The organism is Phytohabitans aurantiacus (genome assembly GCF_027923225.1).
GTDB classification, from domain to species: Bacteria; Actinomycetota; Actinomycetes; order Mycobacteriales; family Micromonosporaceae; genus Phytohabitans; species Phytohabitans aurantiacus.
On record NZ_BSDI01000007.1, the window covers coordinates 282952 to 340622 of the forward strand.

The 57671-nt window shown below is 70.0% G+C and carries 51 protein-coding genes (2 of these 51 only partly in view); 27 read left to right on the top strand and 24 right to left on the bottom strand.

Annotated features, from left to right (window positions below; translation table 11 throughout):
* The 3 genes in view from QMG73_RS08965 to QMG73_RS08975 are tightly spaced (at most 12 nt apart) and all read left to right on the top strand, a layout consistent with a single transcriptional unit that may run on beyond the window.
* Window positions 1-128 carry the final stretch of an extracellular solute-binding protein gene (locus QMG73_RS08965; protein WP_281893708.1) on the top strand. The gene continues 1552 nt to the left of window position 1, outside the view, so only the last 128 of its 1680 coding nucleotides appear in the window; its start codon lies beyond the left edge, outside the window; it ends in the stop codon at window positions 126-128.
* 12 nt (window positions 129-140) lie between these two features.
* A complete protein-coding gene (locus QMG73_RS08970; protein WP_281893709.1) occupies window positions 141-1163 on the top strand; it encodes an ABC transporter permease in 1023 nt (340 codons plus the stop codon).
* Entirely contained in the window at window positions 1160-2050 is an 891-nt protein-coding gene (locus tag QMG73_RS08975) for a carbohydrate ABC transporter permease (protein ID WP_281893710.1), read from the top strand. Before QMG73_RS08970 ends, QMG73_RS08975 begins: the two co-directional genes overlap by 4 nt.
* Here the strand turns inward: QMG73_RS08975 and QMG73_RS08980 are convergent.
* The 9 genes from QMG73_RS08980 to QMG73_RS09020 all read right to left on the bottom strand — a co-directional run bounded on the left by QMG73_RS08980 (window position 2040) and on the right by QMG73_RS09020 (window position 12043).
* Complete coding sequence (locus tag QMG73_RS08980) at window positions 2040-3095, bottom strand: Gfo/Idh/MocA family protein (protein ID WP_281893711.1); 1056 nt, start codon at window positions 3093-3095, stop codon at window positions 2040-2042. The two genes, QMG73_RS08975 and QMG73_RS08980, sit on opposite strands and share 11 nt — an antisense overlap.
* Window positions 3092-4099, bottom strand: a complete 1008-nt coding sequence (locus QMG73_RS08985; RefSeq protein ID WP_281893712.1) for an ABC transporter permease — start codon at window positions 4097-4099, stop codon at window positions 3092-3094. The genes QMG73_RS08980 and QMG73_RS08985 overlap by 4 nt, the downstream gene beginning before the upstream one ends.
* On the bottom strand, window positions 4096-5055 hold the full coding sequence (locus QMG73_RS08990; protein WP_281893713.1) for an ABC transporter permease: 960 nt from the start codon (window positions 5053-5055) through the stop codon (window positions 4096-4098). The genes QMG73_RS08985 and QMG73_RS08990 overlap by 4 nt, the downstream gene beginning before the upstream one ends.
* On the bottom strand, window positions 5052-6605 hold the full coding sequence (locus tag QMG73_RS08995; protein WP_281893714.1) for a sugar ABC transporter ATP-binding protein: 1554 nt from the start codon (window positions 6603-6605) through the stop codon (window positions 5052-5054). Before QMG73_RS08995 ends, QMG73_RS08990 begins: the two co-directional genes overlap by 4 nt.
* A gap of 11 nt (window positions 6606-6616) precedes the next feature.
* Entirely contained in the window at window positions 6617-7696 is a 1080-nt protein-coding gene (locus QMG73_RS09000) for an ABC transporter substrate-binding protein (protein WP_281893715.1), read from the bottom strand.
* Between the two features lie 135 nt (window positions 7697-7831).
* Entirely contained in the window at window positions 7832-8698 is an 867-nt protein-coding gene (locus QMG73_RS09005; protein WP_281893716.1) for a DeoR/GlpR family DNA-binding transcription regulator, read from the bottom strand.
* Window positions 8699-8745: 47 nt separating this feature from the next.
* A complete protein-coding gene (locus QMG73_RS09010; protein WP_281893717.1) occupies window positions 8746-10224 on the bottom strand; it encodes a rhamnulokinase in 1479 nt (492 codons plus the stop codon).
* Window positions 10225-10288: 64 nt separating this feature from the next.
* Window positions 10289-11746 carry a pentapeptide repeat-containing protein gene (locus QMG73_RS09015; RefSeq protein ID WP_281893718.1) on the bottom strand — a complete coding sequence of 486 codons (1458 nt, stop codon included), beginning with the start codon at window positions 11744-11746 and terminating at the stop codon, window positions 10289-10291.
* Window positions 11747-11872: 126 nt separating this feature from the next.
* On the bottom strand, window positions 11873-12043 hold the full coding sequence (locus QMG73_RS09020) for a hypothetical protein (RefSeq protein WP_281893719.1): 171 nt from the start codon (window positions 12041-12043) through the stop codon (window positions 11873-11875).
* An 89-nt stretch (window positions 12044-12132) separates the two neighbouring features.
* On the opposite strand from QMG73_RS09020, the gene QMG73_RS09025 reads away from it, so the two are divergent.
* The 5 genes from QMG73_RS09025 (at window position 12133) to QMG73_RS09045 (ending at window position 17203) form a co-directional block, all read left to right on the top strand.
* Window positions 12133-12798 (top strand): discoidin domain-containing protein, encoded by a 666-nt coding sequence (locus QMG73_RS09025; RefSeq protein ID WP_281893720.1) that lies wholly within the window; start codon window positions 12133-12135, stop codon window positions 12796-12798.
* 38 nt (window positions 12799-12836) lie between these two features.
* Window positions 12837-13109 (top strand): hypothetical protein, encoded by a 273-nt coding sequence (locus QMG73_RS09030; protein ID WP_281893721.1) that lies wholly within the window; start codon window positions 12837-12839, stop codon window positions 13107-13109.
* 98 nt (window positions 13110-13207) lie between these two features.
* A complete protein-coding gene (locus QMG73_RS09035) occupies window positions 13208-13939 on the top strand; it encodes a cellulose binding domain-containing protein (protein WP_281893722.1) in 732 nt (243 codons plus the stop codon).
* Window positions 13940-13970: 31 nt separating this feature from the next.
* Entirely contained in the window at window positions 13971-16136 is a 2166-nt protein-coding gene (locus QMG73_RS09040) for an AAA family ATPase (RefSeq protein WP_281893723.1), read from the top strand.
* A gap of 35 nt (window positions 16137-16171) precedes the next feature.
* Window positions 16172-17203 carry a hypothetical protein gene (locus QMG73_RS09045; protein ID WP_281893724.1) on the top strand — a complete coding sequence of 344 codons (1032 nt, stop codon included), beginning with the start codon at window positions 16172-16174 and terminating at the stop codon, window positions 17201-17203.
* A 46-nt stretch (window positions 17204-17249) separates the two neighbouring features.
* Here the strand turns inward: QMG73_RS09045 and QMG73_RS09050 are convergent, their stop codons facing one another.
* Genes QMG73_RS09050 through QMG73_RS09060 form a run of 3 tightly spaced genes read right to left on the bottom strand, consistent with a single transcriptional unit; the run spans window position 17250 to window position 21320 of the window.
* The gene (locus QMG73_RS09050; protein WP_281893725.1) at window positions 17250-17924 is read right to left on the bottom strand and encodes a response regulator transcription factor; all 675 of its coding nucleotides are present in this window, start codon (window positions 17922-17924) and stop codon (window positions 17250-17252) included.
* Window positions 17925-17942: 18 nt separating this feature from the next.
* Window positions 17943-19124, bottom strand: coding sequence for a sensor histidine kinase (locus tag QMG73_RS09055; RefSeq protein WP_281893726.1), 1182 nt, complete (start codon window positions 19122-19124; stop codon window positions 17943-17945).
* Window positions 19125-19160: 36 nt separating this feature from the next.
* On the bottom strand, window positions 19161-21320 hold the full coding sequence (locus tag QMG73_RS09060; RefSeq protein ID WP_281893727.1) for an MMPL family transporter: 2160 nt from the start codon (window positions 21318-21320) through the stop codon (window positions 19161-19163).
* Between the two features lie 314 nt (window positions 21321-21634).
* On the opposite strand from QMG73_RS09060, the gene QMG73_RS09065 reads away from it, so the two are divergent.
* Genes QMG73_RS09065 through QMG73_RS09075 form a run of 3 tightly spaced genes read left to right on the top strand, consistent with a single transcriptional unit; the run spans window position 21635 to window position 25646 of the window.
* The gene (locus QMG73_RS09065; protein WP_281893728.1) at window positions 21635-23818 is read left to right on the top strand and encodes an MMPL family transporter; all 2184 of its coding nucleotides are present in this window, start codon (window positions 21635-21637) and stop codon (window positions 23816-23818) included.
* Between the two features lie 6 nt (window positions 23819-23824).
* Window positions 23825-24994: a sensor histidine kinase gene (locus QMG73_RS09070; protein ID WP_281893729.1), complete on the top strand. Its 1170-nt coding sequence runs from the start codon at window positions 23825-23827 to the stop codon at window positions 24992-24994.
* A gap of 1 nt (window position 24995) precedes the next feature.
* The gene (locus tag QMG73_RS09075; RefSeq protein WP_281893730.1) at window positions 24996-25646 is read left to right on the top strand and encodes a response regulator; all 651 of its coding nucleotides are present in this window, start codon (window positions 24996-24998) and stop codon (window positions 25644-25646) included.
* On the opposite strand, the gene QMG73_RS09080 is transcribed toward QMG73_RS09075, so the two are convergent.
* Window positions 25621-26595 carry a lysylphosphatidylglycerol synthase transmembrane domain-containing protein gene (locus tag QMG73_RS09080; RefSeq protein ID WP_281893731.1) on the bottom strand — a complete coding sequence of 325 codons (975 nt, stop codon included), beginning with the start codon at window positions 26593-26595 and terminating at the stop codon, window positions 25621-25623. The two genes, QMG73_RS09075 and QMG73_RS09080, sit on opposite strands and share 26 nt — an antisense overlap.
* 127 nt (window positions 26596-26722) lie before the next feature.
* Between QMG73_RS09080 and QMG73_RS09085 the strand changes: the two genes are divergently transcribed.
* Window positions 26723-27262 carry an AAA family ATPase gene (locus tag QMG73_RS09085; protein WP_281893732.1) on the top strand — a complete coding sequence of 180 codons (540 nt, stop codon included), beginning with the start codon at window positions 26723-26725 and terminating at the stop codon, window positions 27260-27262.
* On the opposite strand, the gene QMG73_RS09090 is transcribed toward QMG73_RS09085, so the two are convergent.
* From QMG73_RS09090 to QMG73_RS09100, 3 genes are all read right to left on the bottom strand, one after another.
* Window positions 27263-27937 (bottom strand): cytidylate kinase family protein, encoded by a 675-nt coding sequence (locus QMG73_RS09090; RefSeq protein WP_281893733.1) that lies wholly within the window; start codon window positions 27935-27937, stop codon window positions 27263-27265.
* A 105-nt stretch (window positions 27938-28042) separates the two neighbouring features.
* Window positions 28043-28753, bottom strand: coding sequence for a hypothetical protein (locus tag QMG73_RS09095; protein WP_281893734.1), 711 nt, complete (start codon window positions 28751-28753; stop codon window positions 28043-28045).
* Window positions 28754-28799: 46 nt separating this feature from the next.
* Window positions 28800-29438, bottom strand: coding sequence for a TetR/AcrR family transcriptional regulator (locus QMG73_RS09100; RefSeq protein WP_281893735.1), 639 nt, complete (start codon window positions 29436-29438; stop codon window positions 28800-28802).
* A 158-nt stretch (window positions 29439-29596) separates the two neighbouring features.
* On the opposite strand from QMG73_RS09100, the gene QMG73_RS09105 reads away from it, so the two are divergent.
* Window positions 29597-30529, top strand: coding sequence for an NAD-dependent epimerase/dehydratase family protein (locus QMG73_RS09105; RefSeq protein ID WP_281893736.1), 933 nt, complete (start codon window positions 29597-29599; stop codon window positions 30527-30529).
* Window positions 30530-30700: 171 nt separating this feature from the next.
* On the opposite strand, the gene QMG73_RS09110 is transcribed toward QMG73_RS09105, so the two are convergent.
* A complete protein-coding gene (locus tag QMG73_RS09110; RefSeq protein ID WP_281893737.1) occupies window positions 30701-31081 on the bottom strand; it encodes a nuclear transport factor 2 family protein in 381 nt (126 codons plus the stop codon).
* 60 nt (window positions 31082-31141) lie between these two features.
* Here QMG73_RS09110 and QMG73_RS09115 point away from each other — a divergent pair, with 60 nt between their 5' ends.
* The gene (locus QMG73_RS09115; RefSeq protein WP_281893738.1) at window positions 31142-32077 is read left to right on the top strand and encodes an RNA polymerase subunit sigma-70; all 936 of its coding nucleotides are present in this window, start codon (window positions 31142-31144) and stop codon (window positions 32075-32077) included.
* Window positions 32078-32102: 25 nt separating this feature from the next.
* Here the strand turns inward: QMG73_RS09115 and QMG73_RS09120 are convergent, their stop codons facing one another.
* Together QMG73_RS09120 and QMG73_RS09125 are read right to left on the bottom strand one after the other, a co-directional pair.
* Complete coding sequence (locus QMG73_RS09120) at window positions 32103-32657, bottom strand: hypothetical protein (RefSeq protein ID WP_281893739.1); 555 nt, start codon at window positions 32655-32657, stop codon at window positions 32103-32105.
* 22 nt (window positions 32658-32679) lie between these two features.
* Window positions 32680-33201 carry a tetratricopeptide repeat protein gene (locus QMG73_RS09125; RefSeq protein WP_281893740.1) on the bottom strand — a complete coding sequence of 174 codons (522 nt, stop codon included), beginning with the start codon at window positions 33199-33201 and terminating at the stop codon, window positions 32680-32682.
* A 112-nt stretch (window positions 33202-33313) separates the two neighbouring features.
* Here QMG73_RS09125 and QMG73_RS09130 point away from each other — a divergent pair, with 112 nt between their 5' ends.
* Complete coding sequence (locus QMG73_RS09130; protein WP_281894369.1) at window positions 33314-33670, top strand: AAC(3) family N-acetyltransferase; 357 nt, start codon at window positions 33314-33316, stop codon at window positions 33668-33670.
* A 46-nt stretch (window positions 33671-33716) separates the two neighbouring features.
* Here the strand turns inward: QMG73_RS09130 and QMG73_RS09135 are convergent, their stop codons facing one another.
* Window positions 33717-34604 carry an LLM class flavin-dependent oxidoreductase gene (locus QMG73_RS09135; RefSeq protein ID WP_281893741.1) on the bottom strand — a complete coding sequence of 296 codons (888 nt, stop codon included), beginning with the start codon at window positions 34602-34604 and terminating at the stop codon, window positions 33717-33719.
* 42 nt (window positions 34605-34646) lie between these two features.
* On the opposite strand from QMG73_RS09135, the gene QMG73_RS09140 reads away from it, so the two are divergent.
* Window positions 34647-35543: a phosphotransferase gene (locus QMG73_RS09140; RefSeq protein WP_281893742.1), complete on the top strand. Its 897-nt coding sequence runs from the start codon at window positions 34647-34649 to the stop codon at window positions 35541-35543.
* An 82-nt stretch (window positions 35544-35625) separates the two neighbouring features.
* Here QMG73_RS09140 and QMG73_RS09145 read toward each other — a convergent pair whose 3' ends face one another.
* Window positions 35626-37143: a hypothetical protein gene (locus QMG73_RS09145; protein ID WP_281893743.1), complete on the bottom strand. Its 1518-nt coding sequence runs from the start codon at window positions 37141-37143 to the stop codon at window positions 35626-35628.
* A 146-nt stretch (window positions 37144-37289) separates the two neighbouring features.
* Between QMG73_RS09145 and QMG73_RS09150 the strand changes: the two genes are divergently transcribed.
* The 3 genes from QMG73_RS09150 (at window position 37290) to QMG73_RS09160 (ending at window position 43855) form a co-directional block, all read left to right on the top strand.
* Entirely contained in the window at window positions 37290-40082 is a 2793-nt protein-coding gene (locus QMG73_RS09150; RefSeq protein ID WP_281893744.1) for a LuxR C-terminal-related transcriptional regulator, read from the top strand.
* A 74-nt stretch (window positions 40083-40156) separates the two neighbouring features.
* Window positions 40157-40528, top strand: a complete 372-nt coding sequence (locus QMG73_RS09155; RefSeq protein ID WP_281893745.1) for a DUF6578 domain-containing protein — start codon at window positions 40157-40159, stop codon at window positions 40526-40528.
* Window positions 40529-40687: 159 nt separating this feature from the next.
* Window positions 40688-43855: a S8 family serine peptidase gene (locus tag QMG73_RS09160; protein WP_407676774.1), complete on the top strand. Its 3168-nt coding sequence runs from the start codon at window positions 40688-40690 to the stop codon at window positions 43853-43855.
* Window positions 43856-43909: 54 nt separating this feature from the next.
* Here QMG73_RS09160 and QMG73_RS09165 read toward each other — a convergent pair whose 3' ends face one another.
* Window positions 43910-46549, bottom strand: coding sequence for an L-tyrosine/L-tryptophan isonitrile synthase family protein (locus QMG73_RS09165; protein WP_281893748.1), 2640 nt, complete (start codon window positions 46547-46549; stop codon window positions 43910-43912).
* Between the two features lie 103 nt (window positions 46550-46652).
* Here QMG73_RS09165 and QMG73_RS09170 point away from each other — a divergent pair, with 103 nt between their 5' ends.
* From QMG73_RS09170 to QMG73_RS09200, 7 genes are all read left to right on the top strand, one after another.
* Window positions 46653-47480, top strand: a complete 828-nt coding sequence (locus tag QMG73_RS09170; RefSeq protein ID WP_281893749.1) for an alpha/beta fold hydrolase — start codon at window positions 46653-46655, stop codon at window positions 47478-47480.
* A complete protein-coding gene (locus tag QMG73_RS09175; RefSeq protein WP_281893750.1) occupies window positions 47477-49177 on the top strand; it encodes a fatty acyl-AMP ligase in 1701 nt (566 codons plus the stop codon). The genes QMG73_RS09170 and QMG73_RS09175 overlap by 4 nt, the downstream gene beginning before the upstream one ends.
* Entirely contained in the window at window positions 49177-50922 is a 1746-nt protein-coding gene (locus QMG73_RS09180) for an acyl-CoA dehydrogenase (RefSeq protein WP_281893752.1), read from the top strand. The genes QMG73_RS09175 and QMG73_RS09180 overlap by 1 nt, the downstream gene beginning before the upstream one ends.
* On the top strand, window positions 50915-52603 hold the full coding sequence (locus QMG73_RS09185; protein ID WP_281893753.1) for an acyl-CoA dehydrogenase: 1689 nt from the start codon (window positions 50915-50917) through the stop codon (window positions 52601-52603). Before QMG73_RS09180 ends, QMG73_RS09185 begins: the two co-directional genes overlap by 8 nt.
* A gap of 27 nt (window positions 52604-52630) precedes the next feature.
* Entirely contained in the window at window positions 52631-52897 is a 267-nt protein-coding gene (locus QMG73_RS09190) for an acyl carrier protein (RefSeq protein WP_281893754.1), read from the top strand.
* Between the two features lie 48 nt (window positions 52898-52945).
* A complete protein-coding gene (locus QMG73_RS09195) occupies window positions 52946-53719 on the top strand; it encodes a hypothetical protein (protein ID WP_281893755.1) in 774 nt (257 codons plus the stop codon).
* Between the two features lie 127 nt (window positions 53720-53846).
* Complete coding sequence (locus QMG73_RS09200; RefSeq protein WP_281893757.1) at window positions 53847-55385, top strand: FAD-binding oxidoreductase; 1539 nt, start codon at window positions 53847-53849, stop codon at window positions 55383-55385.
* Window positions 55386-55426: 41 nt separating this feature from the next.
* On the opposite strand, the gene QMG73_RS09205 is transcribed toward QMG73_RS09200, so the two are convergent.
* Both QMG73_RS09205 and QMG73_RS09210 read right to left on the bottom strand, forming a co-directional pair.
* Complete coding sequence (locus QMG73_RS09205) at window positions 55427-56098, bottom strand: hypothetical protein (protein ID WP_281893758.1); 672 nt, start codon at window positions 56096-56098, stop codon at window positions 55427-55429.
* Window positions 56099-56109: 11 nt separating this feature from the next.
* The gene (locus QMG73_RS09210) at window positions 56110-56328 is read right to left on the bottom strand and encodes a hypothetical protein (RefSeq protein ID WP_281893759.1); all 219 of its coding nucleotides are present in this window, start codon (window positions 56326-56328) and stop codon (window positions 56110-56112) included.
* Between the two features lie 200 nt (window positions 56329-56528).
* Between QMG73_RS09210 and QMG73_RS09215 the strand changes: the two genes are divergently transcribed.
* On the top strand, window positions 56529-57671 hold the 5' portion of the coding sequence (locus QMG73_RS09215; protein WP_281893760.1) for a hypothetical protein. 738 nt of this gene lie beyond the right edge of the window; the window shows 1143 of its 1881 coding nt (coding positions 1-1143); it begins with the start codon at window positions 56529-56531; the stop codon falls past the right edge of the window.

The window sequence follows — 57671 nt, forward strand, 5'->3', positions numbered from 1 at the left end:
CCGACATCGTGCGCGGCCGGCGCCCGCTGTCGGACCTCGACACGCTCGCCAGCGACTTCCGCTCCAAGAACGGCGGCGACGAGGCGCGTGACCTGCTGGCCAAGGCGCTGTCCAACGGCGGCAAGTGAGCGCACTCGCACATGAGCGCATCTGAAACGACCGTCGTGGCCGGGTCCGGCGAGCAGCCGGCCCGGCCCGCGGCCCCCTCGGGCAAGAAGCCCCGGCGCCGAAGCCGCGCGCCACTGCGGGCGCGGCTGCGCCGGGACTGGCCGCTGTTGCTGATGACCGTACCGGCCGGGCTGCTCCTGCTGGCCTTCCACTACCTGCCCACGCTGGGCAACGTGGTGGCGTTCCTGGACTACAACCCGTACGCCGGCGACACCCCGCTGCAGGCGCTGTTCTCCAGCGTCTGGATCGGCTTCGGCAACTTCGACCTGATCTTCAGTGACCCCGCGTTCTGGCAGGCCCTGGAGAACACGCTCACGATCACGGTGTTCCAGCTGGTGTTCTTCTTCCCGCTGCCGATCGCCATGGCGATCCTTGTCAACAGCGTGCTGTCGACGAAGGCGCGCTCGTTCATCCAGACCGTGGTGTACCTGCCGCACTTCTTCAGCTGGGTACTGGTGGTGACGTTCTTCGTGCAGATGCTCGGCGGCGCCGGGCTGCTGTCGCAGGAGCTGCGCCAGGCCGGCGTCGACCCGCCCAACATCATGACCGACCCGGACACCTTCATCGTCCTGGTCACGGCGGAGGCGGTGTGGAAGGACGCCGGCTGGGGCATGATCATCTTCCTGGCGGCGCTGGCCACCATCGACCCGAACCTGTACGAGCAGTCCGCTGTGGACGGTGCGGGCCGTTGGCGGCGCCTGTGGCACATCACGCTGCCCGGCCTGCGTCCAGTCATCGTGCTGCTGCTGATCCTGCGGCTCGGCGACGCGCTGTCGGTGGGCTTCGAGCAGTTCATCCTGCAACGCGACGCGGTCGGCCGCGGCGCCGCCGAGGTGCTCGACACGTTCGTCTACTACCAGTCCATCGCCACCGGAAACTACGGCTTCGGCGCCGCCGCCGGCCTGTTCAAGGCGGTGGTCGGCCTGGTGCTCATCCTGGTCGCCAACAAGGTCGCCAACATGATTGGCGAGCGGGGGTTGATTTCGCGCTCATGACTTCCCGACGTGCCCCCTGGGAGGAGAAGCCCACCGTGGTGGGCTCGTTCCTCAAGTTCCTCGCGCTCAGCGTCATGGTGCTGGTCGTGCTCATTCCGATGTGGTCGGTCCTCGTGACCAGCCTCGCTTCCCGGGAGACCCTCGCCGAGGCGGGCGGGAGCATGGTGTTCCTGCCAAAGGAGATCGACTTCACGGCGTACCAGACGATCCTGTCCGGCGGCATCGTCACCCGGGCGCTGTGGATCAGCACGCTGGTCACCGTCGCCGGCACCGCGATCAGCCTCACCTTCACCGTGCTGGCCGCGTACGGCCTGTCGCGGCCGGGATCGGTCGGGCACCGGCCGATCCTGTTCTACTTCCTGCTGACCTTCCTCATCTATCCCGGCCTGGTGCCCACCTACCTGGTGGTCACCGGCGTCGGGCTGAAGGACAGCCTGTGGTCGCTGATCCTGCCCACCGCCATCAGCGTGTTCAACCTGGTCGTGATGCGCGGGTTCTTCCAGAACATCCCGCAGGACCTGCTCGACAGCGCGCGCATCGACGGCGCCGGCGAGTTCCGCATCCTGCTGCGCATCGTGATGCCGCTGTCGAAGGCGGTCATCGCCGTGGTCGGCCTGTTCTACGCGGTCGGGTACTGGAACGCCTGGTTCAACGCGCTGCTGTTCATCGACAACAGCGACAAGTTCCCGCTCCAGATCGTGCTGCGCAGCATGATCCTGCTGGGGCAGTCACCGCAGTTCTCCGGCGCGACGACCGGATCGCTGCCACCCACCGAGTCCATCAAGATGGCGGTCGTGGTGCTCACGATCCTGCCCATCCTGGTGATCTACCCGTTCGTGCAGCGGCACTTCATCAAGGGGGTCATCCTCGGCGCGATCAAGGGCTGAGATCCGCGACGCTCACCCGGGTACCGGTCTCGAACGACCGGATGATCGCGCCGGCGACGACGAGAGCTCGCTGGCCGGCGCGGGCGTGCACCGGCGGTTCCCGCCCGTGCCGCAGCGCGTCGAGCAGGTGGTCGACGTGCCGGTCGAAGGTGTAGTGGAAGTCGCGGTCGTGGTCGTTGAAGTAGCCGGCCTGCCAGACCCGTGCGGTCTCGTCGCCGGCCGCCTGGTACGTGAAGCGGCGCACGGTGTCCTCGATGACCAGCCGGCCGGCGGTGCCGTTCACCTCGACCAGGTGCGTGGCGGGATAGGAGTACGACGAGTCGTAGCTGCCGACCAGGCTGCCGACGGCGCCGCTGGCGAAGCGCAGCGCGACGACGAGCGTCGACCAGCCGCGCCCGGTGACGTCGGTCATCTGGGCCATCACGGAGTCGACGGGTCCGCACAGGTGCTCCAGCATGTCGAGCCCGTGGCACTGGGTCTCGATCAGGTTGGCGTGCGGGTGTGCGCTGGTGCCCGCCTCGCCGCCGAACCGCCACGTCGCGAACACCAGCGTGCCGAGGTCGCCGCACGCCACCGCCTCGCGCGCCATCCGGACCGGCCGGGCGTACCGGTGGTTGAAGTTGATGGCGAAGAACAGGTCGCGCGCCTGCGCCTCCGCCAGCAGCACGGCGCCCTCGTCGGGCGTGAACACGAGGGGCTTCTCCACCAGCAGCGGGAACCCGGCCCGGATGACCCGCAGCGTGGGCTCGAAGTGACCCTCGTTGGGCAGACAGACCGAGACCAGATCGGGGCGTTCGCGGTCGAGCATCTCCTCGATGTCGACATAGGAGCGTGCGCCGTAGCTGGCCGCCCGCGCCGCCGTACGCCGCGGGTCACGGCCGACGATCGCGACCAGCTTCGTGTCCGGGCGGGCGGCGAACACGTTGGCGTGCTGCAGGCCCCACCACGCGCCGGTGCCGACCACCGCGACCCGCGTCGGCGGCCCGCTGCCGTCCGGCGAGGGCCGGGCGGGGACACCAGGAGCCCATCTGGCGGCGGTGTTCATCGCAGCCCTCGACGGGAGAGCCGGGACTGGACGAGGACGACGACGATGAGGAACGCGCCGCTGACGACCTGCTGGTAGTACGCGGTCAGGGTGCCGACCTGGTTGATCAGGTTCTGGATCACCTTGAGCAACAGGACGCCCGCGAGGGTGCCGCTCAGCGACCCGGCCCCGCCGGACAGCAGCGTGCCACCAATGACGACGGCCGCGATCGCCTCCAATTCGCGCCCCTCGCCGATCGTGGGCAGGCCCGACTGGGTCTGCGCGGCGACCAGTACGCCGGCCAGGCCGGTCAGGACCGCGCTCAGCACGTACACCAGGGTCTTGACCCTCGCCACCGGCAGCCCCATCAGCTCGGCGGCCTCCTCGCTGCCGCCGATCGCGAACACCGCCTGGCCGAAGCGGCTCCGGTTGAGCACGACGAGCGCGACGGCGAACACGGCCAGTGCGAACCACACCGGCGCGCCCACCCCGAGGAAGCGGGCCTGTCCCACCCGGGTCAGGGCCAACTCCGCCGGGATGATGTAGACCTGGTTGCCCTCCTTCGACACGGCGAAGGCCAGGCCCCGCGCGAACAGCAGGCCGGCGAGGGTCACGATGAACGGCGCGATCCGGGCACGCCCGACCAGCACACCGTTGGCGAGGCCGAACAGGGCGCACACACCGAGCGGCACGAGGATCGCGGCCGGCGTGCCCCACCGCGACGCGTACGCGGTCAGCACGCCGGAGAGGGCCAGCAGCGAGCCCACCGACAGGTCGATGCCGCCGCTGAGGATCACGAACGTCATCCCGATCGCGATGAGCAGAAGGTACGAGCTGTCCAGCGCGATGTTGCCGAGGTTGAGCGCGCTGGCGAAGCGGCCACCGAAGACGGCGGTGCCGGCTACCAGTACCAACGCCAGGACCACCGGGGCGCTACCGCGCCGGGCCCAGAGGGCGACCGGCGCGGACCCTCTCCCCCGGGCCGCGCCCGGCCGCTCGGTCGGCGGGTTCGCCACTGCCGTCATGCCGCGCTCCGTCCACGTTGGACATACACTGCCGCCACGATGATCGCCGCCTGCACCATGCGCGCGGTGGAGTCGGGCAGGTTGTGCTGGATGATGGTGGCGGTGATGAGCTGCATCAGCAGCGCGCCCATGAGCGTGCCGACGATGCGGACCCTCCCGCCGGACAGTGGCGTGCCGCCGACGACCACCGCGGTGATGGCGCTCAGCTCGATGAGCAGGCCGACGAACGACGGGTCGCTGGCGCCCTGGCGGGCCGTGCTGAGCACGCCGGCGACCGCCGCGAGCAGGCCGCTGACCGCGTACACCGTCACGAGGGTGCGCTTGACGGGCAAGCCTGCCAGCGTGGCCGCTGAGCGGTTGCCGCCGATCGCCAGCACCCGCCGGCCGAACGCGGTGCGCCGCATCGCGACGCCGGCCACCACCGCGACGCCGATGACGATCAGCACGCTCACCGGTACGCCGAGCACCGCGCTGTTGCCTAGGGCGCCGAGCGTCGGATCGAACAGCTCGACGAGCCGGCCGTCGGCCAGTACCAGCGCGAGCCCGCGCCCGGCCACCAGCAGGCCGAGCGTGGCGATGATCGGCTGCATGCCGGCGAACGCGACGAGCCAGCCGCTGGCGAGGCCCATGGCCAGCCCGGCGGCCAGCGCGACGACGATGGCCGGCCAGACGCCGTAGCCGATGTAGAGCGGGATGAGGGCGGCGGCGAGCGCCATCGTGGAGCCGACCGACAGGTCGATGCCTTCGGTCGCGATGACCAGCGCCATCCCCACGGCGACGATCGCGACCGGCACGACCTGCACCAGTTGCAGCCGTAGGTTGGTCACGGTCGCGAAGTGCGGGGTGAAGGCGAGGTTGAACACCAGCAGCGCGGCGATGGCGATGTAGACGCCGGCCGCCTGGATCCGCTGCGGGAGCTTGGTGGTGTCGCGCGGACGGACCGCCTGAAGTGTCACGGCCGTTCCTCCCCGCCGGCCGCGATCGCTTGCATGATCCGGTCTTCGCTTATCTCCGTGCCGCGCAGGGTGCCCACGACGGCGCCGTCGCGCAGCACGAGCACCCGGTCGGAACCCTCGACGACCTCCTCCAGCTCGGAGGAGATGAGCAGCACGCCAAGGCCCTGCGCCGCCAGTTCGTCGATGAGCGCCTGGATCTCGGCCTTCGCGCCGACGTCGATGCCGCGGGTGGGCTCGTCCAGGATGAGCACCTTGGGGTACAGGCACAGCATCCGCGCCAGCAGGACCTTCTGCTGGTTGCCGCCGGACAGCTCGCGAACCTTCTGGTCCGGGCTGGACGCCTTGATGCGCAGGCGCTTGACGAACGTGTCGACGAGCGCGTCCTGCCTGCGGTCGGACAGGAAGCCGGCTCTCGTCAGCCGGGGCAACGCGGCGAGCACGATGTTGTCGCGGACCGACAGCTCGCCGATGACGCCCTCGCTGCCGCGGTCCTCGGGCACCATCCCGATGCCTCGCCGGATCGCCGCGGCGGGCGACCACCGGCGGCGGGCCGGCTTGGCGCCGGCGCTCGCGCGGGCTTCCGCGCCGACGCGTACCGAACCGCTGTCGACCGGATCGGCGCCGAACACCGCCTTGGCGGTCTCGGTACGCCCGGAGCCGAGCAGCCCAGCCAGACCGACGACCTCGCCGGCGTGCACGTCGACGCTGACGCCGTCGAGCAGCGGCCGGCGGGTCAGCGCCTCGGCCCGCAGCACCAACTCCCCGGCGGCCGCCTGGTGCTGTTCGCTGAAGCTGGTGGCGCCGTGCTCGCGCACGTCGGCGACGTCCCGGCCGAGCATCGTGGCGACCAGCCGCAGCCGGGTGGTCTCCGCAACCGGTCCACTGTGGACCACTCGGCCGTCACGGAGCACGGTGACCCGCTGGCACACCCGGAACACCTCGTCCAGCTTGTGCGTCACGTACAGCACCGCGATCCGCTGGCGGCGCAGCAGCTCGATGACCTCGACCAGCCGGTCGACCTCGCGCGGTTCGAGCGAGGACGTCGGCTCATCCATGATGACCACGCGGGCGTCGGTGGAGAGCGCCCGCGCCACCGCGATCATCTGCTGGACACCGAGGCCGAGCTCGCCCAGCGGTCGCCGGACGTCGGCCGTGATGCCGTACCGGCGCAGCACCTCGCGCGCCTGCCGGTTCATCCGCCGGAAGCTGATCAAGCCGAGGCGGTTGGTCGGCTCCCGGCCCAGAAACAGGTTTCCGGCCACGCTGCGCATCGGCACCAGGTTGACCTCCTGGTAGATGGTGCTGATGCCGGCCGCCTGCGCCTCCCGCGGGCCGGCGAACAGCACCGGTTCGTCGAGATAGCACACCTGGCCCTCGTCGGGATGGTGTACGCCGGTGATCAGCTTGATCAGCGTCGACTTGCCGGCGCCGTTCTCACCGACCAGGGCGTGGGCCTCGCCCGGGTACAGGTCGAGCGAGACCCCGTCGAGTGCCCGGACGCCCGCGAACCGCTTGCTGACCGCCCGGACCCGCACAGCCGCTGTCGTCATGCAACGCCTCGCTAGTACGCGTTGGCGAGCTCGGCGCGGGCGTTCGCCTGCGTGTACTCCTTGTCGGAGATGATGGTCTTCTCCGGCACGCCCTTGCCGCTGTAGAAGTCCTCCAGGGCCTGGAACGCGAGTGGCCCGAAGCGCGGGTTGGACTCGATGACGCCCGAGATCCAGCCGTCGAGAATGCCCTGCACGGCGCCCTTGGTACCGTCGATCGTGATGATCTTTACGTCGCCGGCCTTCTTGTTGGCCGCCTTGAGCGCGGCCACGGCACCCAGGGCCATCTCGTCGTTCTCGGCGTAGATGGCACTGATGCCGGGGTTGGCGGTGATCAGCTGCTCGGTGACCTTCTGGCCCTTCTCCCGGGTGAAGTCGCCGGTCTGCTCGGCCACGATCTTCAGGCCGGAGTTCTTGGCCGTGAGCTGGTCCTTGAAGCCCTTCGTGCGGTCGACGGTCACGTTGACGCCCGAGGCGCCGAGCAGGATCGCGACGTCGCCCTTGCCACCGGTCACCGTCATCATGGCGTCGGCGGCACGCTTGCCCTGCTCGACGAAGTCCGAGCCGATCCAGCCGACGTAGTCGGTGCACGCCGTCTTCGTGGTCAGCAGCCGGTCGATGGTCATGATCGGTACCTTGGCGTCCTGGGCCGCCTTGAGAGCGGGGTCGAGGCCCTCGGAGTTCAACGGGGAGATGATCAGCGCCTTGGCACCCTGGGCGATCATCCCCTGGATGTCCGCGATCTCCTTGTTCAGGTCGGACTGCGCGTTGGTCGTGATCAGCTTGATGCCCCGTTTGGCGGCCTCGTCCCTGATGGACTGCGTCTCGGTGATCCGGAACGGGTTGGCTTCCTTCTCCGACTGCGCGAACCCGACGGTGACGCTCTTGAGGTCGAGCTTCGGCACGCCGCCGTTGTACTTGTCGTGCGTGCACGCTGCCGTGCCGGCGGTGCCCCGCACCTGCTGCTGGGCCGCGCCGTTCGAGGTGGTGGGGGTTTCGTTGGCGGTCTTGGTGCATCCGCTCGCCGCTATCGCGAGCGTGACGAGGGAGGTGGCGGCGATGGCGTTCCTGGCGAAGCCACGTGACCGGGACATCGGCGGACTCCGTTCATAAGTGCCATGAAGAGCGGCAGGTTGCTGAGATGTGAAAGGATCTGACTCGATGTGAGGCAGATTCTAGGCATCACATGTCAACTACTGTCAAGGCATGGAACGGGGTCGCAGCGCGGATCAGCGCTCGGAGACCGCCTGCACGTCGACGCCGGCAGCGGCGAGAAGGCGGCGAACCTCGGGATCAGCGCCCGCGTCGGTCACCAACACGTCGATACGGCTGGTTGGCACGGTCTGGCACATCGTGTCATGACCGAGCTTGGTGTGGTCAGCGAGAACCACGACCTGCCGACCAGCCGCCATCAGGGCCTGGTCGGTCGCGGCGGCGAACACGTTGGGGGTGGTGAGCCCGCGGTCGACGGTCACGCCGTCGCCGGACAGGAACACCTGGTCGCCGCGGAACCCCTGCAGGGTCTGCTCGGTGACCGGGCCGACCAGGGCTCCGATGGAGCGACGCAGGGTGCCGCCCACCATCACCACGTCGATCTGCGGCGCGCCCAGCAGCGCCTGCGTCACCAGCACCGAGTTCGTCACGACGGTGAGCGAGCTGATCGTCATGAGCCGGCGGGCCAGCGCGTAGGTGGTACGGCCCGGCCCCAGCAGGATGGCGCTGCCCGGCTTGACCAGCGTCGCGGCGTGCGCGGCGATGGCCTGGCGCTCGGCATCGACGGGATCGTCGGCGGGTCCGCTCGCGTACCGCGCGGCGACCGCGTCGTCCTCGGCGGGTGACGCGCCCGCCCAGATACTGCCCCGCACGCCGTCCGCCGGGCGGAAAGCCCCGCTGTCCGGCACCGGCCGGCTGTCGCCCGGCATCGGGCCCACGCCCCCACGGGTCGCCTCCAGCAGGCCCTCGGCCACCATCAGGCGCAGGTCGCGCCGCACCGTCGACTCCGAGATGCCCAGGGTGTCCGCGAGTTCCCGGAACGAGGCGTAGCCACGCTGGCGGACCTGCTCGAGCAGGCGACGGCGACGCTCGGCGATCAGCATCCCGGGCGGGCACCTACCTTCCGGTCTTCAAAATACGGCAGTTCACGTCAGTTTGTATCACACGATTCTACGAGCGCAAGGAACCGCCCGTACGCGGACTCCGCCTCGTCCCGGTCCGGGCACGGCTCGAACAGCCGTGGCGGCATCGAACGCCGCACCACCGCGCGAAGATCCGGAAGCGACCCGAGCTCGCCGGCCGCCCACGCCTGCACCAGGAGGTTGCCGACCGCGGTGGCCTCGACCGGGCCGGCGAGCACCGGCCGCCCCGTCACGTCCGCGGTGAGCTGGCACAGCACCGCGTTGGCCGCGCCGCCGCCCACGATGTGCACCACCTGAGCGGTCCGCCCGGAAAGCGCCTCGGCGCGCTCCAGCGTCCACCGGTACTTGCACGCCAGACTGTCCAGAATGGAGCGCACCATCGCGCCCGGGTCGGCCGGCACCGGCTGTGCCCCGGCACGGCACGCCTCGGCGATACGCGCCGGCATGTCGCCGTCCCACAGGAACGTCGGGTCGTCCGGGTCGAACAACGCGCGGAATCCGGGCGCCCGCGCGGCCGCGGCGGTCAGCTCGCCGTAGGACGCCGGCGCTGCCCGTTGCCAGGCCGCCCGGCACCGCTGCAGCAACCACAGGCCGATGCCGTTGCGCAGGAACCGCACCGTGCCCGCGACCCCGGCCTCGTTGGAGAAGCCCGCGGCGCGCGCCTCGTCGGTGAGTACCGGCTCGGGCAACTCCAGGCCAACCAGGGACCAGGTGCCACTGGAGACGTAGCCGAAGGGCGCGGCCGCCGGGATGGCGGCGACCGCCGACGCGGTGTCGTGCCCGGCGACCGCGATGACCGGTACCCCGGCGAGCGCCGCACCAGCCGCACCGGCCGCGCCGATCGGCCCGATCGGCGTGCCCGGCGGCGCCACGTCGCCCTTGAACAGCCTGGCCGGCACGCCCAACCGCTCGATGACGCCGAGCGACCAGGTGCGGGCGGTGACGTCCATGAGCTGGCTGGTGCTGGCGATCGTGTGGTCCGTGACGTGCTCGCCGGTGAGCCAGAACGCGAACAGGTCCGGCAACATCGCGAACCGGTCGGCCTCGTCGAGCAGCGGTGAGCCCTCCATCGCGACCAGCTGCGTCGCGGTATTGATGGGCAGCAGCGGCGTGCCCGTGGTGCGGTACAGCTCCGCGGCGCCCACCCGCGCCAGGACCCGGGCCGTGACCCCGTCGGTACGCCGGTCGCGATAGTGCCACGGGTCGCACACCAGCCCGTCATCGGCGCCGAGCAGGGCGAAGTCGTTGCCCCAGGCGTCGATGCCGGCGCTGGCCGCGCGCTCGGCGGTGCCGGACACGGCGGCGGCGAGGCCGGCGGACAACTCGGCGAACAGCGTCGACACGTCCCAGTGGAGCCCGTCCGGCAACGCCATCGGCCGGTTCGCGAAACGGTGCGCCTCGTCGACCGTCAACCGCTCGCCGTCGAAGGTGCCGCGCACGACGCGCCCACTCTCCGCTCCGAGATCGACGGCCAGGTAGACGGGCACGCGCTGAGCGTACGCCCGAGTCACGCGAGGACGTCAGTCGCCGCCGACCTGGCACGGTATGGCCCTAGCCGCTGACCGCCCCCACGACGTCGCCGTGGAAGGTCGCGCGGCCCCACGAACCGTCCAATGTGAACACCGCTCGGTCGAACCGGCTGCCCACGAACCGGGTCGTGCCGTGGAACTGGGCACCGGAGAACTCCACGTACTCAGCCTCGCAGCCGCTGAGGTCCAGATCGACGAGCGTGGCACCGCAAAGCCACAGGTTCATCTCGCGCCACTGCCCGGGGCCGGGCCGAAGTCGCTGAGCGAGCAGCTGCTGCGCCTCCTGCCGTAGCTCCAGCAGCGCGGCCTGCTCGGCGGTGCGACCCTCGGCGCGTAGGTCGAACGGTATGGGGATCCGCAGGAACGCGCACACGGTCATCACGACGCGCTGCCGCTGCTCGGGCTGGTCGTCACCGAGCTGGGCAAGGAGCCGCAGTCCGGTCGAGCGGACGGCCGGATCGCGGTCGGCGAGCTGCCGGGCGTAGGGCAGCACGGACGCGTCCGATACCAGATCGCCGCCGCCCTCGGTGCCTTCCGGAGCGCTGGCCATACCCGATCGCACCGTCCAGCCGAGCGGCCACGCGGACTCGCCGTCGTCGGTGCCGCCGGCCCAGTACGCACCGGTGAGGTCGACCGCCGGCTGGTCAAGATGGACCCGCCCGGCGAACCGGGCACCGGCGAACGTGGCCTCCGCCGCGAACCGGGCGTAGTAGAACCAGGCCGGGCCATCGAAACGGACCCCACGGAACGACACGTCACGGCCGAACCGCGCGCCGTCGCCGCCCTCCTCCCAGTCCTGGTAGTCCTCCATGAGTACCGCGACGGGCCAGTTCGGATCGTCCTCGTTCGGCTCGTCCCACGGCGCCGGATCGATCTCTTCGACCGTCTCCCACGCCTCGTCGTCTTCCCACCATGTGTCGGTGCCCCGGCCGAACCACGCCATCCCGCCGAACGCCGCTCCGGTGAAATCCGCCCGTCCGCGCATCCGGGCCCGGCCGAACTCGGCGTCGCCTTCGAACCGCGCGCCGGCAAAGCTGGCGTCACCGTAGAAGACCGCCCGCTGGAACGCGACATCGCCGTCGAAGGTGGCACCGTCGAAAACCGTGGTGCCGTGGAACCGGGTATCGGCGAACCTGGCGCCGTCGAGCCGGCAGCCGCTGAAATCGACATCGGCGAGCGTCGCACCCGACAGATCGACGCTGATGTCGGGCCACCGTGTCACGGCCTCGCTCGTGCCGCCCACGCGCAGCCGGTCCGCGAGCGACCGCAGGGCCGCACGCCGCTCCTCGGCGGCGGCAGCGTCGCTCGGCTCCGTCGGGGCGCGCAGCCAGTCGCAGATCGTGTCCGTGACCGGTTGCCGCAACTGCGGATCGGCCGCGGCCAGTGCGATCAGGGCGTCCACCGCCGCACGTCGCGTGCCGGGCGCCGCTGTCGCGAGCCGATCGGCGGCCGCTCGGTACGCTGTCGAGGTCTCGTTCACGGCGAGAGCGTAGTTGAGATGCGCCAGAGGCCGTCACACGACCAACCCCGACGAGGGCAGGTCGTGTGCCGCGAACGGTGAGGCCGCGGGAGCAACGGCATGGCGCACGACGGACGCCGCGGTAGCTCAAGATCCGAGTCGCGCGCGCATCTGCTCGGCGTCGGGGTGGCCCAGATCGTCGAAGATGCTCAGCGCCTCCCTCCGGACGCCGCGGGCGTGGACAGTGTCCAATGTGGCGTCGAAGGTGTCGCCGAGACGCAGCAGCGTCTCGGTCCGGTCGCCGACCCGCCGGTGCATGGCCACCGCCCGCCGGCAGTGCAGCAGCGCCGCAGCACGACGACTGGCTCTTCGACATCGCCGGGAAGAGTCCGGCGCTGCTGCCGTCCGTGGACACCCAGGTGTCGGCGCGCAGCGCGCACGCGTACAGCCGGCGGCGCGACGGTGTCGACGCGTCCGCCACCGCCGTGCGGACACCGACCGGCGTCGCCGGTTTCACCACGCTGCCCGACGGCACCGCCGTCTACGCCACCAGCGGACTGGCCGCCGGCGAGGGCCGGCTGAACGTGTACAACCTGTCGATGCCCGGTGTGCCCGGGCTCGACGGTAGCCGCACGTTCACCTGGTCCGGCGGCTCGACGGACCTCGCCGGGGGCGGCGACGGTGGCGTGGACGAGCTGCGGTTTCCGGCGGTGTCTGGCCGATACGTGCGGATGTACGGAGTGCGAGCCGCCAACCAGTACGGGTTCTCCATCTGGGAAATGTCCGTCCACAATGGCGCCAGCGCGAACCTCGCAACCGGCCGACCCGTCTCCGCGTCATCAGCCGACCCCAACTTCCCCGCCACCCAAACCGTCGACGGCGACCCGAACACCCGCTGGGCCGTCGCGGTAGACCAACGCACCCAACCCGGCTGGCTCACCGTCGACCTGGGATCCACTCAGCCAATCGACCGCGTGACAGTCAACTGGGAAGCCGCATACGCGACCCACTACCGCGTCGAAGTCTCCAACGACGGCCAGAACTGGCAGACAGCGGCACAGGTGCCCGCCTGACCTCACTTCCGGGACGGCGGCAGTGCCATCATGCTCGTATGGCCTACCAGAGCCCGGCTCACTTCTGTGCCGAGTACGCCAAAGACCACAGCCCCACCGAAGCCGACGAATCCGACGCCGTGTTCACGCTTGAGAAGGTGACCGTCGTCAGCGAGACCGCGGACACGGCGCGAGTCGAGGCGCTCTGGTTCGCATGCGGCCACGAGCCGGATTCCGGGTATTACGACGTTTTTGAGCGCTTCGCCTTCATCCTGGTCAAGCGGGACGACGGATGGCGCCTGCACGCCACGGAAAACCTCGGCTACGAATGACAACCGGCTGCCTGGTTTGACGGATCCTGATAAGCGCGAGAGTTGCCCGGACAGTGACAACCATCGATACTTTGGGTCGTCGAGAGAGGACGTACACCATGAGACGATGGCCGACGGCACTTTCGGTAATCGCGCTGGTCGCCGGAACCCTGTCGGTCGTGGCCCCGACGCCGGCGCACGCGGCCGCGGGCTGCCAGGTGACGTACGCGGTCACGTCCACCTGGACCCCTGGATTCGCCGGCGACATCAAGCTGACCAACCTCGGTGATCCGGTCACCAGCTGGCAGCTGACCTGGTCCTTCACCGCGGGGCAGACGGTCACCCAAGGCTGGAACGGAGTCTTCTCCCAGTCCGGCGACACCGTCACGGTCACCAACACCACCGGAAACGGCACGCTGGCCACCGGCGCCTCTGTCTCCGTCGGCTTCTACGGCACCTGGAGCGGCACCAACCCGCCGCCGTCGAACTTCTATCTCAACGGCACGCTGTGCGCCATCACACCCAGCGTCTTCTGCCCGGTTTCAGTGGTCCGGCGCGGATCCAATTACGTTGCCACCGTCGTGGTGATCAACACGGGCTCGACGCCACTCACCAACTGGGCGGTGCGGTTCATCGCGCCGGCCCCGTCATACATCAACCCCGCGTTTACCGAAAACGCCACACTCACGCTCGTAGGCACCGGCGGCACTCTGACGCCCACCGCGCCATACGCCACCATCCCAGTCGGCAGCACAGCACTCATGCGCTTCGCCGGGCTCGCCTTCGCCTTCAGCCACCTGCCAACCGCCTTCCACGTCGGCGGGACGCCCTGCCAAACCTCCTACAGCTGACAGCAACCGCCCAGAGCTATACTCCCCGTCCGTGCCATTGTTGCCTGATCATGAAGAGGCCCGTCCACGGGTGCTGCGGGTTGGCAAGGGCGCGTTCCGCGACATCGGCTCAGCCATCGCGGCGGCCCGCGACGGCGACACCGTGGAAATCTCCGGCGGCACGTACACAGAACAGGTCACGGTAGACAAGGCGATCGAGCTGCGCGCTGTCAAAAAGACCGGCACGGTCACGCTTCGCGGCGAAGATACGCCACTGACGGTGCGAGCCAGCGCCACAGTGCGTGACCTCAAGATCTCGTGCTACGGCGCTGGGCGGGGCGACGCCGTGGCCGTCGAAGGCGTCGGCGTCGCCCCGACCATCAATCGCTGCGTGCTGAAAACCACTGCTGGTGCCGGCATCAAAGCCACCAAAGGCGCCGCACCCACCATCGACGACTGCCAGGTTGAAGGCTCGCGCTACGGCGTACTCGTTGAATCCGCGGCGCACGCGGCGCTGACCGGCTGCCGGCTCGCGCGAATTGGGCATGGTGTTGTCGCGACCGGCCGGGACACGACCACGACGCTGTTGCGGACTCACGTCGAAGACGCCAAACACGCCGCCGTCGCGGTGTCCGACAACGCCAGCCTGACCGTCGTCGAAACCGAGGTGAACCGTGGCGGAACCGGCCTCGAAGTCGACGGCGGCACCCTCGTAGCGAAGGACGTCGTCATCGGGGCCGTTCTCGGCACCGGCATCCGGGTGGTCAGCGGCGAAGGGTCGTTCACCCGCTGCTGGGTCACCGACGCCGCCGGATCCGGGATCTGGGTGGGGGGCGGGCGGGCCGTGCTCGACCAGTGCGACGCCACCAACGGGCGGGGCGCCGGATTCCAACTCATCGGCGGCGACATCATGCTGACCGGATGCCTCGCACACGAGAACCTCGCCGAGGGCTTCCAGCGGCACACCGCGGCCAGGATGACGGCCTGCGCGTCCTACGCCAATGGTGTCGAAGACGGAGTCGGCGTCCAGCCCGGCGCACCGGCTCCCCACGGCGCCGAGTCCCAGGAGTTGGCCAACCCACCATTCGACCGCACGGTGGCCGCGTTGACCGATGGCCTCGCCGCGGCACGGGCGCAGGTCGAGGAGAAACTGTGGCGCCGGGACGACCGGCTCGCCGCCGCCCGCCTGCTGGGCGCGACGAACGAACGCATCGAACGGCTGCGGCGACTCGCCGCGAAGGTAGCCGGTGCTCCGCTCACCGACCCCGATGACAAGGCCACCGCGCAGGCCGTGCTCGCGGAGATCGACGAACGGAACGACACCCTGCGTGCCTTGCTCGACAAGCGCGGCGGGGACGGCTCGCCGGAAAAGGTCATCGCAGAACTGGAGACTTTGATCGGGCTCACCGAAGTCAAGGCCGAGGTGCGCACCCTCATCGACATCATCACGATCGGGCAGCGCCGCGCGGCGGCCGGTCTCAAGACGCCGCCGATGAGCCGGCACCTGGTCTTCACCGGTAACCCGGGTACCGGCAAGACCACGGTGGCTCGGCTGTACGGGCGGATCCTGGCTGCTCTCGGCCTGCTCGAACGGGGGCACCTGGTGGAGACGGCCCGGGTGGACCTGGTCGGCGAGTACGTCGGCCATACCGCGGTGAAGACCAAGCGTGCCTTCGACAGCGCGCGCGGCGGTGTGTTGTTCATCGACGAGGCATACGCGTTGTCGCCTGTGGACAGTGGCCGGGATTTCGGCCGGGAGGCCATCGACACGCTGGTGAAGCTGATGGAGGACCACCGCGAGGAGGTGGTGGTCATCGCCGCCGGCTATACCGGGGAGATGGCGCGGTTCGTCGCCGCCAACCCCGGGCTGCGGTCGCGGTTCGGCCGCACCATCGAGTTCCCCGACTACAGCGCGGACGAGCTGGTGCGCATCACCGACTCGCTGGCGGGCCAGCACGACTACACGCTGGCCGAGCGGACCCGCAGCGACCTGCTGGCCTACTACGCGCAGTTGCCGCGCGGCGAAGGCTTCGGCAACGGCCGTGAGGCTCGTCACACCTTCGAGACGATGGTCGCCGAGCACGCGAACCGGCTGGCCCGGCAGAGCAACCACACGGCTGAGGAGCTGACCACCCTGCTGCCCGAGGACCTGCCCGACGAGTGGACGGCATCGCCTCCAAGCCGTCTTGATCAACCAGGTAGCATGGCCGTCGCCTGACCGTCGGTGAAGTCCTCGTCCAGGAGTAATCCACCATGGCTCATCACGCCCGCTACCGGGCACTGTCCGCCGCCGCCTGCCTAGCTCTGCTGGCGACGGGCTGCACGTCCCCGTCCGCCGATCCAGCGGCACGAACGGCGGAGACGCCGCTGGTCACCGAGGCCGAGGCCAACAAGGTCGTGGACAGCTACGAGAGCCTCAACAACGACGCGAACGCGGAGCTCAGTGCGGCGAAAATGGCCAACGCCGAGGGCGGTGCGCTCCTCGCCAAGGACCAGGGCTACCTCACCCAGACAAAGGGCATGGCGCAGAAGGACGTCAAGGAAAACTTGGCTCCGTTCGCGTACATCGACCGGACTTTCTTCATCCCGCCCGTCTCCGCGAAGGCCGACTGGTTCGTGTTGAAGGCGCAGGGCGCGAACCTCGAGAACGGCAAGCCGGGCACACCGTGGAAGCAGAGCATCCGTTTCGTGGTCTTCAAGAAGGCGGCCGCCGGCTGGCGCGCGGTGCTCAGCGGGGGCTTCTCCGGCGATGATGTGAGCAAGGTTCCGCAGATCGCCGTCGACCAGGACGGCCTGGCGGAGGTGGTCGACCCGCAGGCCAAGATCGGCGACACCGCTCCGGCGGACCTGGCAGGCATGGTGGCGGACCTCTACGTGACCGGCGCCCGGACCACTCCCCTGGCCGAGACCACGGTCCGCAACCAGGCCGCAGCGGCCAAGTCGAGTCGCGAAAGCAACCTGAGCGGCCACGCCCACACCGATTTCACGAAGGCCGAACCGCGCGATGGCACCACGTACGCGTTGCGCACCGCGGACGGCGGTGCCCTGGTACTGGGTGACGGAGCCGTGGACGAAACCCTCCTCGCCAAAGACCTCAACTCGTACATCAACCTCGGAAAGTCACTCCAGCCGTTCGTGAAAAACGGCACCGACCGGATGTACAAGGTAGTGATACACGACATGCTGATGCAGACCGCGGTGATATCCGCCGACGGAAAACCGGCCGTCTACGGCATCTCCCGCCAGACGACGAGCGTCGACGCCACACCCACGAGCAAAATCTAGGCTCGCTCCTCGGCTACGCCGCTTCGGAACTGGCGTCGGCACCGAATCAGGTTCCCTGGGGGCGGACCAGGCCGGTTTGGTAGGCGATGACCACGAGCTGAGTGCGGTCGCGCACGTGCAGCTTGGTCATGGCTCGCTGGATGTGAGTGCGCACGGTCAGCGGGCTGACCACGAGGAACTGTGCGATCTCGGCGTTGGATCTGCCCTCGGCGGCCAGGCTCATGACCTCGCGCTCCCGCGCGGTCAGTACCTTCAGCTCCTCGATCGCCCCCGGAAGAGCGTCCCGTGGCGCGGTAGCGAGAAATCGGCTGATCAGGGCGCGAGTCGCGGTCGGGGAAAGCAGGGCGTCGCCGGCCGCGACGGTGCGAATGCCGTCGAGCAGCGCATCGGCCGACACGTCCTTGCCGAGGAACCCGCTGGCGCCAGCGCGCAGGGCCTGAGCCACGTACTCGTTTGTCTCGAACGTGGTGAGGATGAGCACCCGCGTGTCGGAGAGGCTCGGGTCGGCGCAGATCGCGGTGGTGGCCGCGAGGCCATTGACGCGCGGCATGCGGATGTCCATGAGTACGACGGTGGGTTTGTGGGTCTTCGTCAAGACGACCGCCTCATCGCCGTCGGCGGCCTCACCGACGACCTCCATGTCGGGGGTGGCCTCGATAAGCATCCGGAAGGTCGCGCGCAGGAGCTTCTGGTCGTCGGCGAGGAGGATGCGGATGGTCACGGGATCGCCCTTCGATCGTCAGCGCAGGATCGGCAGCTCGGTGGCGACGGTGAAGCCCCCGTCGGGCTGGGGGCCCGCGTGGAAGCGGCCGCCCGCGGACTGGACGCGCTCTCGCATACCGACGATTCCGTAGCCGCCGCCGGCCGGCTGTGAAGCGGTGGACGTGGCTGGGCCGGCGCCGTTGGCGATGGTTATGGTCACGCGGTCGTCGCCGTAGGCGAGCCGCACCGCGGCTGTGCTCGTGCTGGCGTGCTTGGTCACGTTGGTGAGTGCCTCCTGCACGACGCGGTACGCGGTCAGGTCCACGCCCTCAGACAGCTGCCGTTGCTCGCCCTCGATGGTGATTTCGACGTCGAGCCCAGCCGAAGCGAACGTGGCGGCGAGGTCGGACAGTTGCGCGAGGCCGGGCGCCGGCTCAAGCGGCGAGACGACGTCATCGGGCTGGCGGAGCAGGCCGACGGTGGCTTTGAGTTCGCGCAGCGCGGCGGAGGTCGTGCCGCTCAGCTCGGTAAGGATCCGTTGCACCCGATGTGGATTTTCGCGCGCGAGGTAGGCCGCCGTGCTGGCTTGGGCGTTGGCAAGCGCAAGGTGGTGGGCAACGACGTCGTGCAGCTCCCTGGCGATGCGCACTCGCTCCTCGGCCACACGGTAGCGGGCCTCTTCCTCACGGCTGCGCTCGGCGTACTCCGCGCGTGCGGTGATGGCGGCCAGGTTCTCCTTACGCAGCCGGGCGGACTCGGCCAGGACGACCGGCAGCAGGAAGAAAACGACAGGGTTGAGGATGGTAAGGAGCCACGGGTAGCCGTACCGGTCGCCGGCCAATGCGGCCAGCACGACCGCCACCGTGGCCACGAGGTAGTACACGTGGGTGGTCCGGCCTGGCACGCGCACGGCCAACTCGTAGAGCGCGATCATGACGGGAGCCAGGAGTACCGGTGTAACCAGATAGCCTGCGCCGCCACCGACGGCGGCGCAGGCTACGGTGACCGCCACCGCGATACGGGGGTGGCTTCGTCGCCACAGCAGCGGCAGTGCGCTGGCGAGCGCGAGCGGTATCGCGGACTTCCAGCTCAGGTTGTCGGTGGCGGACAGGTTGCTGTTGAGCGCGAAGGGGCCGGACGCGGCACAGAGCAGGAGCACGATCAGCGCTACGTCGACGACCCGCGGATGGTCCTTGAGATACCGACGCAACCTAATCACCACGGCGCATCCCTATCAGCGTGGCCGCCACCATGATCAGCGTACCGCGCCGGACACCTCGGCAACCGGCGATGGCTCGACCTCGTTGGGCTCGATGTGTACCCGGGGCAGCCAGGTCAACGAACGGGGCAGCAGCCAGTTCCGATCGCCGAGGATGTACATCGTCGCCGGGACGAGGATGAAGCGAATCAGGAAGGCGTCGAGCGCGACCGCCACGGCAAGCCCGAAGCCAATCTCCTGGAGGAAGCGCTGCCCACCCAGCAAGAAGGAACAGAAGACCGCGATCATGATCAGCGCCGCGCCGGTGATGATGCCGCTGACCCGCCCCATCCCGTCATGCACCGCTCGGGTGTTGTCGTGGTGCGTGTTCCATTCCTCCTGGATGCGGGTGAGCAAAAATACCTGGTAGTCGGTGGACAGGCCGAAGACGATAGCGAACATCATCACTGGCAGCGCGAAATGCACAGGGCCACCGGAAAGGCCCGTCCAGCCATACTGGAAGACGACGATGACCGCGCCGAGCGCGGCGCCTATGGACAGCAGATTCATGACGGCCGCCGTGAGCGGGATGGCCACGGAGCGAAACACGACGAGTAGCACCAGGAACCCGATGACGACGACGACCGCGATGAACGGCAGGAGTCTGCTGCCAAGCAGGGACGCGAGGTCGATGAAGGTGGCCGTGGACCCGCCGACGTGCACGGTCACCTGGGTGCCGGCGGTGGCCTGAGGGATTGTCGTGTCACGAAGCCTGTGGACCAGGTCCGTGGTCTCCTCGCTCTGCGGAGAAGTCAGCGGGTAGACCTGCAGTACGGCGGCGGTGCCCGTAGGGCTGACGCGCGGCGGAGTCACCGAGCCGACCGCGGGGTCCGACTCGATCGCATCCGCGAGGCGTTGAAGCACGGCGGTATCGGATGCGGTCGGCAACGTCGCGGCGAGCACGAGTGGGCCGTTGAAGCCTGGTCCAAACCCGTCGGCGAGCAAGGTGTATGCCTTGTGGGACGTGGTTTCGGGCGGGTTCGCGCTGGCGTCGGAGCTGCCCAGCCGCATGGTGATGACCGGCAGTGTGAGGACTCCCAGCACCAGAATCATCGCGAGGGCGAGCGGCCACCTTCTCCGCTGCAGGAAGTTGGTCCAGCGTTCGAGTCGAGGAGAAGGCGTCGTAGCTCCGGCCGGACGCCGGCCCGGTACCCGCAAACTGTCGATCCGCCGCCCAAGGAGGGAAAGCACAGCGGGAAGCAGCGTGAGCGCGGCGGCCATCGTAAACGCGACCTCCACCGCGGACGTGATGGCGATCCCGTTGGTGATGCCGACACCCAACAGCAACATGCCCAACAGGGCAAGCACCACGAGCGCCCCCGCGAACAACACCGCCCGCCCCGCGGTGTTCACCGCCCCGGCTGCCGCCTCTTTCGGGTCACGCCCCTCGGCCAGGAGACCACGGAACCGAGACACCACAAACAGCGAGTAGTCGACGCCCACGCCGAGGGCGATCATCAAAGCGATAGCCTCGGTAGCGGTATTGATGTCCACCACGTGGCTGATGAGAGCGTTGACACTGATGCCCGCGGCGATCGCGACCAAAGCGGTCAGAATCGGCATGAGCATCGCGGTCACCGATCCAAATAGCACCAGTAGCACCAGCGCCGCGACGACGAGCCCGACTCCGGTAGCCAGCCCTGGGCCCCCTGACTCGGTCTGCTGGACCGCCGGTCCTCCCATCTCCACCTGCACCGTCGAGGTCCGCGCGGTCTGCGCGGTGCTGATCACCGCGGTGATGGCTTCTTCGGGGAGGTCGTTGGCTTTCGCATCGTAAGTGACGGTGGCGAACGCCGTCTTCCCGTCCCTCGAAATGGCCTGCCCGTTCGACGCATAGGGATCCGTCACGGTGACGACGTGCGAAAGCCGCTCCAGCTCCGCGAACATCGACCGCATCCGGTCCTGCACGGCCGCGTCTGTCACGCTTCCCGTCTCGGTACGGAAGACGATTTGATCGCTGTCGCCGGCGGCACGCGGAAACTCCTTCTCCAGCACCATCCGCGCGTCCTGCGAGTCGCGGCCCGAGAAACCGAAACTGTTCTTGTAGACCGCGCCTCCGGCCACCTGTGACAGCACCATGAGTCCCGCGACCAGCACCATCCAGGCGCCGATAACCCACCACCGGTGGCGCACCGACCACCGCGCGAATGCCTGCACCGCTAAACCCCCATATCCGAGGCCAGGAATCAGTTCACCCCCAGAGTCACACCCCGGAACCGTCGCGTCGTCATGCGCCTGCAGGCACCTCGTACTGAAATCGCACTACTTTCAGCGTGTCCAGACCAGAGAGACATGAGCTACCGCGACGTCCGTCGTGCGCCATGCCCGTTGCTCCCGCGGCCTCACCCACCGCCGTCACAATCCTGACGCGGTCACCCGACCCTCGCAACGACCGTCCATCGACCGGTGGACAACGGGGTCCATCGGCGGATGCTGCCGCCGCGGGTGGCTGCGCGACCAGCATGGACGCCATGACTGATCTTCCTGTGCGAGTGGCTGGTTGGAGCGCTCGGCATCCATGGCGGGCGATCGCCGGCTGGTTCTTGTTCGTCGCGGTTTGTTTCGGCATCGGGCTTGGTGTCGGCGGTCGCCCGGCATCCACTGAGGACTTTCGGATTGGCGAGGCCGGTCGGGCCGAGGCGATGGCGGCCGAGGGTGGCTTGCAGCAGAAGCCGGTGGAGCGAGTATTGATCTCCGCCGGCACGGGCGGGCTGGACGAGTCCGCGGCCGAGGGCGCGGCCCGTGACGTGGCCGGTCGGATGGCGGCGCTGGCCGAGGTGGAGTCGGTTAGCGCGCCGATATGGTCGGCCGACCGGACGGCGGTACGGGTCGACGTGACCATGAAGGGCCCCGAGCTCGACGGCAAGAAGCACGTGGAGCCGCTGATCGCGCAGACCGACGCGGTGCGGGCGGCCTATCCGGGCCTGCGGGTCGAGCAGACCGGCAGCCCGTCGATCAGTAAGGGCATCGGTGAACTGCGCAGCAAGGACCTGGCGCGTACCGAGATGATCGCGCTGCCGGTCACGCTGATCACCTTGCTGGTCGTGTTCGGTTCGATCGCGCTCGCCGTGGTGCCGCTGTTGCTGGCACTGTCGTCGATCGTCGCGGCGGTCGGGCTGTCGATGGTGGCCTCGCACATGTTTCCCGACGCCGGCATCGGCACGAACGTGATCCTGCTGATCGGGCTGGCGGTCGGTGTCGACTACACGCTGTTCTACATCAAGCGGGAGCGGGAGGAGCGGGCGCGCGCCGGCGGGCGGCTCAGCGCCCAGGCGATCGTCGAGCTGGCGGCCGCCACGTCGGGGCGCGCGGTGGTGCTGTCCGGGATCGCGGTGGCGGTCTCCAGCGCCACGCTGTACCTGGCCGACGACGTCATCTTCTCCTCGATCGCCACCGGCGCGATCGTGGTCACCCTGGTCGCGGTGGTCAGCTCGTTGACGGTACTGCCGGCTCTGCTGGCCAAGCTGGGTGAGCGGGCGCAGCGGCGGGCCGCGCGTCGCGGGCGTCCGGCCCGGTCCGAGCGGTCCACCGCCGGCTACGGCCGGATCACCGGTGCGCTGCTGCGTATGACCAGCCGGCACCCGGTGCGGACCCTCGCCGTCGCGGTGCTGGGCATGCTGGCGCTGGCCGCCCCGCTGCTGGGTCTGAACCTGACGGACATGGGCCGGGAGACCCACCCTCGCGAGATCCCGGCGATGCGGTCGTACGACCGGCTGAACGCGGCGTTCCCGGAGTTGAAGTCGATGCACCAGGTCGTCGTCCGCGCCGGCGCGGACCGGGCGCCGCAGGTATCGGACGCGCTGCGCGACCTCGCGCGGCGGATGGCGGCCGACCCGCGGCTGGCCAGTACCGCGCAGCTGCGCACCTCACCGGACGGCCGGATCAGCATGCTGGAGCTGGCGGTACCGCACCACGTGAGCACCGACGAGGCGCGCACGTCGCTGCGGGACCTGCGCCGGGTACACGTCCCGGCGACGGTCGGCGCGCTCGCGGGTGTCGAGACCGCCGTGACCGGCGACGTCGCCCGCTACGCCGACTACCCCGAGCATCAGAAGGGCAAGCTGCCGGCGATCATCGCGGCGCTGCTGCTGGTGACGTTCGCGATGACGGCGTGGGCGTTCCGGTCGGTGGTCCTCGGCCTGGTCGGCGTGGTGCTGAACCTGCTGTCTGCGGCCGCCTCGCTGGGCCTGGTCGTGGTGGTCTTCCAGCGTTCGTGGGCGGAGGGCCTGCTCGACTTCACCTCCACGGGCTCGATCGGCTCCCGGGTACCGCTGTTCCTGTTCGTGATCCTGTTCGGCCTGTCGATGGACTACCAGGTGTTCGTGATCAGCCGGATCAGGGAGGCGGTCCTGGCCGGCGCGCCGACGCGCCGCGCCGTGCTGGACGGCATCGGCAGCTCCGCCCGCGTGGTGACCAGCGCCGCCTTCGTGATGGTGACGGTCTTCGCGAGCTTCGTCGGGCTGCACATCATCGAGATGAAGCAGATGGGCTTCGCGCTCGCGGTGGCGGTACTGCTGGACGCCGTCGTGATCCGGATCCTGATCCTGCCGGCGCTCCTGCTGCTGCTCGGCGAGCGCACGTGGTGGCCGTCGCGCGGCAGCCGGCCGGTGCCGCCGGTGGACGCCGCAGAGCGGACGTTGGCGCAGGTAGGCTAGCCGGCAATGGATCATCAGCCGGAGCCCGACGACCGGTCCTGGGTCAGGGCGTTCCACCGCGGGTACGCCGTCTTGTGGGTGCTCTTCGGGCTCTGCCCGCCGGCGGTCGCGGTGCTGGACCGGTCCAGCGGCACCAGAAGCTGGACGTTGGCGCTGCTGGCGGTGCTCGGCGTGGCGTATGGGGCGGTTCGCGGATTCCGCGGCCGCCCCGCGCTGCGCCCGCCGGCGTACCTGGGAATGCTCATCGCCGGCCAGGGCGCGCTCTCCTACCTGCTCAACGGCGGTGCGGCCCTGTTCGTCGCGTCGCTGCCCCAGTTCTGGATCTACGCGCGAACGCCGCGCTCGGCGATCGCGGCCAGCGGCGCCGCCGCGGCGGCAGCGGTGGCCGGTGGCGCCCTCCGCGACGGCCTGGCCACGGGCAACGCGGCGGTCACCGTGCTCGCGTACGCCATCAGCGTCCTGGTCGGCCTGCTGGTGCACCGCATCGCCGCCGACGCCGCCGCGCGCACCGACCGCCTGGGCGTCGAGTTGGCGGACGCCCAGCAGCGGTTGGCGCTGGCGCATCAACGGCAGGGCGCGGCCGACGAGCGTGAACGGATGGCCCGGGAGATCCACGACACCGTCGCCCAGGGCCTGGCGTCCATCGTGGTGCTGGCGGAGGCCGCCCGCGCCGGCCTGACGGCCGCCCCGGAGCAGAGCGCCCGCCATCTGCTGGCCATCGAGCGAACGGCGCGAGACAACCTCGCCGAGGCACGGGTACTGGTCGGCGCCGCCCCGGACCACCATGCCGCGGAGCCGATCGCGCGGACCCTGCGCCGCACCCTCGACCGGTTCGCCGAGGACACCGGGCTGACCGTAGACAGCGACCTTCCCGACCTCGAATGCGACCAGGCGACCCGGATCACGCTGCTGCGCTGCACCCAGGAGTCGCTGGCCAACGTGCGCAAGCACGCCGTCGCCTCCACCGTCAGCGTCGTGCTGGCGCCGCACGCGGACGGCATCGACCTGGAGATCACCGACGACGGCCGCGGTTTCGTCGTGGCCGGCGCGCGCGGATTCGGCCTCGACGGCATGCGCAAGCGCCTGGCCGACATCGGCGGCGACCTGACGGTCACCAGCGCCCCGGGCGAGGGCACCCGGATCCTGGCCACGATCCCCACCAGCGAGCAGGTGTGACATGACGACCGACCAGCTGCGCATCATCGTGGCCGACGACCACCCGGCCATGCGCGCCGGCATCGTCGCCCTGCTGGCCGCCGAACCCGCCATCGCCGTCGTGGGCGAGGCCGCCAACGGCCAGGAAGCCGTCGAGCTCGTCGCCGGAACGTCACCCGACGTCGCGCTGCTCGACCTGCGGATGCCGGTACTGGACGGCGTCGCCGCGACCGAGCGGATCGTCGCTGGCGGCACCGGCACCCGCGTACTGATCCTGACCACCTACGACACCGACGCCGACATCGAGCACGCGGTCGAGGCGGGCGCGGTCGGATACCTGCTCAAGGACACGACCCGCGACCAGCTCGTCGATGCCATCCGGGCGGCGGCGCGGGGCGAGACCGTCCTCGCCCCGCGCGTCGCGCAGCGCCTGGTGGCACGGATGCGCCAGCCCGCGCCGGTGGCGTTGACCGCGCGGGAGATGGACGTGCTCAACGCTGTCGCGGATGGACTGTCCAATCCCGACATCGGCAGGCGCCTGTTCATCGGGGAAGCCACCGTGAAGACTCACCTGCTGCGCATCTTCGCCAAACTCGACGTCAGCGACCGTACGCACGCCGTCGTCGTGGCTATCGAACGCGGCCTGATCAAGCGACCCGGATCCGGTCGCTGAGGTTGCCCCGCGGGTGCGCACCGGAGCGCGCCCGCAGGTGCGCCAAGGCGAGCGCGGAGGGCAGCAGCGGCAGCCAGCTGGCCAGCAGCCGGTACCCGAGCACCGCCGCCATCGCGGTCTGCGTGTCCGCGCCCACCCCGGCCAGGGTCACGCCCAGCATGAGGTCGAGACCGCCCACGCTGCCCGGTGACGGCACCAGGGCGGTCACCGCGCTCGCGGCGAAGTACGCGATGAGGACGTCCACCACCGGCAGCGGCCGGCCGATCGCGTGCAGTACGGCACCGAGCGTCATGGCGTGCAGCAGCGGTACCGCCGCCGCGCCACCGCACAGCAGAGCCATCCGCCGCCGGTCCGCCAGTACCTCTCGCATCGCCGCCCACTGCCGGCCGATACCGCGCACGATCGCCCGGCCCCGACCGCTGGCGCGTGCCCAGCCCAGTGCGCCAGCCACGGCAAGCACCACGGCCGCACCCACGACGATCCACATCGGACCGAAGGCAGGACGGTGGATCGGCAGCCGATCCGGCGCCGTCGCGGCCAACGCCAGCAGAACCACGACGTGGAAAACCACGCCCGCGAAGCCGTTCAACGCGACCGCGGCGACCGCACCCGCGCGAGAGACGCCACACCGGCGCAGGAACCCGTGCGCCACCACGGCCGAGCCGATGCCCGCGGGCAGCACGGCGTTGGCGGACACCCCGGCGAGCTGCGCCAGGAACAGGCGGCGGCGCGGCAGATCCGGCACCACCGCCCCCTGCTGGCTCGCCGCACCGGCCACATAGGTCAGCGCGATCGCGCACGCCCCGGCGACGAGCCAGCCAAGCCGCGCGTCGACGAGCGCGCCGCCGGCCGATACCACGGTTGGCCACTTCCACACGCCGTAGCCAACAACCGCCACCGGCGCCAGCAGCGCCAGCAGGATACGACGCCACGACTGGTTCTCGCTCATGGAGACAATGCTGGTTGGCGCGGTACCGCGACAGACAGGCTCGACGGATGGACACCGGGGTCCACCGGTCCACGTACCCCCTCGTTCAGCTGCCTGCGATGATGGGGCGTCCGGTCGGAGGCGGGTGATGATGAGGCGACCAACACTGTTCCTGATGGTGGGACTCCCCTGTACCGGGAAGACCACCGCCGCGCGGCGCATCGAGATCGAGCAGAATGCGCTCCGTCTCACGAAGGACGAGTGGGTGAAGGCTCTCTACGGGCACGAGAATCCGCCATCGGCTCAGGACGTCATCGAAGGACGGCTCATCCAGATCGGGCTGCGCGCCCTCGAACTCGGCAGCAACGTCGTAATCGACTACGGCCTCTGGAGCCGAGACGAACGCTCCGCCCTGCGGCAGGCAGCGGCGGACCTGGGCGCCAAAGTGGAGATGCGCTACTTCGAACTCGCCCCGGCCGAGCAGCGCAGGCGAATCGACCAGCGCCAAGCCGCGGCGCCACACACGACATGGCCGATGTCCGACGAGGAACTCGCCCAGTGGGCCGCGAGCATCGAAATCCCCACGCCGGGCGAACTCGACGGCGGCGAACGCATCGACGACCCACCGGCCGGATTCGCCACCTGGAGCACGTGGCGCACACACCGCTGGCCGCCGTCAGTCTCCTGACTACCGCGTGTGGGTCTCCCAGACCGGCTGCTGGGGCTCGTCGTTGTGCACGACGATGTCGGCGTGATCGGTCGGGTGGACCGCAGCGAAGTAAAGCTGTTGGGAGGGGATGTAGCGCTCACGCCAGCGGCGTTCGACGTCGGCCCGAGACGACACCTGGCGCTCCCGGATCACGGCACGATCCACCGTCTTGTCGAGCGCGATCGACACGAAGACGCGCAGCTCCCACCGATCAATCAGTTCCGGGCGCATGAGGAAGACGCCGTCGAAGACCAGCACGGCGTCGGCGGTGGCGGTCCTGACCGGCGCGGACAGCGCGGTATCCGCCGTATGGTCGTAGACCGCGTGTTGGAAGCGCCGATCTCCGTCCGGGCCGAGCGGATCGAGCAGAACCCGGCTCAGCGCGCCGTGGTCGTGGGTGTCGAAGTAGCAGCCTTCGGCCGAGTACTCGCCGCGCGCATATCGCTGTGCCCGGGGGAAGAGGAAGTCGTCGATCGTCGCGCGGACGACCTCGCGGCCCCGCGTGCGCAGGACGGCGGCCAACTCGTCGGCGAGCGTTGTCTTGCCCGCGGCGGGCGGCCCGTCGATGGCGACCCGCGTCGGGTGTGCGACGGTAACGGACCCGACCGCCTCAGCCAGGCGGCCAAGCAACTCGTCGCGCGTGCCTTGGTTCATGTCGAGGTCCATTCTGGCTTTCGGGATTTGAGCTACCGCGATCTCCGCCGCGGTCCAAACCGTCGCTCCCGCGGCCTCACCCTCCGCGTTTCCACGACCCCACCCCTACGTCGTGGTGGTGAAAAGAGCGCGCAGTTCGTCGATCGGGGTGGCGGTTTCGCCGGCGAGGACCCTGCCGAGCGCGGTCAGGCGGGGGTCGACGACGGCGGGGTTGTCCACCAGGCAGCGGGTCACGAGGGCTGACCACAGCCGGCGGGTGGTGGCGGAGTCGGTGTCGCGGCGGGTGTACAGGGGTGACCGGGGACGTCGCCGCCACGGCAGGTCTGGGTCGGTCAGCACTACGTCCAGTTCCTCGACCAGGAGGGCGGCCAGCGCCGCCGAGGCCGCCGTTTCCGCCGACAGCAGCAGCACCGCCAGGGTCAGGAACATCGGCGACGACGGGTCGCCGTCGCGCCAGTCACCGGGTAGGTTCAGCCGGCACCAGGCCAGAAAGCGCACCGCGGCACCGCGGGCCGGTTCTCCGAGTTCCCGCGCCGAGTCCACCAGCGGGGCGAGGGAATCCACCGGGTTACCGTCGGCGGTCACCGCTCGGACCAGGAGCGTGCAGGCGAACAGCCGCTTGAGGTGGCCGCGCCGGCTGGCTGGCGTCGTCCACCGGATCAGGGCCAGGACCTCGCCGGGGTTCCCTGTGAGGTCGTCGGGCAGCCAGGGGCTGTGCACCAGCTCGGTCAGCGCCTGACGATTTCCCGGCACGTCGAAGCCGTAGTCGGCCGCGGCGATCTCCTCGATCGCGGCGGCGTCCAGCTGCGGGGCCACCCAGCCCAGCAGCGCGCGTTCGTCCGGTGCGAAGGACGCGAACAGGTCACCGCTGATGATCGTGCTCCCTGACCGCGGCTTCCACGAGCGCGCGGGCGGCCCAGGTCATGGCCTCTTGCTCGGCTTGGGGGTCGAGCCCGCGGACGTCACGCAGGGCGATCTGCGCTTCCCAGCCGACCACCATGGTCAACGCGGAGATGAGGCGCTGGTATGACTGCTCGCTCAGGGTCTCGCGCAGTGGTTCGCAGGCTTTGTCGAGCCATTCGATCCGGCGCGGGTTGCGCCGTGGTCCGGTCGGCTCCGGGGCGCCGTTCAGGGGCGGGTCGACGGTCAAGCGGATCATGCGGCGTCCCAGGGGTAGCGATTGCGGCGAGTATTCCAGCAGCGTCCGGATGAGCACGTCGACCCGGCCGGCCGCGTCGTCGGCGAGCGCGGGATCGGACAGCGCCGCCTCCACCGGTGGCTCGTTGAGCGCGCCGGCGGTGGCGTCGAGGAGCAGCTCGTCCAGGGCCGGGAAGTACATGTAGATGGTGCGTCGCGACACGTCCGCGGCGGCCGCGATCTCGTCGATGGACGGCGTCGCTCCGCGGGAGCTGAGGCGCACCGCCGCGTCGACGATCGCCTTGCGGGTGCGGCGGCGCTGCGCCTCGCGGCCGCCACCGCGGGCTGGTTTGTCGGTCGTCATCGGGGGTGCCGTCCCTCCTCGGGCCTGTGGTCTCAACCACCTTGACCTTGTTTCCGGGAGGAGTATACCGTTGTGCAGCAGTTGCACAGCAGTGCAATCAATGCACACACCGGCAGTCATTGCATCGCTGCGGCGATCAGGTGAACCAGGAGCTGACCATGAGAGTGCTAGTAGCAGGAGCGACCGGAGCGATGGGCGGGCAGCTCGTGCCCCGCCTGGCGGGTGCCGGGCACGAGGTCTTCGCCATGACGCGCAACGAGTCGAGCAAGGCCAGGCTGTCCGAGCTGGGCGCGGAGACGGTCATCGCCGACGCGCTCGATCGCGGACAGGTCGAGGCCGCCGTGCTCGACGCGAAACCGGATGTGATCGTCCATCAGCTGACCGCCATCGGGCACGTGGACACCCGCCACTTCGACCGCAGTTTCGCCGCCACCAACCGGCTGCGGATCGAGGGCACCGACAATCTCCTCGCGGCTGGGCGCAGGGTGGGAGTACAGCGGTTCGTGGCACAGAGCAACGGCGCCTTCACCTACGCTCGCACGGGTGGGCCGGTGAAGACCGAGGAAGACCCGCTGGACCCGTCGCCGATCAGCCAGATGGCCCCGATGATCGCCGCGATCGGGCACCTGGAGAAAGCGGTACTGGGTGCCGACTGGACCGAGGGGATCGTGCTTCGCTACGGCGCGTTCTACGGGCCGGGCACCTCGATGGCGCCGGGCTCCGCGCAGCTCGAGATGATCCGCAAGCGCAAGTTTCCGGTCGTCGGCGATGGCGCCGGAGTGTGGTCGTTCATCCACATCGCCGACGCCGCCGAGGCGACGGTCGCGGCGATCGAAAACGGCGCCCCCGGTATCTACAACATCGTCGACGACGACCCCGCCCCCGTCGCCGAGTGGCTGCCCGAACTGGCCAAGAGGCTAGGCGCCAAGGCGCCCATGCGCGTGCCGCGGTTCGTCGGGCGGCTGGCCGCCGGAGAGGCCGGCGCCGTGCTGATGACCGAGCTTCGCGGCGCGTCGAACGCCAAGGCCAAGCGCGAGCTTGGCTGGCGCCCGGCGCACCCGTCCTGGCGTACCGGCCTGCAGGTGTCATGACGTCAGCCCGAGCCAGCGCCAAGGGCGTCTCTCGCGTCGCCGCAACGACGTGAGAGACGCCACCCGGCGGGGCGGGGTTGTGAACCGCGGAGGGTGAGGCTGCGGGAGCAACGGCTCGGACCGCGGCGGACGTCGCGGCAGCCCAAAACCGATCCTGATCCCGAAAGGTCCTTATCGGACGCCGTCGCCGGCCTGCTGGCGCTGGAATTCGGCGAATGGCGTGCGGTCGAAGATGAAGCGGTTGTAGACGATTTTCCCGTCGCGGACCGTGACGCATTCAGCGGCCGGCGCGCTTTTGGCCGGGATCGTTTCGGTGTCGTACATGAGCAGGGCCGTGCGGTCGTCTCCGAAGGCGGCGACCATCTCCGCGCGGATCAGGAACCGCTCCGCGAACGGCCCGAGAAACTCGCGGTAAGCCTGGATGCCGGTGAGCCGTCCGGCTGGGGCGTCCAGCACGACGTCGTCCGCGATGTAGGCCATCGCCGTCTCCAGGTCCTTGCCGGTCCATGCCCGGTGGTGTGCCAAGGCGATCTGCAATGCTGGGCTGGTCATGATCTCTCCATTCGGTGTGGTGCCTGTTACGACACCCACGACCCAGCGAACGGAACGGCTGTGACCCAGGTCACGTTCGAGGCTTTCGTGGCGGCGCACCGGCGCGAGTTGCTGGTGCACTGCTACCGGCTGCTGGGCTCGTTGACCGATGCCGAAGACGTGCTGCAGGAGGCGTTGCTGGCGGCCTGGCGTGGGCTGGACGGATTCGAGGGCCGCGCGTCGCTGCGGTCCTGGCTGTACCGGATCGCCACCAACCGCTGCCTCAACGCGCTGCGCGACCGTGGCCGGCGGATCCCGCCCGAGCCACAACCGCCGTTCCAGCCGCCGGAACCCAGCCGCCGCGGTGACGTGACCTGGCTGCAGCCGTACCCGGACGCGCTGCTGGAGCGGGTGCCCGACGACGATCGCGGTCCCGAGGCCCGCTACACCGCGCGGGAGGCGATCGAGCTGGCGTTCGTCGCGGCGCTGCAACGGCTCACGCCCCGGCAGGCCGCCGCGCTGGTGCTCTGCGACGTGCTCGGGTATCCGCTCGGTGAGGTCGCGCCGATGCTGGACACCACACCGACCGCCATCAAGGGTCTGCTGCAGCGGGCGCGCGGCGTCGTCGAACGGCACCGAAGCGCGGCCGGCGGGACGCCACCCGCGCCGGGGTCGGCGCCGGAGCGGCACGTGGTCGAACAGTTCACCGAAGCCTTCGCCGGTGACGATTTCGACACGCTGGTCAGCCTGCTCACCGACAAGGCGTGGCTGGCCATGCCGCCAGCACCGCACGAGTACCACGGCGTGGCGGCCATCATCTCGTTCCTGCGCACCAGTGCCGCGTGGCGCGCGAGCCAAGGGCTGCACATGCGGCTAAGCCCCACGCGCATGAACGGGCAACCGGCGTTCGCCTCGCGGTTCGTCAGGGACGGGTTCGAGCGCCCCGGCGGGCTGATGGTTCTCACCCTGACCGGCGACCGCCTGAGCGGCATGACCCTGTTCCTTCACGACATCTGAACCGATCAGAGTCCGTGCTTCGTGGCTATCGCGACGGACTGCGGTGACCTTCGAAGTCCGCCGCACTCATCACGGCCGGTCGCAAGGACCGGAGTCGCGGCGTCGGCCGAGGGGCGCGGTTGATCGAAAGCAGCGCTCGGATCGTGGCCGCGTGCACGTCCGGCAGCGACAGCGGGCTGCGCACCAGAAGGACCTCTCGATCCGTATGGTCCACTGCGTCGATGCCGGGCTGGTCGACCAACGCGTCGGCGAGTCCGTCATCGGCCACGTCGGCGTAAGACCACACCGTGTCGTCCAGGCCGACGACGGTGTTGGCCCCGTTCTCGTCGTCCGACTCCCACTCGTCGACGCTGACGATCCAGCGGAGGTCGTCCACGTCGAGCTCTTCGTTCGCGAACCGGGACACGGGCCGCGCATCGGCGAGCGCGTCCGCGACCGGATCATCACTGGTCGGTGGCAGGCGCGGCGGCCGGGGTCGCCGTCGTGTCAGCGAAACCCTGAGCAACGCCCAGACAATGACGCCGATAGCCAGGACCACCCTCGGCACCAGCAAGAGCCTCCACGACAGCCGGGCACGCACTCCCGCACGATGGCCCATCCGGTCATCGCGCGCAAGCGACGCTCCCGCAGCCGCTGAGAAGGGCCGACGAGGTTACAGGGCCGCGAGTTTCGGGCGGACGGTGGTGGTCTCCCCCGATGTGGTGCAGGTAGCTGAGGCTGTCCAAAGTGGTCGCCTCGCGTTGCTGGTCACCGAGTTTGCGTTGCAACTCGAGCGCCTGCTGGCAGTACTCGAGTGCTCGTTCATGGTCGCCGAGGCGGGCCTGGCACCATCCCGCGCCGTTGAGCGCGAGCGCCTCGCCGACCGCGTCGCCGGCGCCCCGGAGCAGGTCGACGGCGAGCAACGCGTGCACGAGAGCCTGGCGGTACCGGCTTTGCTCCGCGTACAGCTGTCCCAGCGAGTCGTGGGTGTGGCCGAGGCCGACGGCGTCGCCCAGCTCGCCGTACCGCCGAAGGGCCTTCACCAGCTCGGCCTGCGCCTGGTCGGACCGGCCGACCTGCCGGTAGGCGCGGGCGAGGCCGCGGTGCGTGCGTGCCTCTTCGGCCGGGTCGCCCAGGCGTTGCACGGCACGCAGGGCGACGTGCTGGGTGGTGATCCAGTCATGCCAGTGCCCATGGCGGCCGAGGAAGGGGGTGAGCGTCCAGGCGAGCTGCCAGGCGTGGGTGTCGAACCCCTGACTGGGCGAACGCTCTCCGCTGGGCGCGATCTACCGACTCAACGGCAAGGTGCTGCTGCTGGGCTGCGGGCATGGCTCCAACACGTCACTGCACCTGGCGGAGTACCGGCAGCAGTCCCCGCCACGCGGCCCATCCGGGTCATCCGTGCGACAACCCGACGGAACCAGCCGATGGACCACCTGGATCGACGTGGTCATCGACGAAAGCGACTTCACACGACTCGGAAAGGACTACGAGGGCACCGGCGCCGCCACCATCGGCCCGGTCGGCGACGCCACCACACGCCTGATCTCCCAACGCGACCTGGTCGACTTCGCCACCGCCTGGCTGGCCACCCACCGTCCCACGAGGCCATGACCTGACCTCCCTATATCGCCACGTGTCATCTGATCAAGGCGATGCGTCAGCTCCACGAGAGATGGGGAAGGATCTCGGTGGCAACGGCTTCCAGCACCGCTTCGTCCCCGGCATACCAGCCGGCGGCGCGGGGCCAGTAGGTGACCACGTCGGTGAAGCCGTGGTCGGCCGCCCGCCCGACCGAGTCGGCGAAATAGTCGACATTGGACAGTGAATACACCGGCGATGCCGGGTCGAGCATCAGATAGCGGTCCACGGTGGACGGATCTCGCCCAGTAGCATCCAGAGCGTCGTCGAACCGATGAGCCATTTCCGATACGGTGCGCCACCACTGGTCCACATCGTCGGCGCGGGTGCCGGTGGTCACCCAGCCGGCACCGTAGCGAGCGGCCAAGCGCATGGAGCGAGGTCCGGTGGCGGCCACCACGAACGGCACACGTGGCGTCTGCACACAGCCTGGCGTGCTACGACCGTCGACTACCGTGTAGTACTCGCCATACCGAGTGACCGACTCGCCGCGCAGAATGGCGTCGAGCAACTCCACGAACTCGGTGAATCGGTCGACCCTGCCACGGCGTGTGAGCGGCCGTTGCCCAAGAACGTGGTTGTCGTAGCCGGCGATGCCGCCCGCGCCGACTCCCAGCATCAGTCGGCCGCCGCAGATGTCGTCCAGCGCGGTGACCTCACGGGCAAAATGGGCGGGGTGCCGAAAGTGCGGCGAGGCGACCATCGTGCCCAGCCTGATCCGCGAGGTGACCAGAGCCGCCGCCGTCAGCGTGGGTATCGCGTCGAACCAAGGCCCGTCGACCAGGTCACGCCAGCCAATGTGATCGTACGTCCAGGCGTGCGCGAAGCCGTATGACTCCGCACGCCGCCACCGCTCAGCGGCGACCGACCACCGCTGATCCGGAAGGATCAAAATCCCGACCCGCATAACGATTAGGGTCGCAGAGGCCCGCTCGGGCAGGATGCCGTGGTGATCGAGACAACGCTGCCCGGCTGGCTTCCCGAACTCGATGGCACGATTGTCGGCGGCGATCTGCTGCGCCGCTGGGCCCTGTCGGAGGTCTGGCGGATCCACCTGGACGGTGCCACCCGAAAGTCGGTGATCGCCAAGCGGGGCGTCGGCGAGCCGGCGGGCGAGGCAAGGCGCTACCACGAGCTGGTCGTCCCGCTCAAGATTGCCGCGCCGCGGTTGCTCGCGGAGGGTTGCCCTGGGGTGATCATCTTGGAGGACTTGGGCGGCGACAACCTCGAGGTACGGCCGACTGTCGAAGGATACGAGCAAGCCGTGCGCGTCCTTGCCAGGATGCGCGCCGAATCGGCCCTCCGCTTGCGTTCCGACCCGGCACTGGCGGCTGGTCTGCGCCGGTCCACAGCCGACCTCATGGCGGTGGCGGCGCGGGCCGACGCGGCGACGAGGACCCTCCGCCCAGATCTGACTGGCGCGCTCGACGACCCGGTCCGCGTGATGTTCGCTCGCCTGCAGCGGTTCTCCGGCGAACCGGCGACCATCGTGCACGGCGACTTCCAGGGTAAAAACCTGCTCCACGCCCCCGATGGCGGGATCGTCACGATCGACTGGTCGGACGCCTACGTACACTCACACCTCGGCGACCTCTACCTTCTCCTGCGCGAGGCGCGCAGGCAGGGCCGGATCGAAAGCGTACGGATCAAAGCCTTACCGGAGCTCTTCGCGCACGAAGCTGGCATCGATCCGCGGACGGTGACCGACCAGTTGGTGACCGGCGGTCTGTGCTGGACCATGAGCGCGCTGCGCTGGGTCGTGGAGGTCGGCGTCCACGCGGTCCCGGTATCCCGTGCATGGATCGACGAGCTTGTCACGGATCTTCGGGAGCTGGCCAGCCGCTGACCCTCGCCAGCGAAGGTGCGCACATCATCCTCGCCACGTTCGCGCGATCATCTGTGTCGGTCGGACTACGTCGTGTTCGGGCTTACGCCGAGACGCGGTTCAGGTATACGACGGCGGGGCCGGCCGGGAACGGCGAGGAGAACTCGACCTTGCCGTTCCGCTCAACGCTGCGCACCTCACCCGGCATCGTTTCGCGGGTGGTGACGTCGAACCATTCGACCTGGTAGGAGCCGGTCGGCAGCTCGATGGTGAATTCCTGCCCGGTGCCGTCCGGCTCCAGCACGAGGTACTCCGAGCCGGGGTTCGCCAGGGCGTACCCGGTGGATGCGACGTCGCGCCGCGGCTGCATGTCGATCAGTCCCATGCGTTCCGCGTACCGGCGGGTGTCGCCCATCGCCCAGCGCGCGGGCTCGTAGTACGCGAACGGCGGCACACCGGTCTCGGCGGGCGACTCGTCAGCGGGCTCGAACCCGGCGATGAGGCCGAAGTCCATGAGGATGGGGTGGTGGCCGCGCAGGAAAGACTTCCACGCCCACAGTGCGTCGCCCTGCCCCGGCGCGTAGTGGTCGGTGTCGCTGATGACCACCTTGGCGCCGTCGGCGATCGGCGGATCGGCGTACCAGCGCGACGGTGGCGAGCCCGGCGCCATCGGGTGGCCGCCATTGGCGAAGATCTCATCGTCGTACCCTGGCGAGATCCACTCAGCGCGACTGCTCAGCAGCGGGTCGTTGACCTTTGTCTGCTCCGCCACCGGAAACTGCATGGTGATCCCGATCGGGTGTACGTCGTACCCCTGCTCCGCCTCGTGCCGCTTGACCGTATCGATGACCCAGTACTGCCATTCGGTCGAATCACCCCACGACGGCGCCTTGTCCATGCCCAGGAACGCGGCGAACTCATCGGTCACCGTACCCCCGCCACACGATTCGTTGGCCACTTCCCACAGTACGTTGGGCAGGTCGTGAAGGGTGTCGACGACCTTCCGGATGTACGCCTCCTGAATCGCCTGGATGGCCGGGTCGAGCGGCAGGACTTGCAGGTCGTTGATCGAGCTCGCGGAGATGCCGTTGACGTTGTTGCCGCTGTGAAACGGGTGGCCCTCGATGTGGTCCGGCGGTGGGCTGAGGTGCAGGGCCCAGCCGTCGAACAGCATGACGCCTACGTAGATGCCGACGTCTCCGGCCGCGGTGACCCGTTCGCGGAGCCGCCGTAGGAAGCCGTCGTCGAGCTGCTCCAGGTCGAACCTGGGCTTGCCGTCCTTCGCGGTGCCCGGCCCGGTCCGCGCCCACGGCTGCGGCGTCATGTTGAGGTGGTAGTTCCCACCCGCCGCCTGGGACCGAACCTGCTCCCAGCGCCAGAGCCGGATGAAGTTGTGCCCCCGTTCGGCGAGGAACCGCAGGTAGGCGTCGTAGTCCATCAGCTCCGGCTCGGGTGAGCCGTCCGGGCCGGGACCCATGCCGTCGTGCAGGTTGTTCCAGATGTGCGACCCGGTCAGGTAGACCGCGCGGCCGGCGCTGGGCCCAGAGGTCGGAGTGAAATAGCGGGGATTGCGGGTGGAGACGGCGAGCGGTCCGTCCGCTCGCACTGGCGTCAGCGTCATGATCTTCACGTCCTCGGATGTAATCGGAGTCGCCTCGAAGCCTCTCCCCCGCGCGGCCGCGGATCATCTGCCAGGTGGCCGATGCCCTCGCCGGGGGTGGCCGATAGGCGACGAGCGCTGGCCAGGGCCCTGGCATTGTGGGGGCTATGCGCGACAGCACGGGCGAGCAGACGGTTGCGGCCCCAGCCCGGTCACCGCACAACCTCGTGGCGCCGTTGACGTCGTTCATCGGGCGCCACGCGGAGATCGAAGCCGCGACCGGGCTCCTGGAGCGCCACCGGCTGGTGACACTGACCGGGCCCGGCGGTGCGGGAAAGACGAGGCTGGCGGCGCGGGTCGCCACCGGCCAGTCCGACCGGCAACCCGATGGGGTCTGGTGGGTCGACCTCGCCACGGTCAGCGACGGCACGGCGGTGGCGGAGGTCATCGCCGAGGCCGTCGGCGCGCCGATCGTCGGTGGGCGCGTTCACGCCCTCCGGACGCATCTGTCCGCTTGGCGGTCGCTGCTGTGCCTCGACAACGCCGAACACCTGCTCGACGGGGTGGCGAGCACCGTCGAGGCCGTGCTGAGCGCCTGCCCGCGGATGACCGTCCTGGTCACCAGCCGCGAGCCGCTGGGGGTACCGGGTGAGGCGGTGTTGGGGGTACCGCCGCTCTCCGACGACGACGCGCTGGCGCTGTTCGTCGATCGGGCGCGACTCGTACAGCCCTCGTTCACGCTCGACGAATCCCGCGAGGCGACCATCCGCTCGATCGCCGCGCATCTGGACGGGATACCCCTAGCGCTGGAACTGGCCGCGGCGTGGCTGCGGACCCTCACGCCCCAGCAGGTGGAAGCCGGCCTGGACGACCGGTTCACACTGCTCGTGCGCGGTCCCCGCGGCGCGCAGCGGCGGCAGCGCACACTGCTCGGCTCCATCGACTGGAGCTACCGGCTGCTCAACGACACCGACCGGGTCGTGCTTCGCCGGCTCGCCGTGTTCGCCGGTACGTTCGGGCTCTCCGCGGCGCGCGCACTCTGCGCCGAGGGCGCGGCGGGCGCGGCGGGAACCGTCACCACTGCCGAGGTCCTCCCGTCGCTGGGCCGGCTGGTCGACAAGTCGCTGGTGGTCGCGGACGTACAGGCCGGCGAGTCCCGCTACCGGCTGCTGGAGACGATCCGCGCCTTCGCCGCGGCCCGCCTGGCCGAGGCGGCGGAGGGCGCCGCGCTCCGCGAACGGCACCTCGCCTGGTTCCTCCGGTTCGTCGAGGCCGCGGAGCAGGATCGGGAGCGCGATGCCGACGGGTGGCAGCGGGCGCTGGTACTGGAGTACGACAACCTGCGCGCGGCGCTGGAGTGGGGCCTCGCGGCTGAGGATCCCCACGCCGGCCGGCAACTGGCGGCGTCACTGGCCTGGCTGTGGCATCTCGACCGGCGCGGTCGGGAGGGGATCGGCTTCCTGCGGCGGGCGATCGATCGCGTACCGGACGAACGCTCCCGGCTTCAGGCCCGCCTCGTGACCGGCCTAGCCCTCGTCGCCGATACGGCCGGCCCGCTCGACGTCGAGCGGGACGCCGCCTCCCGAGCGGTGCGGCTGGCTACCGACGTCGGCGACGAAGGGCTGCGCGCGCTGTGCCTGAACCTGCTGGCGGTCGGCTCCTTCTACACCGACTTCGACGAAGCCTGGCAGCTGTGCGAGCAGGCGCACGCCGCGGCGCGCGCGGGCGGAAACACCTTCGTGCTCGGCGGCTCACGGGCGCTGCAGGCGATCATCCTGCACCTGCGCGACCAGCACGCCGAGGCCGAACTCCTCGTCGACGACCACGTCCGGCAGTGCCTGCGACACCACCGCGGCGTGCTGTCGACGCTGCTGACATACCAGGCAGAGGGTGCCCTGGCCGGCGGCGACCCGGTCCGCGCGCTGAGCCTCGCCACGGAGGCGCTGCTGGTCGCCGAACCCCTCGGCGACTACCTGCGGGTCGGGATGGCCCGCTCGGCGCTCGCTCAGATCAAGGCGCTGACCGGCGACCTGGCCGGCGCGACGGAGGTGATCGACCCGGTGCTGCGTCTTGTCGAGGGCGCCGAGGACGACATATTCGTTCCCGGTCTCGACCACGCCGTGGCAACGCTGTCCATGCGCCGGGATGACCCACGGGCCGCCATAGACCCGTTGCGGCGCGCCGCCGGCTCCACTGACCGGGGCGCCGCGACCTGGCTCGCCGCTCGGGCCCTGCCCCGCCTCGGTGCGGCCCTCTCCACCGCCGGCCGTCCCGACGAGGCGGCGGCCGTACTGGATCAGGCGGTCGAGGTCGCGCGACGCCTGCGCATGCCCGGCCCGCTGGCGGAGGCGTACGCGGCACAGGCCGAACTCGCCGCCGCCGACCCGGACGGTCTCCCCCGCGCCGTCGAGCTGCACCATGAGGCGTTGACCATCCGCGTCGACCATCGGCTGCGCACCGGCCAGCTCGACAGCCTCGAAGCCCTCGCCCGCGTCGGCGCCGCCATCCAGCCGGCGCCCGACGACGTGCGAGTCCTGTACGCGGCCGAGTCGGCACGCACGAACGCCGGCCTCCCCCGCGGTATCGAGCTGCGGCGGGCGTACGACAGCACCACCGCCGACCTCCGGCGAGCGCTCGGCGCGACCGCCTTCGACCGGGCGGCCGCCGAGGGCGCGCGGCTCACTCTCGACCAGGCCGTCGAGTACGTCCGCCGGGCCCGGGGCCGCCGGGGCCGCCCGGCCAGCGGCTGGCCCAGCCTCACGCCAACCGAACTCCAAGTCGTCCGCCTCGTCGCCGAGGGCCTCACCAATCCACAGATCGGCGACCGCCTCCTCATGAGCCGCGGCACGGTCAAGACGCACCTCTCGCACATCTTCACCAAACTCGACACCACCAATCGCGCCCAACTCGCCGCCGCCGCGGTCGACCGCGGGCTGTCGCCCGGGCATCCGTCCACATAGGTCATAGATCTCGGAATTCTCGGGTACTCCGAATACGCTCGCCGGACCGCTGTTTGCCGGGCACACTGCGGTATGTGGAAATCACCGTTTGGATCGCGGCCTGGCAGATGCAATGCTGCGGCGATCCGTTCCGGCCGGGCGAGCGTGTCGCCTGGACCGTCCTAAGAGGAGCCAGGACTGTACTGGGAGGAGCCAGGACTGTACTGGGAGACCAGGCGGTCACGGTGGACGCCGTCGAGGAGCATCACCAGGAAGACGACAGCCAGGTAGAGCCGGTCATCGGCACCGTCGCGTCCATCCGGGCGGTGAGTCGCTCGGGCGTGACAACCGACGTCGAGCTGGCCGACGGATGGACCGAGTCGCCATCCGGCACCGGGCTGATGGGCTATCTCGTGGAACTGACCGGCGCGGCACGCGGAGACGAGGCCGCACGCGCCTCGCGATAGCGCATAACGCGGTGCCGACGGGGTTGTCAAGGGTCGGAACGTCATATTCGCGGCCCGCACGGGCGGTAAGGATGGCGACTTCGCCGCACATTTCTTACCGAACCCGAGCACCATGCCGAACCCCGAGCAAAGGAGCGCACCGCGTTGCGAAAACACACACTGCTGGCCGCGGTGGTCGCCGCTGGTGTGGCGGTCACCCTCGCCCAGACCATCGACGGTCAGGCCGGCGTCGTGCCGGCACGCGCGGCCGCGGCGGCGCCCGCTGGGCAGTACACGGTGACGCTGTTGACAGGTGACCGCGTCACGCTGGGGTCCGTCGACGGCCGGCGGCTTTCGGTACGCCCCGGCAAGGGACGTACCGGCATGCGCTTCGCCGTCGAACGCACCGGCGAGGCCGTGTACGTCATCCCGCTCGACGCCCAGCCGCTGGTGCGCGCCGGCCGGGTCGACCGGCGACTGTTCGACGTCACCGGCCTGGTCGAGGCCGGCTACCACGACGAGGCGCGCGACAGCCTGCCGTTGATCGTGCGGGGCGGCGGCGCGAAGTCCACGGGTGCCCGGATCACCCGGGAGCTTCCCGCGGTCGGCGGCGCCGCGGTGGTCGCCAAGAAGGACGGCGCCCAACAGATGTGGGCGAGCGTGGCGGCGGGCGGCATACCGCGGGTCTGGCTGGACGGCCGGCGCGAGCTCACGCTGGACCGCAGCGTGCCCCAGATCGGGGCGCCGGCCGCCTGGGATGCCGGGTACACCGGTCGTGGGGTGACCGTCGCGGTGCTGGACAGCGGCGTCGACACCAGCCACCCGGACCTGGCCGGCAAGGTCGCCGACGCCGCGAACTTCACCGAAGAGGAGCCCGGCGACCAGACCGGGCACGGCACACACGTCGCGGCGACGATCGCCGGCGTTGGGAGGTACCGGGGTGTGGCGCCGGACGCCACGCTGGTCGCCGGCAAGATCTGCGAGCTGCGCGGCTGTTTCGAGTCGGCGATCCTGGCCGGCATGCGGTGGGCCGCCGTGGACAAGAAGGCCGACATCGTGAACCTCAGCTTCAGCGCCGCGGACCTGCCGGACCTCGACCCGGTGGAGGAGGCCGTCAACACGCTGTCCGCGGCGCACGGCACGCTGTTCGTGGTCGCCGCGGGCAACGAGGGCGGGTCACGCACGGTGGGCTCACCCGGCAGCGCCGACGCGGCGCTCACGGTCGGCGCGGTGGACCGCGACGACGCGCTGGCCCCGTTCTCGTCCCAGGGACCCCGCATCGGCGACGACGCGGTCAAGCCGGACATCACCGCCCCCGGGGTGGAGATCGTCGCCGCCCGGGCGGCCGGCACCGCGATGGGCACCCCGGTCGACGACACCCACACGGCGGCCTCCGGCACATCGATGGCGGCCCCGCACGTTACCGGCGCCGCGGCGCTACTCGCCCAGCAGCACCCGGACTGGACCGGCGACCGGCTCAAGGCGACGCTGATGGCATCGGCCGCACCGGGGGCCGGGCTGTCCGCGTACCAGCAAGGCGCTGGCCGCGTCGACGCCGCCCGCGCGGCGGTCCAGACGGTGACCAGCGATCCGGTCAGCGTCTCTTATGGACGGCAAGCCTGGCCGTACGACGGCGGCCCGGCCGTCCGCACGGTGACCTACCGCAACGCCGGCACCGCTGGCGTCACCCTGTCGCTCAAGGTCGACGCGGACGGTCCCGCCGGCATGTTCACCGCCAGCGCCGACACGGTGCACGTGCCAGCCGGCGGCGAGGCGGCGGTGACGGTCAGCGCGGACGTGACCGTCGACGCCCCACCGGGGCTCTACTCGGGCGCCCTCGTCGCGACCGCCGGACAGACGCGCGTGATCACCCCTCTGGGTGTCCACAAGGAACGGGAGAGCTACGACCTGACCATCTCCTACCTCGATCACGACGGCGCACGCACGCGGAACGCCTTCGCGACCGTGGTCGGTTGGGACGAGATGGAGTGGGCGTGGCCGGTGGTGCGACCGGACGGCACCTCGACAGTGCGGCTGCCCAAGGGGCGCTACAACCTGGGCGCGTTCATCGACTCCGCCCGCGGCGCGGCCCTCGTGACACGCCCGGTCGTCGACCTGACCCGGGACCTCGCTTTCACCCTCGACGCGCGCGCGGCCAAACCGGTGGTGCTGGCCGTGCCGGAGCCGTCCGCGACCCTCGGTTACGTCGAGGCCGGCTACACGTTCCACCGGCCGTACCACTCCGAGGGAGCCGGGATGACCCTGGTCGGATACGACTTCGACAGCGTGCGGACCGCGCAGGTCGGCACGGCGCCGGACAAGCTGATCGGCCTGGTCGCCGCGCAATGGGCCCGACCCGACGGCGCCGGCGACTTCGCCGACAGTCCTTTCCTGTACGCCACCGCGGAAGCGTTCCCCGGCCGGCTGCCGACCGGGTTCCGGAAGAACTACCGGGCCAGCGACCTCGCGACCGTCCGCCAGCGCTTCGCCGCGGGCGCGCCGGGACAGCCGGCGACCCGGACGCTGTTTCCGGTCTTCACGCCGCACATCGACGTTTCGGGGCTCCCCATCCCGACGTCCCTGCCCGGCTCGCGGGTGGAGTACGTCAACACCAACAACGGCGTCCGCTGGTTCTCGGATTTGGCGGTGGACGGCCGGCTGAGTCAGGGGCCGACGGCCTACCGGGCCGGTCGCGAGTACCGCGACGAGTGGCTGGCCGGCCCGATCGGCCCGGCCTTCGGGCAGGTCGTATACCCGCCACAGCAATGGGCCAGCCGGATCGGTGACGAGCTCATCGTCGACCTGCCGCTGTACGGCGACCGGGCCGGTCACGCCGGGCTCGACTTCCCCACCGAGACCGCCCGCACCTCCCTGTACCGCGACGGCGTCCTGATCGGCGAGTCAACCGAATCCGGCGCGGGGACCTTCCCGGTGCCGGCGGAGGCGGCCGAGTACCGCTTGGAGGTGGCCGATACCCGCGGCGGCGACCTGACCACCCGGCTGGAAGCGGCGTGGACGTTCCGCTCCGGCCACGCCGACGAGCGGGTCGCGTTGCCGCTGGCGACGGTGCGTTTCACGCCCGTGCTGGACGCGAACAACGCCGCCCCGGCGGGTCGCCCGTTCGCCATCCCGGTCGCCGTGGAAGGGCATCAAGGCACGGTGCGGCGGTTGACCGTCGAAGTCTCGTACGACGACGGGGGCACGTGGTCGAAGGCGCCGATCCGGGCGGGCCGGGCCATGGTCCAGCACCCCGCCGGCGCTGGCTTCGTGTCGCTGCGGGCCACAGCCGCCGACGCGGCCGGCAACACCGTGACCCAGACGCTCATCCACGCCTACCGCCTCGCATAACCCTTTCACCGTCACAGCATCTTCACCGTCACGGCGCCGCGGCCCATGCCAGGGTCAGCGGCGCCGTAGGCGTATCCGCTCCAGCACGCCCGGCGCCAGCCTGGCCGTTCCCGGGCGGTCGAGGGGTTGGGTCATGGTGATGGGTGCCATGAACCAGGGCTGGCCGTCACCGAGAAGCGGCGAGTAGACCGGCGCGAACGCCTGGTCCAGCAGGTGGATCGCGAAGTCCGTCGAGACCTGCCCGCGCTGGTCGACCGCCGCCGTACCCTGCCACGGCGGCACCGCCGACCCGCCCAGGCCCGCGAACCCGCACCGCCCCGCTACGGGCGTGCTCAGGGTGAGCCGTACCCGCGGCCAGAACATCCGGTCGTACCCGAGATCGTGATCGGTGCGTACGACGCTGACGTAGTGCAGCGCGGCGTCCCATGCGGCACGCAGGATCGCCCGCCGCGCCTCGACCACCTCGGGTGGCACCGGCCCGTCGAGGTGGTAGACGTCGGCGTAAAGCGTGCTCGCCCAGTCGTGATTCGCGGTCCCGCCGGGCGGCACGGCCACCGAATGCACCAGCGAACGGAATATCTCCGCCACCGTGACGCCGGATGGGCGCGGGCCGGCGGGGTCCAGGACCCGTGACCGGTTCAGCGCACCGATCGGGTCCCGGGTGACGTCCAGGTCCCGGTACGCCTCCGCGAGGGCGGACCGGTGCGCGGCCAGCAGGCCGCCGCGCGCCCGCACCGCGTCGAGACCGAGTTGCTCGGCGGCCGCCTCGTCGACATCCCGCAACTCCAGCACGCCGTCGGCGCCGGCGAGGCGCAGATAGTCGCGAAGGCGGTGCAGGTACGCCTCCGTGACCGTGTGCGGGCGGATCCGGAAGTGGTTGCCGTCGGTCAGCAGCGTGATGCGCAGCCCGGGCGGGTAGACGCCGGCGACCGCGGTGGCGAGTTCACGGAGCCGGACCAGCAGCGCGAGCTCGGCCAGATCCGGCAGGGTACCGAGCGCCTTGAGCCCGCTGTCCGCCTGCTTCACCGGAAACGCCGGCAACACCACGCGGATCGGCTCACCCCGCTCGACGTACGGGCCGATGTCGCGGGCCGCCGTGTCGAACGAGTAGGCCGTACGCGCGCCACGCCGGAACCGCTTGCGGGTCAGCACGTGGTACACCAGCGCCGTGGGCGTCGCGTCGCCCTGCCGCTTGGCGCGCGTCGCGGTCTCGTCGGCGGCCGCCAGCGCGCCACTGATCAGCCGCTCAACCACGCCGAGCGACTCGGACCGGGACAGGTGCACGCCGTGTCCGGCGAGCGGCGGACGCGTCGCGAGCTCGCCGACGTGCAGTTCACCCACCGAATGCGCGTGCGACAGCACGGGACCGTCGAGCGGGCGAGGCAGCCGCTCGAACGTCGACACGGTCGCGGTGCCGGCGCTCGGCTCATCCCCGGGGACGAAACCGGGAAGGGTGACAGCCACCATCCGCGCGCCCGGCAGCGCTCGGGCCAAGGCTTCGCGGTTGTCGGCGAGGTCGTCGAAGACCGCGATGATGTCGAGATCCGCGACCTTCGCGGTATGAACGGCCTTCAGCTCGGCCACCGGCCGGATCCGGTCGTCCGGCATCATCAGCAGTCGCGGTCCCAGCAACCCGCCATTGGCCAGCGCCGCCTCGGTCGGTGTCCGGACGCGTTCGCGCCGGCCGGTGTTGAAAACCACCGTCCCGCCGCGATCCTCCACGTCACGGATGAACCGTACGACTCCTGCGGCCAGGTCATCGTGCGCGAGCCTGGCCCATGGCCGGTGAAAGGCTCGGCAGTAGTCGAGCCGCATCGCCTCGAAATCGACATCGGGATATGCCCGCGACAACCCGTTCGCCTTGATGAATTGCCGCCACGCCTGGGGCTGGTCGGTGGGCAGCAGATCCAACAGCTCCGGATACGCCAACTCGAGGATGCCGTCGGGCGCGCCGGGACGCGCCGCGCTGACCTGGCGCGCCGCGTGCAACGTCCGGTCACGCGGATCGAGAACGACGAAATCCAGATCCATCATCACCGCCGGCCGCGGCAGCGACAGGTCCGCCCGGCGCCGCCGGGTCCGCTCCTCCACCTCATCGAGTACGCCACGCAGCGTGCGGTCCTGCGCCTCGGGTACACAGTGGACATGTGCGGCGAGCGGGTGATCCCCGCGCAGCATGTCAGCGGTCGCCGGTGCGAGAAAGCGCAGTTCCTTCGCGGCGACCCGCCATACTCGCGATCGCATGCTGTCCGCGGGCCGTCCACTGGGAGTGAGCGCCGCCGCGATCAGGTCGAGACAGCGCGCGAGGTCCCGAGCCGCCCGGTCGATCTCCGCCGGCGAGGATGGTGGGTTCAGCCCAGACAGCACCACGCGTCCGGTCACCCGGTGTGGCGGGACGACTTCGATCGCGACGCTTTCCGGAGCGGTGTCCGGGACGGCGCCAGTGTGCTCCAGCACGACGCGGAACACCGTCACCAGCGGGCGTACCACAAACTCCGCCCAGCGGTCCTCCTGGTGAAGGTCGGACCGTAGCTTCCCATCCGCGAGCAGCGCGGCGAGCGGCGTCGCTACGGTGCCGCCTGGATACGCGGGATGCGCCGGCCACGGACCTTCCGGATCCGCCACCGCGGCGTACAGGCGCAGCAGTGGGTGGCGGGCCACCGCGGTCGTTACGACGTTCTTGAGCCCCAGCACAGGCCCAGTGAAACCGGTGTGCCTTTCATACTGCTTTCATCGTGCTTCGTCCGACATCGGCCGATGAAAGAGCCATGAAAGGCCAGCTCGTTAGCGTGGCCGGGTGGGTAGTGGACGAGTCACCGCCGGCGGCGCGGAGTTGTATTACGAGACTCACGGCGCGGGCCCGGACATGCTGTTGATAGCGGGCGCGGGCGGCACCGCGGCCAGCTTCACCGGCGTCGTGCCGTTCCTGGCCGAGCGGTTCCGTCTCATCACCTACGACCGGCGCGGACTCAACCGCAGCACCGGCCGCGACTCCCATTCCGGCACGATGCGGCAACAGGCCGCCGACGTACTGGCCGTCCTGGACGCCGCCGGCGCCGAGCGTCCGATCGTCTTCGGTACGTGCGGCGGAGCCTCCGTCGGGTTCGAGTTCTGTGCCCGGTACCCCGATCGCGTGCGGGGTCTCGTCGCGCACGAACCCATCACGGTGCGCGTGCTCGACGACGCGGCCGCGCAGCTGCGGTTCTTCCGGCAGATGTGCGAGGAGAACGTCCGCGAGGGCCCGATGCCGGCCATGATGCGGTGGATGACGTACATGGGCCGTGATTTCGAGTTGAAGATCCGGCCCGCGTTCCGGGAACGGACGCTGGCCGATGGTGACTTCGTCTTCCGTCACGACCTGATGCCCATGGTGGAGTATCTGCCCGACGCGTCCGTTCTGGCGGACCGGGTCCCGGTCACGCTCGCCGTCGGTGAGGGCAGCCGGAAGGGCGATTACAGCTACGCGCGAACGGTCCTTCCGCTCGCTCGGATGCTGGGTTGCGAGGTCGCGGAGATACCCGGACACCACACCTCGTACATCTACCGGCCGGAGGTCTTCGGGCCGGCCCTGGGAGAGCAGGCGCTTTCACTGATCGGGCGGCTGGCGAAGGCGACGAACGAATGACGCGGGCGCCCAACTTCGTGGCGGCGATCCGGAGTACGGTCCAGCGGCACGGCGACGACCGCTGGTACGCCTTCGTTCGCGCGGGCCGAGGCGAGCTGGTCGAGGACCGGTACACCTTCGCCGAGCTCGACGCCCGGGCGCGCTCGGTCGCCGCGTGGCTCATCGAAGCCGGCTGGCAGGACCGTACGGCGCTGTTGCTCTATCCGGCCGGCCTGGACTTCCTCGTCGCCTTCCTCGGCTGCCTTTACGCCCGCGTCATCGCGGCGCCGTCGCCGCTGCCCTCGGAGGACCCGCGCGGTCTGCAACGGCTGGTGGGTATCGCTCGCGACGCCGACGTGCGGCTGGTGCTCACGGACGAGGCGTCCCGCGACGGGCTCGCCGCATCGCTGGTCGAGCACGGCCTGGGACACATCGCGTGTGTGGCCACCGACTCCCTGGCGTTGCCGGATGCATCGGCGTGGAGTGCGCCGCCGATGGGGCCTGACACGGTCGCCTTCCTCCAGTACACATCCGGTTCGACCAGCGAACCCAAGGGCGTCGTGCTGTCGCACGCCAACCTGCTGCACAACGAACACGCCATCTGGACGAAGCTCGGCGGCCCCTCCGGCGGGACCCTCGTGGGCTGGCTCCCGCACTACCACGACATGGGGCTCATCGGCCTGCTGATCCAGCCTCTGTACGCCGCGCTGAACCTGGCCATCACCTCCCCCGCGACCTTCGTCAGGCGTCCCGCGACCTGGCTGGAGCTCATCACCCGGTACCGCGCCGACATCACCGTCGCACCGAACTTCGGCTACGACTGGCTCCTACGAAGACTCACCGACGCGCAACTCGCCGGTACGGACCTTTCGTCGCTGCGGATCGCGATGAACGGCGCCGAGCCGATCCAGCCCCGCACCCTCCGCGCGGTGTGTGAACGGCTGGGGCCGTCGGGCTTCCGTCCGGATGCCTGGATGCCGGTCTACGGCATGGCCGAGGCGACGCTCATCATCGCCGGCGCCGGCCGGAGCCAGGGCGCGACGATCCGCACCTTCCGGGCCGACGAGCTGGAAAGGCACCGGGCTTTACCGTCCGAAAGCGGCATCGATCTGGTCTCGTGTGGCAAGCCTCTCGACTTCGACGTCCGCATCGTCGACCCGGACACGCTGGCCGAACTGCCCGATTCCGAGGTGGGCGAGATCTGGCTGAGCGGCGGAAGCGTCGCCAGCGGCTACTGGCGGCAGGAAGCGGTATCGGCCGAGACGTTCCAGGCCCGTACAAAGGCGGGTATCGGTCCTTTCATGCGCACCGGCGACCTCGGATTCCGCCATGACGGCGAGCTTTACATCACCGGGCGCCTCAAGGACCTCATCATCGTCAACGGGCGGAACCTGTACCCGCAGGATCTGGAAGAAGCCGCGCTGATCCACCCCGCGGTAGGTGTCGCGGCCGCCTTCACACCCGGCAGCGATCTGGACCGGGTGGTGCTCATTCAGGAGCTGGGGATGTCGGGTCTCGCGGTGGAGCAGGTGCCCAACCTGGCCGAACGGGTCCAGGCCACGCTGGCCCACATGTTCACCATCCCCGCGCCCACGGTGCTTTTCGTGCGTCGCGGCGCCGTCGCCAAGACCACGAGCGGAAAGGTACGGCGCGGGCACATGCGCGCCCAGTTCCTCGGCGGCACCCTCGTGCCCGTCCACACGCGGGCGGGCGCCTGATGGAGGGCGGCCCGGCCTACGACCCGCTTGGCCCCGCACGCGACCTGGAACGGCGGCTGGGCGACCCGACCGACCCTACCGTCGCCTTCTCGTTCGCGCGGATACGCCATCTCGACGAACGGGAGGAGTTTCCCGAGGCCATCTGCGACGGCTTGACCTCCTGGGGTTTGCACGAATACTTCGTACCGGCGCAGTACGGCGGGCGGCTCCACTCCTACGAGCAGCTCCTGCACCTCGTCCGGCTTGTCGCGCGGCGCGACCTCACCGCGGCCATCGGATACGGAAAGACGTTCCTCGGCGCGGTGTCCGCCTGGATCGCGGCCACTCCCGAGCAGTGCGCGGGACTGGCGGCGAAGATCCTCGCCGGCGCGCCCGTGTCGTGGGCCCTGACCGAGCGAGACCACGGCAGCGACCTGCTCGCCAGCGAGGTGACGGCGACGCGGCTGGACCAGTCCTACCGGCTCACCGGTGAGAAGTGGCTCATCAACAACGCCACTCGCGGCAGGCTCCTGTCGGTGCTGGCGCGCACCGACGCCGCGGGCGGTGCCCGCGGGTTCGGCGTGCTGCTCGTCGACAAGAACGATCTGCCACCGGGTACGCTGACCTGCCTGCCCAAGGTACAGACGTTGGGCATCCGGGGCGCGGACATCAGCGGCATCGCGTTCACCGACGCGGTGGTTCCTGACGCGGCACACCTGGGACCACCGGGGTCCGGCATCGAAATTGTCCTCAAAGGACTGCAGCTGACCCGGACGATGTGCGCCTCTCTCGCCCTTGGCGCCAGCGAACACGCGCTGCGCATCGCCATGGACTGGGCCGCCGCGCGCCAGCTGTACGGGCGTACCTTGGCGGACCTGCCCATGGCGTGGCGGTTACTGCTCGACGCGTACACCGATCAGCTGACCGCGGAGGCGGCGGCGATCGTCGGCAGCCGGCTGATCCATTGGAACCCGGAGGAGCTGAGCGTCGCCAGCGCCGCCGTCAAGTACGCGCTACCGGTGCGGTCCGAAAACACCATCGCGGCCCTCGGCAGGCTGCTGGGCGCGCGGTCGATCCTCTCCGGTGGTGACTTCCAGAAGGTCGCCAGGGACGCGCGGATCGTTTCCCTGTTTGACGGAAACACCCTGGTCAATCTGCACGCGATCGTCGCACAGTTTCCCAACCTCGTGCGCGGCTACCGGCGCGGGCGCGCGTACACCGACGTGACACCGGCGGCCGACGTGAGCCGCGCCGTGCCGCCGTTCGAGCGTGACCGGCTCAAGCTGTTCTCCCGGTACGGGCTCGGCGTGGTGGCAGCGCTGCCCGATACCGCCGCGGTACTTGCCGGCCTGGCGGAGACGGCACCCGTCCTGAAGCGCGCCGCGGAGCTGGCCCACACACTCGCGGCACGCACCGAGCAGCTTCACGCGTCGATCGCCGCCCTGCCGCCCGCCAGAGGCGGCGCCCCGGTCGTGCACCTGCAGCGAGCGAAAGAGTTCACCGAGTGCTACCTCGGTGCCGCGGCGATCGCGCTGTGGCTCGCCAACCATGCCCGCGCCACCACCATGGACACGGGTCCGCTCTGGGAAGGTGGGCACTGGTTGACGGCCGTCCTTCGCCGCGTGCTGACCGCCCTCGGCGAACCGGCCCCGGCCGAGCCGGATACCGACGAGATCCTGTGGACGCACCTGGCGGCGCAGGCGTCGTCGGGACGGATGTTCTCGCTCTTCGACTGCCAGCTGGCCGAAGGAGTGCGCGGTGCCTAGCGGACTCAGCGGACTCGAATCGCTGCTGGGGGATCCGCGCGACGGCGACAACCCGGTCAGCTACGCGGAGATCGTGCGCGCCGACGAGCGCGGCGAGCTGCTCGCGGCCGGGGAAGACGCGTTGACGTCCTGGGCGTTCAACGCCGAGTTCGTCCCGCCGCACCTCGGCGGCCGGCTACGCGCCGCCGACGAGTTGGTCCGCCGGATCCGCCCGGTCTTCCGCCGCGACATCGGCCTTGGGCTCGGCTACGGGGTCACCTCGTTGATGGCCGCGGTCAACGTGTGGTCGGCGGGAACGGGACAGCAGCAGCGCCGGGCGGCCGAGTTGTTGTTGCGCGGCGACCGACTGGCCGTGGCCTACCACGAGCTGGCGCACGGCAACGACTTCAGCCGCAACGAGTTCGAGGCCCGCTGGGAAGGCGAGCGGGTGCGGCTGTCCGGTACCAAAGAGCTGATAAACAACATCGCCCGCGCGGCCGCTTTCGTGCTGTTCGCGCGCACCGAGCACGGCGGCGGCCCGCGTGGACACTCGCTGTTCCTGGTCGAAAACGACACCGCCGGCCTGGCGCACCTCCCCCGGACACGGACCGTCGGGGTGCGCGGGGTCCAGCTCGGCGGCCTGCTGGCCCGCGATTGCGCGGTGCCCGCCGGTGCGCTGCTCGGCGATCGGGGCCAGGGCGTGGAGACCGCGCTGCGCTCATTCCAGGTCACCCGGGCCGTCCTGCCGGGCCTGGCCGTCGGCGCGGTGGACACCGCGCTGCGCACCGTCGTGCGCTTCGCCACGTCCCGCCGGCTGTACGGCGCTACGGTGCTGGACCTGCCACACTCCCAGGAGGCGCTCGCCGGCGCCTTCGTGGACCTGCTCGTCGCCGACGCGTTGGCGACGGTCGCGTGTCGCGGGCTCCACCTCCTGCCGGCCCAGGCATCGCTGCACGCCGCCGCCACGAAGTATCTCGTCGCCCGGCTGCTCACCGACGCCACGGAGGATCTGGCGGTCATTCTCGGCGCCCGCTATTACCTGCGGGAGGGTCCAGGCGCCATCTTCGGAAAGCACCTGCGCGACCTGCCGGTGATCAGCCTCGGACACGCGGGTGAGACGGCGTGCCTGCTGGCGATAATCGCGCAACTGCCGGCGCTCTCGCGGCGCGCCTGGCGGGAGCCGGCGACACCGCCACCGGCGCTGTTCGACCCCGCCGCGGCACTGCCGGAGCTGGCCTTCACCCGCCTGGCGCTTTCCAGCTCCGGCCGCGACGACATCACCGGCCTGCTGCTCAGCGCCGCGGCACACGGCCCGGAAGCCGGCATCGGCCCGGACGCGGGTGCGCTCGTGGCCAGCCTGAGCGACCAGCTGCGCACCCTCGCCGAGCGCGCGTCCGCCATCCCCCCGCTTCGCCGGGGACCACTCGCCGACGCGGAAACCTTCGCCCTGGCCGAAAACTACGCCATGCTGCTGGGCGCCGCGGCGGCTGTGGGCGTGTGGCGCGCCGGCCACGCGCGTGGCGACGCGTTCCTCGGCGCCCCGCGCTGGCTGACCGCGGCACTGGCTCGGCTGCACGCGCGCTTGACCCGGACGGCGGCACCCCTACCCGATGGGACCGTCGAATGGCTACTCGGCGAGCTCGTATGCCGCGAACGTGATGGCCTCTCCCTCGATCTGAGCCGGACGCCGGTTCTGACCTGATGTGATCGGCGAAAGGAAGGAAGTGCGATGTCTACGGTTGACCGTGCGACGGTGACGACGTGGCTCATCGAGCGGGTCGCGTTCTATGTGGAGCGTGAGCCCGCCGACATCGACCCGACGAAGCACCTCGCGATGTATGGCATGGATTCGCTGTACGCGCTGGGGCTGGCGGGGGATGTCGAAGACGAGTACGGCATCGACCTCGACGCGGCGGTCGTGTGGGACCACCCGACGATCGAGGCGATCGCGGCGTACGTGGAGAAGACTCACCCCTCCGCCGGCGTGCCAGATTGAGTATCCGTACGGATGCCGCGCGTCCCGCCCGGAGCGAGAATCGTCGGCATGCGTCGGATCACCGCTACCGCCCGCGCGGCCGTCGCCGTCGTTACCGTCCTTGCCATCCTCGCCGGATGCGCCCGGCAGACCAGCGCGGAGACCCCGGTAGACGGCGGCGACTGGATAACCTTCCAAGCCGCCGTCACCGCGGTACGGGGCAGCGACGATCCGCGCTCGCTGCTGCTGGACGTGACGGTGCTGGCCGGCCCCGAGGGATGTTCGCGCGACCCGCGGATCGGCACCCTCACCGAGGAGAACAACCTCATCTACGCCAGCGTCGTACACGACTCGCAGCTCTCCGACACGTTCGGCGCCTGCCCGACGTACGCTTCCGCGGTGGTCACACTGACCGCGCCGGAGCCGATCAACGGGCGGCGGGTCGTGCTCAACGACGAGATCTGGAAGCCGGCCGGCGACGCGTACGAGCGCTGCCACAAGACCTTCGGCTGCGATCCGATGCCAGCAAACCACTGCGACCCGAACTGGATCTACGTGGCGGTCGACGGCCTCGACGTGTCCCGGCACTCCACCGGGCACGTCGAAGGGTGTGACGCTTCTTGGCTGGTGATGACCGTTCCAGACGACCCGGTGCCCTGCGGCGCCGACCCGCGGTCCGGCTGCGTACCCGCGGTGAACGTGCGCCGATACTTCATGCGGTGGGTCGAGCCCAGCGGCTGGAGCACGATCGCCACGTCGACGCGGTCCGGCTGCGGCACGATAACGACGGCCGAGCCGGCGTTTCCGCCCGAGCTCTGCGCCCACCTCCCCAGCCCATCCTGACCTATCGGCGCTCCACAAGGGATGGTCGGTGGTAGGGGTAGCGTCACCGTCGCCCTTCCAGGTAGCGGGATGTCGCTGCCCGTAGGCCCCTCCTAGGGTCGGAGAGATCGACACGAGGGAGGGTGTGATGAGTGTGCACAGTCGACGGAGTGTGCTCCGTGGCGCCGCGGCCACGGCGGGTGCGCTCGCGGCCGGTACGGCGGCAACCACCGCGGCGGCCGCGGCCACGACCACTGGGACGGCCATCGGCGGCCCGAAGAGTCATGTCGGGCCCGCCGACCCTCGATACGGGTTCCTGGCCGGGCGCGGTTACAACGAGCGGTTCACCGGCTCGCCCGACCATATCCGCCTGGTCGGCTCGACAGACGACGTGGTGCGTGCGGTGAATGACGCGGTACGGGCCGGCAAGCGCGTCGCGGTGCGCAGCGGTGGGCACTGCTTCGAGGACTTCGTCGACAACCCAACCGTGCGGATGGTCATCGACATGGGCGCCATGACCGGGGTCTACTACGATCCGGCACGCCGGGCGTTCGCGGTGGAGGCCGGCGCGACGCTGGGTGAGGCGTACCGGCGGCTCTTTCTGGGCTGGGGCGTGACGCTCCCCGCGGGGTGGTGTCCCGAGGTCGGTGTCGGCGGCCATGTGGCCGCGGGAGGATACGGCCCCTTGTGTCGCCGTCATGGCCTCGCGGTCGACCATCTGTACGCGGTCGAGGTGGTGGTCGTCGACCGCGCCGGTAAGGCTCGCAGCGTGATCGCGACGCGGGACGCGACGGACCCCCACCGTGACCTGTGGTGGGCGCACACCGGCGGCGGCGGAGGATCGTTCGGCGTCGTGACCCGCTACTGGTTCCGGGATCTGCCGGAGCCGCCCGCCGACGTGCTGTCGTTCACGCTCCAATGGTCATGGGAAGGACTGCACGAGCCGGTATTCACGCGGCTCGTGCACAACCACGGACGCTGGTTCGAGCGGCACGGCGACCGATACCCCGACCTCTACACCGAGTTCCTGCTGTTCCGCCGCCAGCAGGGCGCGGTCATGCTGATCGGGCAGGTCTCGGGCGCCGGGGCGGAGCGGGTGCTCGACGAGCACGTCGCGGCGCTCGGCGCCGGCGTGGGTGGTCCCACCTCTCGAACCCAGGAGCGGCAGCCCTGGCTCGTGGCCGCGCTCAAAGGCTCGGACGACACGTTCGGGTGGCGGTTGAAGGTGAAGTCGGGATACTTGCGCCGCCCGTTCACCGACCGGCAGATCGCCGTCGCGTACCGCCATCTGACAACGGACGACCCTCACATCGTCGGCGGCGCGGTGAGCCTCAATTCCTACGGTGGCAGGGTCAACGCGGTGCCGCCGCACGCCACCGCCACCGCACATCGCGACGCCATCCTCAAGCTCTTCTACCTATCGGCATGGGCGGAACCGGCGGACGACGCACGGCACATGGCGTGGATCCGCGAGTTCTACCGCGACATGTACGCCGACACCGGCGGGGTGCCGGTCGACGGTGGCGCCTACATCGGCTATCCAGACACCGACCTCGCGGATCCACAGTGGAACACGTCGAGCCTGCCGTGGTCCACGCTGTACTACGGCGACAACGCGGCGAGGCTGCACGCGGCGAAACGGCGCTGGGACCCGCGCAACGTGTTCCACCATGCGCTCACCCCGTGACCGAGCGGCTCGCACCGATCAGCTCAGCGTGGATCACTGGCTCAACCGAGAAGGACCGCCTCACCGGCCCACGTGCGTCTCAATAGTTCACGGTGGTCAAGGTCGAACCAGCCTTCGGCCCGCTCTTCGTCGCTGAGTTCGGCCGGGTCGGGAGAGAAGACCTCCGGCACGAGTACATCCGGGTAGCTCGCGGCGGGCAGCTCTTGCAACCGCGTGGACTTGGGCCACGAACCGCGCGGTGGCCCGAGCACGTGCTCGACGTTCACGGCGGCGCCGAAGTCGAACCAATGGTGTTCGGTGTGCAGGTAGCGCGCTGTCGTCTGCCCGCCAATGGTGGCGCCGTAGTCGTTGTAGTCACCCACGATGCCACCGGCGACGGTCAGCGATCCGGCCACATTGAGCGAGCCGGCGGTGACGACATTGGCGGCCCGCATGTCGCCGAGGACGAACGCGCCCGACCACGGATCGTCGCCGTCACCGTAGGCGCCTCGCACGTCGAGGTTTCCGGTCACGACCAGGGCGGCGAGCTTCTCCGCGAACAGGTCGAGCGGGCCGGAAACGTTCAGGTCTCCTTCGACCAGCCGGACATCGTAGTGCCAGCTGTCCATGTCGGACGCGAAGAAGTCGCGGCCGATCTCGAACTGGCTGGTCAACCTCAACAGCTCGGCGCGCGTGACCTCGCCTTGCTGGAACGAGCGCCCAGCGGTGACCATCGACGCCCCGCTCAGCTTGCGAAGACCAGGTGCAGGTTCCAGTCTTCGGTCTTCGGACCAGGCTTGTAGTCGGTGATGATGTACTGCACGCAGCCCCAGCCATCCGCGACGCTCGGGACGAACGGGCGGCCCGCGTCGTCGCACTCCTGGTAGGTGGCGTATGTCGAGTGGTACTGCCAGTAGCCGTTGGTGTCACCACCATCCGCGGCCGCCGGCGACGCGACTGCCAACGAAATCACCATACCGGTAGCGATCGCCACTCCGAGATGACGGAACCTTCGCATCGCTTCCCTCCCCGTTTCAGATATTCATCGACAGTATGCCATGTTCGACCGAACACGCGAGCCCATCGCCAAGCCATTGACTGCCATAACTGTGTGGCCGCACGATATCCGTGTCCCTCCACGGCATCGGCGGAACGAGGCGGCGCGTGACCGGCATACCCACGAAATTCGCGATCGTCGACCAGGCGTTGCCACTGATCGGCTCGGTGGGGTCGAATGAGCATCGGTTCGTGTATCTGGGCGCCATCGGCGCGTCGCTCGGCGACTTCCTGCCATCGGGTGTCAGCGGGCCTCGCTCCCCGTACCTCGACGTGTGGTCGCCGGTGTTGCGGCTGTTCGCCGGCACGACGCCGACCAACGGCGTCGCCTACTGCCTGAACACCTTGTGGACAAGGCTGTCGCGCCTCCGCCAGGTCATCGACGACAAGGACAAGCTCGAACTCTTCGGCATGATCGACGAACTGCGCGAGCTCGACGCCATCGGCAAGAGCCTCTCCGCGGCCGTCGCCCAGATCCCGGGGATGCAGGCGGAGGTCTTCGAGTCCATCAAGCGTGCCGAGCCGTTCCCCTCGTCCCGCCCGAAGGTGCCGCCGAGCAACGCGTGGCACGTGCGCGGCACCCTCCACGGCAGCCATCCGGGACGATTCCTGCGGGCGCTGCGCGAGCGGGCCGCGGCCAGTACCGCCTCGGCCCAGGCGTTCGCGGTCGGCGCGGGCATCGGATACGCGAGCGACCTGTGCGGCAACCCCTACATCAACAGCGTGGTCAACGCCCCGCACCGGTCGCACTGGTGGCGGCACCGCTGGATCAGCAACAACATCGACACCTGGGTCTGGGGTTACTACCGCGCCAACGCCTCGATGTCCGGCGTGACGCCCAACCCGCCATACCCGGACTGGCCGAACCTGCGCGAGGCGAACCTGCAGGACCGGCTCGAGTTCGGGCTGGACCCGGCCGCCGTGCTGGGCGGCGTCCGCGCCGGTGGGCCCTTCGGGTTCCCGCTGCCGCAGGAGATCGTCGACGTGTGGCTGGCCGCCTACCGCGACACCTATGGCGCTCCACCGCCGGGCGTCGACTCCGCCGGGCTCCAGGGCGCGGCAAGCCTCGCCTGGCTCGTCCTCTGGCTGCAGACCTCCGGTCAGGCGATCCCCTGCGTGCCCCTGGGCCGGATACGGCATCCGGACGCGAGCACCCGACCGTCCTGGATGGACTCTGTCGGGCAGGTGGACGTCGACGGGCAGATCATCCAACCGCCCATGCCCTCCCGGGACCCCGACCCTGACGAGGCC

Excerpts from the sequence above, each read along its gene's own strand:
- QMG73_RS09080 (WP_281893731.1), bottom strand. The coding sequence starts at position 26,595 with ATGAGCGAGAACCAGTCGTGGCGTCGTATCCTGCTGGCGCTGCTGGCG.
- QMG73_RS09000 (WP_281893715.1), bottom strand. The coding sequence starts at position 7,696 with ATGTCCCGGTCACGTGGCTTCGCCAGGAACGCCATCGCCGCCACCTCC.
- QMG73_RS09135 (WP_281893741.1), bottom strand. The coding sequence starts at position 34,604 with ATGCGGGTCGGGATTTTGATCCTTCCGGATCAGCGGTGGTCGGTCGCC.
- QMG73_RS09070 (WP_281893729.1), top strand. The coding sequence starts at position 23,825 with ATGGATCATCAGCCGGAGCCCGACGACCGGTCCTGGGTCAGGGCGTTC.
- QMG73_RS08995 (WP_281893714.1), bottom strand. The coding sequence starts at position 6,605 with ATGACGACAGCGGCTGTGCGGGTCCGGGCGGTCAGCAAGCGGTTCGCG.
- QMG73_RS09200 (WP_281893757.1), top strand. The coding sequence starts at position 53,847 with ATGAGTGTGCACAGTCGACGGAGTGTGCTCCGTGGCGCCGCGGCCACG.
- QMG73_RS09175 (WP_281893750.1), top strand. The coding sequence starts at position 47,477 with ATGACGCGGGCGCCCAACTTCGTGGCGGCGATCCGGAGTACGGTCCAG.
- QMG73_RS09030 (WP_281893721.1), top strand. The coding sequence starts at position 12,837 with ATGGCCTACCAGAGCCCGGCTCACTTCTGTGCCGAGTACGCCAAAGAC.
- QMG73_RS09090 (WP_281893733.1), bottom strand. The coding sequence starts at position 27,937 with ATGAACCAAGGCACGCGCGACGAGTTGCTTGGCCGCCTGGCTGAGGCG.
- QMG73_RS09180 (WP_281893752.1), top strand. The coding sequence starts at position 49,177 with ATGGAGGGCGGCCCGGCCTACGACCCGCTTGGCCCCGCACGCGACCTG.
- QMG73_RS08970 (WP_281893709.1), top strand. The coding sequence starts at position 141 with ATGAGCGCATCTGAAACGACCGTCGTGGCCGGGTCCGGCGAGCAGCCG.
- QMG73_RS09150 (WP_281893744.1), top strand. The coding sequence starts at position 37,290 with ATGCGCGACAGCACGGGCGAGCAGACGGTTGCGGCCCCAGCCCGGTCA.
- QMG73_RS09045 (WP_281893724.1), top strand. The coding sequence starts at position 16,172 with ATGGCTCATCACGCCCGCTACCGGGCACTGTCCGCCGCCGCCTGCCTA.
- QMG73_RS09105 (WP_281893736.1), top strand. The coding sequence starts at position 29,597 with ATGAGAGTGCTAGTAGCAGGAGCGACCGGAGCGATGGGCGGGCAGCTC.
- QMG73_RS08985 (WP_281893712.1), bottom strand. The coding sequence starts at position 4,099 with ATGACGGCAGTGGCGAACCCGCCGACCGAGCGGCCGGGCGCGGCCCGG.
- QMG73_RS08975 (WP_281893710.1), top strand. The coding sequence starts at position 1,160 with ATGACTTCCCGACGTGCCCCCTGGGAGGAGAAGCCCACCGTGGTGGGC.
- QMG73_RS09035 (WP_281893722.1), top strand. The coding sequence starts at position 13,208 with ATGAGACGATGGCCGACGGCACTTTCGGTAATCGCGCTGGTCGCCGGA.
- QMG73_RS09190 (WP_281893754.1), top strand. The coding sequence starts at position 52,631 with ATGTCTACGGTTGACCGTGCGACGGTGACGACGTGGCTCATCGAGCGG.
- QMG73_RS09145 (WP_281893743.1), bottom strand. The coding sequence starts at position 37,143 with ATGACGCTGACGCCAGTGCGAGCGGACGGACCGCTCGCCGTCTCCACC.
- QMG73_RS09065 (WP_281893728.1), top strand. The coding sequence starts at position 21,635 with ATGACTGATCTTCCTGTGCGAGTGGCTGGTTGGAGCGCTCGGCATCCA.
- QMG73_RS08980 (WP_281893711.1), bottom strand. The coding sequence starts at position 3,095 with ATGAACACCGCCGCCAGATGGGCTCCTGGTGTCCCCGCCCGGCCCTCG.
- QMG73_RS09205 (WP_281893758.1), bottom strand. The coding sequence starts at position 56,098 with ATGGTCACCGCTGGGCGCTCGTTCCAGCAAGGCGAGGTCACGCGCGCC.
- QMG73_RS09100 (WP_281893735.1), bottom strand. The coding sequence starts at position 29,438 with ATGACGACCGACAAACCAGCCCGCGGTGGCGGCCGCGAGGCGCAGCGC.
- QMG73_RS09110 (WP_281893737.1), bottom strand. The coding sequence starts at position 31,081 with ATGACCAGCCCAGCATTGCAGATCGCCTTGGCACACCACCGGGCATGG.
- QMG73_RS09195 (WP_281893755.1), top strand. The coding sequence starts at position 52,946 with ATGCGTCGGATCACCGCTACCGCCCGCGCGGCCGTCGCCGTCGTTACC.
- QMG73_RS09075 (WP_281893730.1), top strand. The coding sequence starts at position 24,996 with ATGACGACCGACCAGCTGCGCATCATCGTGGCCGACGACCACCCGGCC.
- QMG73_RS09020 (WP_281893719.1), bottom strand. The coding sequence starts at position 12,043 with ATGCACCGGCGGGTCGGCGACCGGACCGAGACGCTGCTGCGTCTCGGC.
- QMG73_RS09085 (WP_281893732.1), top strand. The coding sequence starts at position 26,723 with ATGATGAGGCGACCAACACTGTTCCTGATGGTGGGACTCCCCTGTACC.
- QMG73_RS09005 (WP_281893716.1), bottom strand. The coding sequence starts at position 8,698 with ATGCTGATCGCCGAGCGTCGCCGTCGCCTGCTCGAGCAGGTCCGCCAG.